This is a genomic window from Citrobacter sp. Cpo061, from assembly GCF_030332845.1.
GTDB classification, from domain to species: Bacteria; Pseudomonadota; Gammaproteobacteria; order Enterobacterales; family Enterobacteriaceae; genus Citrobacter; species Citrobacter portucalensis.
Genome location: NZ_JAOWHB010000054.1, coordinates 111,813 through 169,483, shown reverse-complemented (window position 1 = coordinate 169,483; position 57,671 = coordinate 111,813). Strand labels below are relative to the sequence as shown.

The 57,671-nt window shown below is 52.8% G+C and carries 47 protein-coding genes (1 of these 47 only partly in view); 16 read left to right on the top strand and 31 right to left on the bottom strand.

The genetic code is table 11. From position 1 onward, the window contains the following. Both OGX97_RS21020 and OGX97_RS21015 read right to left on the bottom strand, forming a co-directional pair. Positions 1-363, bottom strand: the 5' end (the start) of a protein-coding gene (locus OGX97_RS21020; RefSeq protein WP_128612002.1) for an ADP-ribosylglycohydrolase family protein. It extends 642 nt beyond the left edge of the window; only the first 363 of its 1,005 coding nucleotides appear in the window; the start codon lies at positions 361-363; the stop codon falls past the left edge of the window. Continuing rightward, a complete protein-coding gene (locus OGX97_RS21015) occupies positions 360-1,637 on the bottom strand; it encodes a nucleoside permease (protein WP_071444791.1) in 1,278 nt (425 codons plus the stop codon). Before OGX97_RS21015 ends, OGX97_RS21020 begins: the two co-directional genes overlap by 4 nt. Positions 1,638-1,889: 252 nt before the next feature. On the opposite strand from OGX97_RS21015, the gene fbaB reads away from it, so the two are divergent. Continuing rightward, positions 1,890-2,942: a class I fructose-bisphosphate aldolase gene (fbaB, locus tag OGX97_RS21010; RefSeq protein ID WP_003834421.1), complete on the top strand. Its 1,053-nt coding sequence runs from the start codon at positions 1,890-1,892 to the stop codon at positions 2,940-2,942. Between the two features lie 20 nt (positions 2,943-2,962). Here the strand turns inward: fbaB and yegS are convergent, their stop codons facing one another. From yegS to OGX97_RS20975, 7 genes are all read right to left on the bottom strand, one after another. Beyond that, positions 2,963-3,862, bottom strand: a complete 900-nt coding sequence (gene yegS, locus OGX97_RS21005; protein WP_048215937.1) for a lipid kinase YegS — start codon at positions 3,860-3,862, stop codon at positions 2,963-2,965. Positions 3,863-3,993: 131 nt separating this feature from the next. Beyond that, positions 3,994-4,725, bottom strand: a complete 732-nt coding sequence (gene artJ / locus OGX97_RS21000) for an arginine ABC transporter substrate-binding protein ArtJ (protein WP_279850752.1) — start codon at positions 4,723-4,725, stop codon at positions 3,994-3,996. 263 nt (positions 4,726-4,988) lie between these two features. Next, positions 4,989-5,657: an arginine ABC transporter permease ArtM gene (gene artM, locus OGX97_RS20995; protein WP_003840185.1), complete on the bottom strand. Its 669-nt coding sequence runs from the start codon at positions 5,655-5,657 to the stop codon at positions 4,989-4,991. After that, positions 5,657-6,373, bottom strand: coding sequence for an arginine ABC transporter permease ArtQ (gene artQ, locus OGX97_RS20990; RefSeq protein ID WP_003027301.1), 717 nt, complete (start codon positions 6,371-6,373; stop codon positions 5,657-5,659). Before artQ ends, artM begins: the two co-directional genes overlap by 1 nt. Positions 6,374-6,379: 6 nt before the next feature. After that, a complete protein-coding gene (artI, locus tag OGX97_RS20985) occupies positions 6,380-7,111 on the bottom strand; it encodes an arginine ABC transporter substrate-binding protein ArtI (protein ID WP_003027298.1) in 732 nt (243 codons plus the stop codon). A gap of 16 nt (positions 7,112-7,127) precedes the next feature. Beyond that, positions 7,128-7,856, bottom strand: coding sequence for an arginine ABC transporter ATP-binding protein ArtP (gene artP, locus OGX97_RS20980; RefSeq protein ID WP_003027295.1), 729 nt, complete (start codon positions 7,854-7,856; stop codon positions 7,128-7,130). A gap of 225 nt (positions 7,857-8,081) precedes the next feature. Beyond that, positions 8,082-8,597 carry a lipoprotein gene (locus tag OGX97_RS20975; RefSeq protein WP_003834409.1) on the bottom strand — a complete coding sequence of 172 codons (516 nt, stop codon included), beginning with the start codon at positions 8,595-8,597 and terminating at the stop codon, positions 8,082-8,084. A 520-nt stretch (positions 8,598-9,117) separates the two neighbouring features. Between OGX97_RS20975 and cspG the strand changes: the two genes are divergently transcribed. From cspG to OGX97_RS20955, 4 genes are all read left to right on the top strand, one after another. Continuing rightward, on the top strand, positions 9,118-9,330 hold the full coding sequence (gene cspG, locus OGX97_RS20970; RefSeq protein ID WP_020996661.1) for a cold shock protein CspG: 213 nt from the start codon (positions 9,118-9,120) through the stop codon (positions 9,328-9,330). 10 nt (positions 9,331-9,340) lie between these two features. Next, positions 9,341-9,529 (top strand): cold shock small protein YmcF, encoded by a 189-nt coding sequence (gene ymcF, locus OGX97_RS20965; protein ID WP_235127593.1) that lies wholly within the window; start codon positions 9,341-9,343, stop codon positions 9,527-9,529. 204 nt (positions 9,530-9,733) lie between these two features. After that, a complete protein-coding gene (locus tag OGX97_RS20960; protein ID WP_001160725.1) occupies positions 9,734-10,057 on the top strand; it encodes a heavy metal-binding domain-containing protein in 324 nt (107 codons plus the stop codon). Next, positions 10,054-10,884, top strand: coding sequence for an N-acetylmuramoyl-L-alanine amidase (locus OGX97_RS20955; RefSeq protein WP_235127178.1), 831 nt, complete (start codon positions 10,054-10,056; stop codon positions 10,882-10,884). Before OGX97_RS20960 ends, OGX97_RS20955 begins: the two co-directional genes overlap by 4 nt. Before the next feature lie 88 nt (positions 10,885-10,972). Here OGX97_RS20955 and OGX97_RS20950 read toward each other — a convergent pair whose 3' ends face one another. The 4 genes from OGX97_RS20950 to poxB all read right to left on the bottom strand — a co-directional run bounded on the left by OGX97_RS20950 (position 10,973) and on the right by poxB (position 16,400). Then, positions 10,973-11,986 carry an NAD-dependent epimerase/dehydratase family protein gene (locus OGX97_RS20950; protein ID WP_060683559.1) on the bottom strand — a complete coding sequence of 338 codons (1,014 nt, stop codon included), beginning with the start codon at positions 11,984-11,986 and terminating at the stop codon, positions 10,973-10,975. A gap of 97 nt (positions 11,987-12,083) precedes the next feature. Next, entirely contained in the window at positions 12,084-13,514 is a 1,431-nt protein-coding gene (locus OGX97_RS20945) for an SDR family oxidoreductase (protein ID WP_048216410.1), read from the bottom strand. Positions 13,515-13,524: 10 nt separating this feature from the next. Beyond that, on the bottom strand, positions 13,525-14,526 hold the full coding sequence (ltaE, locus tag OGX97_RS20940) for a low-specificity L-threonine aldolase (RefSeq protein ID WP_048234951.1): 1,002 nt from the start codon (positions 14,524-14,526) through the stop codon (positions 13,525-13,527). A gap of 155 nt (positions 14,527-14,681) precedes the next feature. Next, positions 14,682-16,400: a ubiquinone-dependent pyruvate dehydrogenase gene (gene poxB / locus OGX97_RS20935; RefSeq protein WP_032943955.1), complete on the bottom strand. Its 1,719-nt coding sequence runs from the start codon at positions 16,398-16,400 to the stop codon at positions 14,682-14,684. 153 nt (positions 16,401-16,553) lie between these two features. On the opposite strand from poxB, the gene OGX97_RS20930 reads away from it, so the two are divergent. Beyond that, on the top strand, positions 16,554-16,988 hold the full coding sequence (locus OGX97_RS20930; RefSeq protein WP_257119506.1) for a DoxX family protein: 435 nt from the start codon (positions 16,554-16,556) through the stop codon (positions 16,986-16,988). Positions 16,989-17,057: 69 nt separating this feature from the next. Here OGX97_RS20930 and OGX97_RS20925 read toward each other — a convergent pair whose 3' ends face one another. From OGX97_RS20925 to aqpZ, 5 genes are all read right to left on the bottom strand, one after another. Beyond that, the gene (locus tag OGX97_RS20925; protein ID WP_235127181.1) at positions 17,058-18,674 is read right to left on the bottom strand and encodes an FAD-NAD(P)-binding protein; all 1,617 of its coding nucleotides are present in this window, start codon (positions 18,672-18,674) and stop codon (positions 17,058-17,060) included. 179 nt (positions 18,675-18,853) lie between these two features. Next, positions 18,854-19,822, bottom strand: coding sequence for an NADH oxidoreductase (hcr, locus tag OGX97_RS20920; protein ID WP_235127182.1), 969 nt, complete (start codon positions 19,820-19,822; stop codon positions 18,854-18,856). A gap of 10 nt (positions 19,823-19,832) precedes the next feature. Beyond that, on the bottom strand, positions 19,833-21,485 hold the full coding sequence (gene hcp / locus OGX97_RS20915) for a hydroxylamine reductase (protein WP_008785224.1): 1,653 nt from the start codon (positions 21,483-21,485) through the stop codon (positions 19,833-19,835). 155 nt (positions 21,486-21,640) lie between these two features. Then, positions 21,641-22,540 carry a lysine exporter LysO family protein gene (locus OGX97_RS20910; RefSeq protein WP_279850754.1) on the bottom strand — a complete coding sequence of 300 codons (900 nt, stop codon included), beginning with the start codon at positions 22,538-22,540 and terminating at the stop codon, positions 21,641-21,643. A 268-nt stretch (positions 22,541-22,808) separates the two neighbouring features. Next, a complete protein-coding gene (aqpZ, locus tag OGX97_RS20905; protein WP_003840208.1) occupies positions 22,809-23,504 on the bottom strand; it encodes an aquaporin Z in 696 nt (231 codons plus the stop codon). A 371-nt stretch (positions 23,505-23,875) separates the two neighbouring features. On the opposite strand from aqpZ, the gene OGX97_RS20900 reads away from it, so the two are divergent. Then, complete coding sequence (locus OGX97_RS20900; protein WP_003834292.1) at positions 23,876-25,534, top strand: ATP-dependent endonuclease; 1,659 nt, start codon at positions 23,876-23,878, stop codon at positions 25,532-25,534. Here the strand turns inward: OGX97_RS20900 and OGX97_RS20895 are convergent. Continuing rightward, complete coding sequence (locus tag OGX97_RS20895) at positions 25,531-26,481, bottom strand: VirK/YbjX family protein (RefSeq protein ID WP_032943951.1); 951 nt, start codon at positions 26,479-26,481, stop codon at positions 25,531-25,533. The two genes, OGX97_RS20900 and OGX97_RS20895, sit on opposite strands and share 4 nt — an antisense overlap. Before the next feature lie 159 nt (positions 26,482-26,640). Between OGX97_RS20895 and macA the strand changes: the two genes are divergently transcribed. Together macA and macB are read left to right on the top strand one after the other, a co-directional pair. Continuing rightward, positions 26,641-27,756, top strand: coding sequence for a macrolide transporter subunit MacA (gene macA, locus OGX97_RS20890; RefSeq protein WP_008785219.1), 1,116 nt, complete (start codon positions 26,641-26,643; stop codon positions 27,754-27,756). Next, positions 27,753-29,699: a macrolide ABC transporter ATP-binding protein/permease MacB gene (gene macB / locus OGX97_RS20885; protein WP_048215946.1), complete on the top strand. Its 1,947-nt coding sequence runs from the start codon at positions 27,753-27,755 to the stop codon at positions 29,697-29,699. Before macA ends, macB begins: the two co-directional genes overlap by 4 nt. 74 nt (positions 29,700-29,773) lie before the next feature. On the opposite strand, the gene cspD is transcribed toward macB, so the two are convergent. Then, the gene (gene cspD, locus OGX97_RS20880) at positions 29,774-29,998 is read right to left on the bottom strand and encodes a cold shock-like protein CspD (protein WP_003834283.1); all 225 of its coding nucleotides are present in this window, start codon (positions 29,996-29,998) and stop codon (positions 29,774-29,776) included. Positions 29,999-30,321: 323 nt separating this feature from the next. On the opposite strand from cspD, the gene clpS reads away from it, so the two are divergent. Both clpS and clpA read left to right on the top strand, forming a co-directional pair. Continuing rightward, on the top strand, positions 30,322-30,642 hold the full coding sequence (gene clpS / locus OGX97_RS20875) for an ATP-dependent Clp protease adapter ClpS (RefSeq protein WP_003036810.1): 321 nt from the start codon (positions 30,322-30,324) through the stop codon (positions 30,640-30,642). A 30-nt stretch (positions 30,643-30,672) separates the two neighbouring features. Further along, a complete protein-coding gene (gene clpA, locus OGX97_RS20870) occupies positions 30,673-32,949 on the top strand; it encodes an ATP-dependent Clp protease ATP-binding subunit ClpA (protein ID WP_279850755.1) in 2,277 nt (758 codons plus the stop codon). Positions 32,950-33,217: 268 nt separating this feature from the next. Here clpA and trhP read toward each other — a convergent pair whose 3' ends face one another. From trhP to OGX97_RS20830, 8 genes are all read right to left on the bottom strand, one after another. After that, entirely contained in the window at positions 33,218-34,579 is a 1,362-nt protein-coding gene (trhP, locus tag OGX97_RS20865; RefSeq protein WP_032943948.1) for a prephenate-dependent tRNA uridine(34) hydroxylase TrhP, read from the bottom strand. Positions 34,580-34,738: 159 nt separating this feature from the next. Beyond that, the gene (locus OGX97_RS20860) at positions 34,739-35,071 is read right to left on the bottom strand and encodes a YegP family protein (protein WP_071444781.1); all 333 of its coding nucleotides are present in this window, start codon (positions 35,069-35,071) and stop codon (positions 34,739-34,741) included. Positions 35,072-35,206: 135 nt separating this feature from the next. Next, positions 35,207-35,929, bottom strand: coding sequence for a two-component system response regulator BaeR (baeR, locus tag OGX97_RS20855; protein ID WP_019077149.1), 723 nt, complete (start codon positions 35,927-35,929; stop codon positions 35,207-35,209). Next, positions 35,926-37,329 (bottom strand): two-component system sensor histidine kinase BaeS, encoded by a 1,404-nt coding sequence (baeS, locus tag OGX97_RS20850; protein WP_003834277.1) that lies wholly within the window; start codon positions 37,327-37,329, stop codon positions 35,926-35,928. Before baeS ends, baeR begins: the two co-directional genes overlap by 4 nt. Continuing rightward, positions 37,329-38,741, bottom strand: a complete 1,413-nt coding sequence (locus tag OGX97_RS20845) for an MFS transporter (RefSeq protein ID WP_003834276.1) — start codon at positions 38,739-38,741, stop codon at positions 37,329-37,331. The genes baeS and OGX97_RS20845 overlap by 1 nt, the downstream gene beginning before the upstream one ends. Then, positions 38,738-41,818: a multidrug efflux RND transporter permease subunit MdtC gene (mdtC, locus tag OGX97_RS20840; RefSeq protein WP_235127185.1), complete on the bottom strand. Its 3,081-nt coding sequence runs from the start codon at positions 41,816-41,818 to the stop codon at positions 38,738-38,740. The genes OGX97_RS20845 and mdtC overlap by 4 nt, the downstream gene beginning before the upstream one ends. Continuing rightward, complete coding sequence (locus OGX97_RS20835; protein WP_286592722.1) at positions 41,819-44,941, bottom strand: MdtB/MuxB family multidrug efflux RND transporter permease subunit; 3,123 nt, start codon at positions 44,939-44,941, stop codon at positions 41,819-41,821. Then, positions 44,941-46,188 (bottom strand): MdtA/MuxA family multidrug efflux RND transporter periplasmic adaptor subunit, encoded by a 1,248-nt coding sequence (locus tag OGX97_RS20830; RefSeq protein WP_020996658.1) that lies wholly within the window; start codon positions 46,186-46,188, stop codon positions 44,941-44,943. Before OGX97_RS20830 ends, OGX97_RS20835 begins: the two co-directional genes overlap by 1 nt. A gap of 279 nt (positions 46,189-46,467) precedes the next feature. Here OGX97_RS20830 and OGX97_RS20825 point away from each other — a divergent pair, with 279 nt between their 5' ends. Next, positions 46,468-46,527, top strand: coding sequence for a type I toxin-antitoxin system Ibs family toxin (locus OGX97_RS20825; protein WP_100280300.1), 60 nt, complete (start codon positions 46,468-46,470; stop codon positions 46,525-46,527). Between the two features lie 99 nt (positions 46,528-46,626). On the opposite strand, the gene yegD is transcribed toward OGX97_RS20825, so the two are convergent. Continuing rightward, complete coding sequence (gene yegD, locus OGX97_RS20820) at positions 46,627-47,979, bottom strand: molecular chaperone (RefSeq protein WP_032943940.1); 1,353 nt, start codon at positions 47,977-47,979, stop codon at positions 46,627-46,629. A gap of 136 nt (positions 47,980-48,115) precedes the next feature. Between yegD and alkA the strand changes: the two genes are divergently transcribed. Then, positions 48,116-48,985 (top strand): DNA-3-methyladenine glycosylase 2, encoded by an 870-nt coding sequence (alkA, locus tag OGX97_RS20815; RefSeq protein ID WP_235127189.1) that lies wholly within the window; start codon positions 48,116-48,118, stop codon positions 48,983-48,985. Here the strand turns inward: alkA and OGX97_RS20810 are convergent. Further along, positions 48,953-52,282, bottom strand: coding sequence for a diguanylate cyclase (locus OGX97_RS20810; protein WP_048236395.1), 3,330 nt, complete (start codon positions 52,280-52,282; stop codon positions 48,953-48,955). The genes alkA and OGX97_RS20810 overlap by 33 nt on opposite strands. A gap of 315 nt (positions 52,283-52,597) precedes the next feature. Here OGX97_RS20810 and udk point away from each other — a divergent pair, with 315 nt between their 5' ends. The 3 genes from udk (at position 52,598) to asmA (ending at position 55,792) form a co-directional block, all read left to right on the top strand. Further along, positions 52,598-53,239, top strand: a complete 642-nt coding sequence (udk, locus tag OGX97_RS20805) for a uridine kinase (RefSeq protein ID WP_003036776.1) — start codon at positions 52,598-52,600, stop codon at positions 53,237-53,239. 91 nt (positions 53,240-53,330) lie between these two features. Further along, positions 53,331-53,912 (top strand): dCTP deaminase, encoded by a 582-nt coding sequence (gene dcd / locus OGX97_RS20800; protein WP_003834269.1) that lies wholly within the window; start codon positions 53,331-53,333, stop codon positions 53,910-53,912. A gap of 26 nt (positions 53,913-53,938) precedes the next feature. Then, a complete protein-coding gene (gene asmA, locus OGX97_RS20795) occupies positions 53,939-55,792 on the top strand; it encodes an outer membrane assembly protein AsmA (protein WP_235127191.1) in 1,854 nt (617 codons plus the stop codon). A 44-nt stretch (positions 55,793-55,836) separates the two neighbouring features. Here asmA and OGX97_RS20790 read toward each other — a convergent pair whose 3' ends face one another. After that, complete coding sequence (locus OGX97_RS20790) at positions 55,837-57,420, bottom strand: TerC family protein (RefSeq protein ID WP_235127193.1); 1,584 nt, start codon at positions 57,418-57,420, stop codon at positions 55,837-55,839. Positions 57,421-57,671 lie beyond the last annotated feature (251 nt).

Here is a 57,671-nt window from a genome sequence, read left to right as displayed (position 1 = left end):
GACCGGTTTACCGTCACGAATAGCTTTCAACGCAATTTTCGAGGTCGGGCCGAGCACGTTTTTATTAAAAGCATCAAACTGCTCGGCCCAGGCCAGAATATTGCGACCAATAACGTCTGGCACAATTTCGCCGTCGCACTCAAGCAGGGCATCTGCCAGACACAGTGCCATGGACGTGTCATCAGTGAACTCCGCCTGGTTAAAATAGCAGGCGGCATTATTTTCCGCAGGGCCGGGCAAAAAACGGTCGATCCAACCGAAGTGTGCTTTTACCCGGGTTCTTGGCCACAGTTCCGACGGCATGCCCATCGCATCCCCTAACGCCTGCCCATAAAGAGCACCGAGAATACGTTCTGCTTTCATTTTACTTCCCCTTGTTTCAACGCTACATCGCGATCGTCCACCTTAATGGCGGTGATTTCTTTGTCTGATTCGCGAAAGAAAACCATAAACATCACGGCAATGACGGCAATCATGACCGCGCCAAATCCCCACATGCCAGCCCAGTTAAAGGTGAGACCATTAACCGGTTCCTGATAAGCAAACATTTTTTCCATCATCACGCCGCCCAGACGGTAACCGAGCAGGCTGCCGAACCCCTGACAGCAGAGGGTGATAAGCCCTTGCGCTGCGGTGCGCATGTGGACCGGCGCTTTTTTATCGACATAGATGTAAGCCGTGACGTAATAGAAGTCGTAACTGACGCCGTGCAGCAGAATGCCGAGAAACAGCAGGGCGTAAGTGAAATATTCTTCCGCACCGCCGTAAACGAAAAATCCGTAGCGGATCGCCGCAGTAATAAGACCAAGCAATAATACCTTTTTAATGCCAAAGCGTTTGGTGAAAAACGGTAGCGCCAGCATGAAGAAGATTTCAGAGAATTGGCCCAGTGTCATCCAGCCGGTGGCGTTTTTCATTCCGACTTCTGTCAGGTAGCCGTTGGCGAAGATGTAATAGAACGCCAGTGGCATCGCAAACAGGAAAGAGCAAAAGAAGAAGACGAGGAAGTTCTTATCGCGCAGCAGGATAAGCGCATCCAGACCCAGCATAACTTTGAAATCCATTTTGCCGGTACTTTTTGGCGGCGTATCCGGTAAAAAGAAGGCAAAAACGCCTAACAATGCGGAGCTTCCGGCAGTGATAAGCAGGGGAATATTGGTCGGTGAGATGTCGTTATAGCCAAGCATTTGCGGTAAGAAACCGCAGGCCAAACCGGAGGCAATCCAGCCAATGGTGCCCATCACGCGGATGCGCGGGAAATCACGTTCAACATCCGGTACGTTGGCAAAAGCAATACTGTTGGTCAGCGCAATCGTCGGCATATAGGTCAACGAATAGGCCAGTAACAGAGGGAAGAATCCGCTAAAGGTGGTTTGCTGGGCGGCGAAGTACATCAGAATAGCGCCGACGAACATCAACACCGCCAGCACTTTTTGCGCGGAGAAAAAGCGGTCAGTGATTGAACCGACCAGAATGGGCGACAGGATCGCCGCAATGGCGGTGCAGGCGTAGGACCAGCCGATCTCTCCGGCACTAAAGCCACTTTTACTCAGCCACAGCCACAGTGGTACAAACCAGGCGCCCCAGATAAACCACTCTACAAACATCATGAACGACAGCTTAACTGTAGTTTTCATCTTTAAATCCTTCATGACAGGTAAGGTACGCGCTGATAGTACCATTCAATAATACCTTTAAAATACCTTTGGGATTGAACTTTGACCGTCTTAACATTATTTTTTCCTGAATCGAGCCAGCAGAAGTTGCTGAAAAGTGCGCTAAAGATGGAAAAAAAGCGCAGTCGGTACCAGGCTTAATGCTGCCCGCAAAAAGGCGGGTCAGGACAATCCATATTCCGGTTTTAAACCGGAACTTACGGGAGCATAGCTATGACTGATATTGCGCAGTTGCTTGGCAAAGATGCCGACAGCCTTTTACAGCATCGTTGTATGACCATTCCTTCTGACCAACTTTACCTGCCTGGACATGATTACGTCGATCGCGTGATGGTGGATAACAACCGGCCGCCTGCCGTGCTGCGTAATATGCAGACGCTGTATAACACGGGGCGACTTGCCGGGACAGGGTATCTGTCGATCCTACCGGTGGATCAGGGGGTAGAGCATTCTGCTGGGGCTTCGTTTGCAGCTAACCCGCTGTACTTTGATCCGAAGAATATTGTGGAGTTGGCTATCGAAGCAGGGTGCAACTGCGTGGCATCGACTTACGGTGTGCTGGCTTCTGTCTCCCGCCGCTACGCGCACCGTATCCCGTTCCTCGTTAAAATTAACCACAACGAAACGCTCAGCTATCCGAATACCTTTGACCAGACGCTGTATGCCAGCGTAGAGCAGGCGTTCAATATGGGTGCGGTTGCCGTAGGGGCAACCATCTATTTCGGTTCTGAGGAATCTCGCCGCCAGATTGAAGAGATTTCAGCAGCGTTTGAGCGCGCCCATGAGTTGGGTATGGTTACCGTGCTGTGGGCGTATCTGCGTAACTCCGCGTTTAAAAAAGATGGCGTGGATTACCATGTTTCCGCCGATCTTACCGGGCAGGCTAACCATCTGGCTGCCACTATCGGAGCGGATATCGTTAAGCAGAAAATGGCGGAAAATAACGGCGGGTATAAAGCGGTTAATTTTGGCTACACCGACGATCGCGTCTATACCAAGTTGACCAGCGAGAATCCAATTGACCTGGTGCGTTACCAACTGGCGAACTGTTATATGGGACGTGCCGGGTTAATTAACTCTGGCGGGGCGGCCGGCGGCGACACCGACCTGAGCGATGCAGTGCGTACGGCGGTGATTAACAAACGTGCGGGTGGTATGGGGCTGATTCTGGGGCGTAAAGCGTTCAAGAAAACCATGGCCGACGGCGTTAAGTTGATTAACGCCGTACAGGACGTTTATCTGGACAGCAAAGTCACTATTGCCTGATCCCTCGGATTGTTGTTGGGTTAGCGCAACAGCGGACAACCCGGCGGCAGTCTGCAACGTAGCGCAGCGGGCAGGATTTCAATATGAAACTCTTGTCCGCTGAGCGGTTCACCATCGAGATTAAAGGTAATTTCGTGTGGGGCGCGGATATCAAACCACGACGATGCGCCGTCAATAATGTTAGGGTTGTCTTCGGATTGCGTTAACGCCGAAAGCAGTCCTGGCAGTAGTTCCTCGCCGGTAAAAATGCGCAGTTGCAGCAGGCCGTCGTTGATCAGCGCCGTCGGGCAAAGCTGTTGCCCACCACCGGCCTGGCGACCGTTACCGATACCAATCACCAGCGCCTTACCCTGCCAGTGAAAATCCTCCCCACGAATGTCACAGATGTCGGGCTTGAGCGTATCCATGCGCATTAATCCGTGAATAAAATACGATACACCGCCCAGTGCGGCCTTGAGTTTTTCCGGCGTTTCGGTGGTGATGCGCGTGCCAAATCCCCCGGTCGCCATGTTGATAAAACAGGTTTTATCGTTGACCTGCACCATATCGATCGCAGTCGCATTTGCAGCGATAGCCAGCTTTAACGCCTTATCAAGGTCGTCGGGTATACCAACACTGGTGGCAAAGTCATTCGCCGTTCCCAACGGTAAAATACCCAGCGCTGGAATATTGCCACCCTGCGACTGAATCAGCGCTGTCGAAACTTCGTTGATGGTGCCGTCACCGCCGCCGGCTATCACCGTAGCAACGCCTAGCTGACGAGCTTCATCAACGTAGCGTTGTGCATCGCCTTTTTCCCAGGTCACGCGAACATGGATTTCCACGCCTTCATCGCGAAGCTTCGCAATGGCATCACGCAGGGGGAGATTATCAGCACTTTTTCCATTGAGGATCAGTAAACTGGCAGGGAACGCTATCATCCGTTTGCCTCACTTTTTTTCGTTTTAACAAGTGTATGCCAGGAAAGCGTTTATGGCGTAAGAACTGACTGAAAGCGCAGGCGAAGAGATAAAAAAAGCCGCAGAGCGCGGCTTTTCAGATTGGGCAGACGTTACTGCGGGAACCACTGATCGCTGATTTTCTGGTACGTGCCGTCAGTTTTGATTGCCGCCAGCGCGCTGTTCAGTTTTTCCAGCAGGGCTTTGTTATCCGGGCGAACCGCGATGCCAAGGCCAGTACCGAAGTATTGCGGATCGGTTACTTTGTCAGTGGCTACGCCTAACTGCGGGTTGGTTTTCAGCCATTCGTTAACCACAGCGGTATCGCCAAATACGCCATCAATACGGCCATTTTTCAGGTCGATAATCGCATTCTGATAGCTATCGTAGGCCACGGTTTTCACCTCAGGATGTTTGTCCTGCAGGTATTTCTGATGGGTGGTGCCGTTTTCCATACCGATTCGCTTACCTTTCAGGTCGGCAAAGGTTTTATAGGTGTCTTTTTTCGCAATCACCAGCGCGGAGTTGGCATAGTAAGGCTGAGTAAATGCAACCTGCTTGCTACGCTCAGGTGTGATATCCATTCCGGAAATTACCGCATCATATTTCTTGAATTTCAGCGCGGGGATCAGGCTGTCGAAAGCGTGATTGGTGAAAGTACATTCTGCCTGCATTTGTTTGCACAGCGCCGTTGCCAGGTCGATGTCAAAACCGACAATTTTATTGCTCGCGTCCAGTGATTCAAATGGCGGATACGTGGCTGATACACCGAAACTAATTTTATCAGCAGCTGAGGCGCCAGCGGCGAAAGTAGCAAGTAATGCGGCCAGTACTAACTTTTTCATGGTGGAACTCCCGTCTGTCAATCTTATGATTATTACCGTGTCTGCGGCGTGGAGTAACAATGCCATTTAATGAATTTATATGCAATAAAAATGATTAAGTATTTTTTTTCTGATATAAAAAAAGACGGACAATTTAGGTTGTTGTCCGTCTTCATTATTTTGCTTTATGCATATTTGCCGGATGGCGGTGCTAGCACCTTATCCGGCCTACAAAAGGTGCATGAACCGTAGGCCTGATAAGCGTAGCGCCATCAGGCATATGCTTAATTCCGGTGTTCAAACGCCAGCGCTTTACGTTCGATTAAGCGCATCATCAGCGTCAGCAAACCGTTGACGATCAGATAAATCACACCTGCCGCACCGAAGACCATAACGTCATAAGTACGACCGTACAGCAGCTGGCTATAGCCCATGACTTCCATCAGCGTGATAGTGTAAGCCAGTGAGGTACTTTTAAATACCAGCACCACTTCGTTGGAATACGAGGAGAGGGCGCGTTTAAAGGCGTACGGCAACAGAATCGCCAGCGTATCCTTTTTGCTCATCCCTAACGCTCCGCAGGACTGCCACTGGCCTTCCGGGATTGCACGGATAGCGCCGTAGAACAGTTGCGTAGTGTAGGCCGCACTGTTTAACGACAGCGCAATTAAGGCGCATAACCAGGGTTCAGAGAGCAGATGCCACAGTACCGGATATTCTTGCAATGCCGGAAACTGTCCTGGTCCGTAGTAGATCAGGAAGATTTGCACCAGCAGCGGTGTACCGGTAAACAGCGTGATATAAGCGCGAACCAGCCACACCAGCACCGGCGTTTTCAGCGTCAGGATGACGGTGAAGATCAGCGCCAGCACCAGAGCAACCACGATGGAGGCGACCGTCAGCGTCAGGCTGGTATGCAGCCCTTTCAACAATTCAGGTAAATACTCAAGCATCAGCCTGGTCTCCGCTCAAAACGTGTCGCGCGCAGGTCAATGCGTTTGAGAATGTACTGACTCACCAGCGTAATCACCAGATAAATAGCGGCCGCCACAATGTACCAGGTAAACGGCTCCTGGGTGCGGGTGGCAATACTCTTCGTTTGCAGCATCAGATCGTTCACGCTGATAAGGCTGACCAGCGCGGTATCTTTCAGCAATACCAGCCACTGGTTACCCAGTCCCGGTAAGGCATGACGCCACATCTGCGGCATCACCAGACGAAAGAAGATCGCAGCTTTAGACAAACCCAACGCCTGACCTGATTCCCATTGTCCGAGTGGCACGGCCTTCAGCGCGCCACGCAGCGTTTGCGACGCGTAAGCGGCGTACAGTAATGACAGTGCAATGACACCGCACAGGAACGGGCTGACGTCGAAGTTTTCGATCTGCATCTGAACCGGGATTTGTACAAACCCGAGATTGATCGTAAAGCCATCGGCCAGCGTCAGCAGCAGCTGTGAGGAGCCGAAATAGATAAACAGAACCACCAGAATTTCTGGCAGACCGCGCAGGATGGTGACCAGGGCCGAGCCCGCCCATGCCACCGGGCGCCATTTTACTGACTCCCAGACGGCAAAAAACATGGCGAGCGCAAGGCCAATGATCAGCGCACAAACGGCAAGGCCGACGGTCATCCCGGCGGCGCTTGCTAAAGGAAAAAATTCATTCATCAAATATTACTTCTGGAACCATTTGTTGTAGATGGTCTCGTAAGTCCCATCTTTCTTCACTTTTTCCAGCGCAGCGTTAAATTTCTGCTGTAGCTCGGTATTGCCCTGGCGCACAGCAATGCCCAGACCGGTACCGAAGTAATCTTTATCCGTCACTTTGTCACCAACCGCGGCAAGCTTAGGATTGTCTTTCAGCCACTCGGTTACTACTGCGGTATCACCAAAGACGCCGTCAATACGACCATTTTGCAGATCGAGTTTGGCATTCTGGTAGCTGTCATACGGCACAGTGGTCACTTCCGGATGTTTATCCATGATGAATTTCTGGTGCGTAGTACCGTTTTGAACGCCGACTTTTTTACCTTTCAGCTGGTCAATGCTGGTGTATTTACCCTGCTGGCCCACAAACAGCGCAGAGTTGTCGTAGTAAGGGGTGGTGAACAGCACCTGTTTTTCACGCTCTGGGGTGATGTCCATACCGGCCATTACCGCGTCAAAACGACGGAATTTCAGGCTTGGGATCAGGCTGTCGAAGGCCTGATTGGTGAAGGTACAAGTAGCGTCAATCTCTTTACACAGCGCGTTTGCCAGATCAACGTCAAAACCTACGATCTTGTTATTCGCATCGATAGATTCAAACGGAGGATAAGACGCTTCGGTGGCGAAACGAATGGTTTGGGCTGCGGTAGCGGAAAGACTAAAACCTGCGATTAGCGCGGCAATCAGAACTTTTTTCATTGTATTGTCCCGAATCTTAGTGAGAAAGATAGTTTTTAAACGCTTCGGTTTGCGGGTTGGCAAAGCAGCTCGCATCCCCAAACTCGACGATATGACCGTTTTCCATATACACCACACGACTGGCCGTTTTACGTGCAACTTCCACTTCGTGGGTGACGATCACCTGAGTAATGTTGGTTTCCGCCAGTTCGCGAATGATGCTGACGATTTGGGCGGTAATTTCCGGGTCAAGCGCGGCGGTCGGTTCATCAAACAGCAGCACCTGCGGCTCCATCATCAACGCGCGGGCAATGGCTACACGCTGTTGCTGTCCACCGGAAAGATGTAATGGGTAACGATCGCTGTAAGGCTTGAGGCGCAGACGTTCCAGCAGTTTCTCGGCGCGCGCCATTGCCTGCTCTTTTGTCAGACCGAGCACACGGCAGGGCGCTTCAATCAGGTTCTGCACAACCGTGAGATGCGGCCAGAGATTATATTGCTGAAAGACCATGCCCACGTTCTGACGCAGATCCCGAATGGCTTTATCTGACGGGGTCTTCGTGAAGTCGAAACGGTTGCCTGCAATAGAGAGCGTACCCGAGCGCGGCATCTCAAGCAGGTTGAGTACGCGCAGCAGCGAGCTTTTCCCGGCTCCACTTGGGCCAAGTAACACCAGTGTTTCACCCTGAGGGCAATCCAGCGTGATATCGAACAGCGCCTGATGTGCGCCGTAGAAGCAGTTAATGCCGTTTAATTGAATACTCATTGACACTCGATACTGGCAGTCTGATAGCTATTGAAGCCGCAGATACTACCTTTGACAGAATAGTTATGCAATATTTATGCGTTAAAAGTTAAATGCAAACCGCATTCTTCTCTAAACATAGCACAAAATAGCGGGGCCACCAGTGGGCAAGAATAAATGTCGGCATTCTATGCAGAATGCCAGACAATTTATGGGGGTTATGATTTAAGCGGGTGAATGGGGCGGTTAGCGGTTTTCGACAGACTGGCGCAGCGTCCCGGCTGGCGCGTGTACGCTGCCGCCCAGATAGCGTACATCATCAACGACCCAGCACTGACCTTCACGGATCATCAGCACTTCATCACGCCAGCTTTGGTCACCCTGTTTCAGCTCTACGCGCAGTGGAATGTTGCGTGCATCACTATTCGGAATAGTCGATGCGCTGGCGACACTGGCGCTGTCTGGTAACGTAGCGCGACTGGAGAACGGATCGCTGTTAAACAGATCGCGGTGTGCATTATCACGGCTGGCATCGGTCAGCAGTTTAGCCAGATTGTCGCTCAGGTACGGACGAAGGGCGGTAATATCATTGTTTCGATGCTGAATACGGTAATCATAGAATTGTTGAGCCACGCTGTCTGGCCCACCTTCTATGCATGAACCACTACGCGTGCCGTTATCTTTATAGACCGGCGTCACGGTCGTACAGGCGCTGAGAAGTAGTGCACATGGAACCAGCAGAGAGAGTTTCGAATAGCGCATAATGATTTCCTTATAAGCTTCCTACTAATTGTGTTCTACGATGAACAATTCGGTCTCACTAAAGATTGTATGATCGATTAACACATTGTTTTTGCTAAAGCAAATTCGCGGACACCCCACCTGAAGTATGTTGGTGGCGCTCGTTGCCAGCTTCAGCTTTAGTATATCAACCTGCAACGGGGCGTTGGCGGCCATTCATGCTTCTTATACTGTATAGACCATCTGAGCATTTGCATGTTCCATTTGCCGCGCTTTACGCCTGGCTAAACAAAATTCATGCCGTGCTGTTGGCTATAAGGGACTCCGGATGGCTAAAATAAGAGTTGCTTAATCTCGGTGCCCGTGCGTTAATGATCCGGTCGGTTTGAATAACAGACGATATACAAAGTAGTTTACTCAAGCAGTTCTCATTTTCAGGTGTAATCCGTTTATCCCCTCTTTGAGTCTCTTCATTAAGCACTACGAAGTTTCTGTCATAAAAACCAAGCTTGCCGAAAGGCTCAAATTAAGGAATAAATATATGTCTACTAAAATGACTGGTTTAGTTAAATGGTTCAATCCTGAAAAAGGTTTTGGCTTCATTACGCCTGCAGATGGCAGCAAAGATGTCTTTGTCCATTTCTCAGCGATTCAAAGTAATGAGTTTAAGACGCTGAATGAAAACCAGAAAGTCGAATTCGGTGTGGAGCAGGGACCTAAAGGTCCATCCGCAATTAATGTTGTGGCGCTTTGAGGTAACTATTATTACTAATCATATTCACTTTCGCTGTCCATGTTGCCATGGCTCCCAATGCAGAACATCAACCTTTGATGTTACTGAAGGAAATCCATTCGGGGCAAAATGTATTTTTTGTAAATCAAAAATGATTACATTTGATAACGTAGCAATGTACATTCAGTCCGGCCAGGCGCCATTAGATTTCAGAAAATAATAACTTCAGGCCCCCAAACATCTGGGGGCTTTTTTATTTCTGGCGGCATAACAGTCAAATAAAAATAAAAAACGCACCACCTGAAACCGCTACACATCAACAAGGATAGCAGTTTTATTTGGCGGGCTTTCCTTTGAGTGTCATAGTGTATTGGTTTGATAATGCTTTTGAGGTCGTGCTCTTAGCGCAAAAAGGAGATTAATGATGCAGTTTTCGACAACCCCTACGCTGGAAGGACAGAGCATCGTGGAGTACTGCGGTGTTGTTACCGGTGAAGCCATTTTAGGCGCGAATATCTTCCGCGATTTTTTTGCCGGTATTCGCGATATTGTCGGCGGTCGCTCCGGCGCGTATGAAAAAGAGCTGCGTAAAGCGCGTGAAATTGCTTTTCAGGAGCTGGGCGAACAGGCGAAAGCGCTGGGTGCTGATGCGGTGGTCGGTATCGATATCGATTACGAAACCGTAGGCAAAGACGGTAGCATGCTGATGGTGAGCGTCAGCGGTACCGCGGTGAAAACTCGCCGATGAAACGTCTGTTGTGTCTGCTGGCATTTACGCTGTTGCTGGTGGGATGTGCTGGCGAAAAAGGGATTGTCGACAAAGACGGGTATCAGTTAGATACCCGCCGTCAGGCCCAGGCTGCTTATCCGCGCATTAAAGTACTGGTTATCCATTACACGGCCGATGATTTTTACTCTTCCCTGGCTACGCTGACCGATAAAAACGTCAGTTCACACTATTTGATCCCCGCAGTGCCGCCGCTTTACCATGGTAAACCGCGTATCTGGCAACTGGTGCCGGAAAAAGATCTGGCCTGGCATGCGGGGATTAGCTTCTGGCGCGGTGCTACGCGTATTAACGATACCTCAATTGGTATTGAGCTGGAAAACCGCGGCTGGCAAAAATCAGCGGGCAGCAAGTATTTTGCGCCGTTTGAGCCCGCGCAGATTCAGGCGTTAATCCCATTGGCGAAAGATATCATCGCCCGCTACGACATAAAACCGCAAAACGTGGTGGCTCATGCAGACATTGCGCCGCAGCGTAAGGACGATCCCGGTCCGCTGTTTCCGTGGCAAGCACTGGCCGCTCAGGGCATTGGCGCATGGCCGGATGCTCAGCGTGTGGCATTTTATCTCGCCGGACGAGCGCCCCATACGCCGGTAGAAACTGCGTCATTGCTCGATCTGCTGTCACGCTATGGCTATGAGGTAAAACCCGAGATGACGCCGCGTGAACAGCAGCGGGTGATTATGGCGTTCCAGATGCACTTCCGCCCGACGTTGTGGAATGGCGTGGCGGACGCGGAAACGCAGGCGATTGCCGAAGCGTTACTGGAGAAATACGGGCAGGGTTAACGCAGACACCAATGCCTGATGGCGCTTCGCTTATCAGGCCTACGGTTAATTTGGCAGGTTTTTCCGCCACCCTGCAATGGCTATCAGCCTAACGCGGCAGCTTACCGTGGTCGCGCAGCCAGGCCGCGGTACGCTCAATCCCTTCATCCAGCGTCACAACGGGCTGATAACCTAACTCTTCCTGGGCGCGGCTGGTATCCAGCGTAAAGTCAAAATTCAGCTTCGAAACGCCGTAATGCGTAAGCTTTGGCTCTTTCGCCGATTTATTGCCTAAGCGCTCCATGCTGCGGGCAATCATGTCCAGCATCGGGTAGGGCACAGAGCGGATACGGCAATCAATATTCAGCTCGTCGATAAGTTTCTGCACAATACTGCGCAGGGTGCGATGTTCACCGTTGGTTATATTGTACGCACGACCCGACGGCAGCTTATCGCAGGCTTGCTGACTCGCCAGCCACATCGCGTGAACCGCGTTCTCGTAATAGGTCATATCCACCAGCGCACTCCCGCCGTGCGGCAACAGGATGCTGCCGTAGTGGTACATCATATGGGCGAGGCGGGGAATAAAGACTTTATCGTGAGGTCCGAACAAGCTTTGTGGGCGCAAGACAGTAAAGCGAGTCTGCGGGTTGGCCTGGGCGAGCAGCGCAATCACCTCTTCACCAGCCGCTTTGCTGCGGGCGAATTCGTTGGCGAAGCGATGGGGACGGAAGTCTTCTTTGATATCGCGATGATGGTGATAATCAAAATACAGCGACGGAGAGGAGATATGAATAAAGTTACGTACGCCCCAGGCTACGGCCCACTCGCCCAGACGGCGGGTAGCACGAACGTTGGCCAGATCAAAAGCTTCCTGAGTTCCCCATGGAGAGGTGAAACTGGAGCAGTGCCACAGCGTGTCAATGCCGGCCAGCATCACTTTTGCCTGCGAAGAAACCAGCTCGGTCAAATCCGCATGCACAAACTCTGCGCCCATTTTCTCCAGCAGCTTGCCCATCGCTTCGTTGCGACCGGTGGCTCTGACGCTGACGCCTTTGCTGCATAAAAACTCAACCGCGTTTCGGCCCAAGCCGCTGGTGGCTCCGGTAACCAGTACCTTCATATCAATCCACTGTGTTTAAAAAACGTCGTGCGCATTCTTCCGTGAATTACGCCTGTATGCAATGGGAAACATGAAAGAATACAGGCTCTTTTTATCATTAGTCTGTGATTTGTTCTGCAAGTTTGGCTATACGCTTCGCCATCCCCCTGAAAATGAACAGGTGGGCGGGGATCATCAACAGCCAGTAGAAGAGGCCAGGCATACCGTGCGGATGCCACCACGCGCGTACATCAATGCGTCGGTGATCGCCTTTATCTTCCAGTGTGAAGCTCAGGCGACCCAGTCCCGGCGCTTTCATCCCAAACAGCAGCGTCAGCTGTTTCTCCGGCTCAACGATGATGACTTTCCAGCTATCAACGGTGTCGCCAACTTGCAATAGTGGGTGTTCGGGACGACCTTTTGCCAGCTTATGGCCGACCAGCAGGTCCAACGCCGCGCGCGTCTTCCATAGAATATTGCCAAAGAAATAGCCTTCTTTGCCGCCGAGTCGATTCACAACCTGCCACAGCGCTTTTGTGCTGGCAGAGGTTTCAACGCTAAAGCCAGCTTGTTTGGCGAAATAGCCATATTCTGGACGCCAGCGGGCAAACGCCTGTGCGTCGTAACCCCAGTCGCTGGAGTTGACCAGCTTCTCTTCTTCCTTCAACGTGCTGCGCACCGCGTCATCAAAGGCAATCAGTTTTTGAGGGATCAGCGCACGTAATTCGGTGTCATCGGCCAGCAGGTCGTGTTTTAAGCCCTGGATCAGCGCTTTGGCCGTGGTTGGCGGCACTGACGTAATGACGTTTAAAAACCAGACCGAAATCCAGCGGGTAGGAAAGGGGATGGGGATGAGCAGGCGATGTTTACCGCTGACCGCCATAAAATGCTCGAACTGTTCCTGATAGCTCAACACCTGCGGCCCGGCGGCTTCGAGGACGCGGTGATGTGGTGTGGGATTTTCCAACAATGCCACCAGATAGTACATTAAATTCTCCAGCGCGATAGGCGTGGTACGCGAGCGTACCCAGCGTGGAGGGGTGAGAACCGGCAGGTTGTAAACCATATCGCGCATGACTTCAAAGGCAGCGGAACCCGCTCCCACGATAATGCCCGCGCGCAATTCCGTCATTGGCACGCCTGACTCGCGCAAGGTGTCCGCGGTTATCTGTCGTGCACGCAGATGATCGGATTGTTCATGCCGGGGAGCCTGCAATGAGCTCAGGAAAATAAGCTGTTTAACTGGCGTATTACGCAGCGCATCGCGCACGTTCATCGCGACCTGACGTTCGTGGGCGATAAAATCACCGCCTTCGCCCATACCATGAACCAGATAATAAACCGTATCAACACCCGTCAGCAGCGGGGTGAGGTTATCTGGCCAATTCAAATCGACCTTGTGGCAACTGACATTGGCCAGTTGCTGCTTTTCCAGCCGTTCAATGCGACGTGCCGCAGCCAACACCTGGTGCCCTTGCTGACTGAGCGCCTGTACCAAATGCTGACCAATGTAGCCACTGGCGCCAAGAACCAAAATCCGTTGCGGCACGCCCATCTCCTTATTGGGTTAAAAAAGCGCGCCAGTGGGCGACGACTTCAGCAAGTTGTTCACGTGATACGTCCAGGTGCATCACCAGGCGCACAATCGGGGAGGCGTTAATCAGCACACCTTGCGCTTTCATATACTCGCCCAGCGCGGTAGCGTGCTCTTCGCCAACGCGAACAAACAGCATGTTGGTGTCGTGGCGCATGACGTCCGCCCCTGCTTCGCGCAGCTGCTCCGCCATCCAGGCGGCGTTGTCATGATCTTCCTGCAAACGCGCCACGTTATTTTTCAGCGCATACAGCCCGGCCGCTGCCAGAATACCGGCCTGACGCATTCCGCCGCCGGTCATTTTGCGCCAGCGAATAGCGCGTTTGATGTACTCGTGGCTGCCGACCAGCAGTGAACCAACGGGGGTACCGAGGCCTTTGGAGAGGCAAATGGTGAACGAATCACAGTATTGCGTGACATCTTTAAGTTCACAGCCGTAGGCGACGATGGCGTTAAAAATACGTGCGCCGTCGACGTGCAGGGCAAGATTACGCTCACGGGTGAATTCCCAGGCGTCTTTCAGATACTCGCGCGGCAGCACTTTGCCGTTGTGGGTATTTTCCAGGCTGAGCAAGCGGGTGCGGGCAAAATGGATATCGTCCACTTTGATTTTTGCAGCTACTTTGTCCAGAGGCAGGGAGCCATCCGGTGCGGCGTCGATAGGTTGCGGTTGAATGCTACCGAGCACCGCTGCGCCACCTGCTTCGTAGAGATAGTTATGCGCGCCCTGGCCGGCAATGTACTCTTCGCCACGCTGACAATGGCTGAGCAGCGCCACCAGGTTAGCCTGAGTACCGGTAGGTAAGAAAATAGCGGCTTCTTTACCAGAAAGCTCTGCGGCGTATTGCTGGAGGGCGTTAACGGTAGGGTCGTCTCCATACACGTCATCCCCGACCGGGGCTGCCATCATCTCTTCCAGCATGGCGCGACTCGGCCGGGTGACGGTATCACTGCGTAAATCAATCATGGTGTCTCCTTATTACACTTCATCCTTCAGGCTGCCTCGGCGTTGGCCGCACCCTTAAACCCCAGTCACATAGTATACCTATGCTCCTGGGGATTTTCGGGCTAGCCGCCTTGATGCATCATGAATGATTTTGTGTGTGATTTAATAAGGATGTTTTACCTGAGCCAGTTCGTTTTCGCCAGTTCGATCACTTCATCACCGCGTCCACTGATGATTGCACGCAGCATATACAGGCTAAAACCTTTGGCCTGTTCGAGTTTGATCTGCGGCGGGATCGCCAGCTCTTCTTTCGCCACGACCACATCGACCAGCACCGGGCCGTCAATCGACATCGCCCTTTGTAGCGCTTCATCAACCTCTGAGGATTTTTCCACGCGAATGCCTGTAATGCCACAGGCTTCGGCAATCCGTGCGAAGTTGGTGTCGTGCAGTTCGGTGCCGTCGGTCAGATAACCGCCCGCTTTCATCTCCATTGCGACAAATCCCAGTACGCTGTTGTTGAAGACAATAATCTTCACCGGCAGCTTCATCTGGACAACCGACAGAAAATCTCCCATCAGCATGCTAAAGCCGCCGTCACCGCACATTGCCACAACCTGGCGTCCTGGTTCGGTGGCTTGTGCACCGAGTGCCTGCGGCATGGCATTCGCCATCGACCCGTGGTTAAACGATCCGAGCAGGCGACGTTTGCCGTTCATTTTCAGATAGCGTGCTGCCCACACCGTTGGCGTACCAACGTCGCAGGTAAAGATTGCATCGTCAGCGGCAAAGTGGCTGATCTGTTGCGCCAGATACTGCGGGTGAATGGCTTTATCGCTGGGTTTGGCTAAATCATCCAGCCCTTTGCGCGCCTCGCGATAGTGCTCCAGCGCTTTGTCCAGGAACTGCCGCTCGGTTTTCTCTTCCACCAGAGGCAGTAGGGCACGGAGAGTGGATTTAATATCGCCTACCAGCGCCATATCCACTTTACTGTGCGCGCCAATGCTCGCCGGATTGATATCAATCTGAATAATTTTGGCGTCGGTGGGGTAGAACGGGCGATAGGGGAACTGAGTGCCAAGCAGGATCAGCGTGTCGGCATTCATCATGGTATGGAAGCCGGATGAAAAGCCAATCAGCCCGGTCATACCCACGTCATAGGGGTTATCGTACTCAACATGCTCTTTACCACGCAGGGCGTGAACAATCGGCGCTTTGATTTTAGCCGCAAACTCAACCAGTTCTTTATGCGCACCGGCGCAGCCACTACCGCACATCAGGGCGATATTGCTGGAGTAGCGCAGCAGTTGCGCCAGTTTTCTCAGCTCTTCTTCTTGTGGAGTCACCACCGGGAGCGGCGCATGATACCAGTGCGTGGTGGCGCTTTCAGGTGCAGGTTTTAGCGCCACGTCACCGGGTAAAACCACCACGGAAACGCCACGGTTGAGCACCGCCTTACGCATGGCAATTGCCAGCACCTGTGGGATTTGTTCTGGGCTGGAAACCAGCTCGCAATAGTGGCTACATTCGCGGAACAACTCTTGCGGGTGGGTCTCCTGAAAATAACCGCTGCCTATTTCACTGGAGGGAATATGCGCGGCGATTGCCAGTACCGGGACGTGGTTACGGTGACAATCAAACAGCCCGTTGATCAGGTGCAGGTTGCCTGGCCCGCACGAGCCTGCGCAGACGGCCAGTTCGCCCGTCAACTGCGCTTCAGCGCCCGCAGCGAAGGCTGCAACCTCTTCATGACGGGTTGGCATCCAGTCAATTGTTCCCATACGATTCAGACTGTCACTCAGACCATTAAGTGAGTCACCCGTTACACCCCAAATGCGTTTTACGCCAGCCTGTTCGAGTGTTTTAGCAATAAAAGCGGCAACCGTTTGTTTCATGGTTTTCCTTCTCCTCTAATGTGATACCGGTTACAAGTTTAGATGAAGATAATAGTTATGCTTCTCATTTCCCCCTTATTTCCGGCAGGTTTCATTTAACCTGTATTAAGCGTAGTTTGTTATTGGACATGGTGAAACAAGGAATAAATTCAAATGGTTACAAAACTATTAAATTCAGTTAACCGAGTACTGACTCACGAAGATTTTGGCAAGTTATTGTTACGCTTTGCCGTCGGTGGGCTGATGCTGTTTCATGGGCTGCATAAACTCTTTGCGGGTATTGATGGCATCAGCGGTATGTTGATAGCGAAAGGTTTCCCAGGCTTTATTGCGTATGGCGTTCTGTTGGGAGAGGTTGTGGCACCGTGCCTGATTATTCTTGGCATCCTGACGCGTCCGGCGGCGTTAGGGCTGGCGTTTACGATGGTTGTTGCATGGCTGATGGTCGGGATGGGTGAAACCTGGACACTGGATAAAACCGGTGCATGGGCGATTGAAAGTCTGGTTTATTTCTTTATCGGCGCGCTGGCCGTGGCGTTTTTGGGGGCGGGGCGTTACTCCGTTGCCGGGAATTCTGCCTGGCGATAGTTACCATCTGAGAGTCTATACCGAGGCGGGAAAGCGTAGCATTGCTCCGCCTCGTCGTTCAATTTGTCGCTACTCTATGTCGTCACTGTTCCATAGTTTGTGCCGACGTCTCAGCGCTCGCTGCGTCAATGCCCTTGCCATCGCGGCGCCTATTTCAGCGCTGACCACCAGTCCCTGAATAAACGGACGATCGTGCATCAACCACGGCAGCCCGCCAAAAGCGATGCGATTGCGGGCGTTTTCCGGCGCTTGCAGCGTGTAATCTTCGCCGATATCCGGGATCTCATCGCCACAGGCCAGCAGTTGATCGCGTAGTGTTGGGAACGGGATATCTTTGTTCTGCAATGCCCGTTGTCCTCGGGCGTCAATAAACACATCAAATTCGCAGCGCTGACCGTGGTGGGAAATTACCGTCATTTCCTGTTCATTCATGCGCTCATAATCTGTGCCGAGCGCGAGGATCTCAATCAGCCCGGCTTCGTGCAGCGCCAGCAGTCGGCGAACTGACTCTGACGGGATTGCCGCATAGTTATCAATAAATACCCGCGCCAGTCCGTACCTGAAACGTTTTTCGTCGCGGGTATCAAGATGAGGGACTATCTCCTCGATAACCTCGTGCAGGCGCAGCAAGGTATAGCGCCAGGCGACGGTATGTTGTTTCTGCTTGTTGCGCTCAACTTCTACCAGGTTACGTCTCGCCCAGTCAAAAGGGTCATGTCTGAGCCTGTCGGCGAAATAGACTTCGGGGAACGTGTCGGCGTTAAGCGTCGCAAGCGCCACCTGTTGGCACCAGCCTGGCGCTGCGTCTTGCAGTTGTTGCACCATAAGCTGAAAGATGCGGTCCAGTAATCCGTTTTGTCCATAGGCAATGGCATCTTCAATTGCTTCTGGCGTCGCGATATTCAGCGATTCATACGGAAGGGGGCAGTAAAAATCCGCTTCAGGCAGTACCCCGCTGCGCGACATCAGGGTTAGTTTCAGGTTTTGACTGTCGGATTTAGGTGTAAATTGCAGTGAATGGTCGGTATTGGTAGTGAAGGTGCCATGCTGACTGGCCACAGCCATCGCGGCGTCGATAGCACTTAATGAGGTGCCCAGAATCCCTACCCGGCAAGCACCAATCTGCGCGTCCATCAGACCGGTCCACGGACTTGGGAAAAATTTGCGTTCCTGAGCATCCGTTTCAGGCCACAGATGACCAGTGGCGATAGCGGCGAAATCCACCTCAACGGGTTGTGACGCGTGGTTGATCCACAAAGAAACCCCATTCGGGTCTGCTCGCAGGTCGGTGACTTCGCTTGATTCATGTATGCGAATCGTGAAACCGGCTTGTTGCGCTTTCTCGACAATGGCTAAAAAACGATTGCGATAATAGTCGCCGAGGATCACGCGGGGCAAAAATTGCCGCTCATGCAAAGAGGTGCGTTCAATTTGAAACTGGGCCAGATAGTCATCACTTTGATTCTGAAGCCACGTCAGATAACTGATATAGATCGGCGGGATCTCAATGCTGGCTATATTTGCCAGCATGTGGTCTGCGTTGTTGTCGCTATTGTAAGGCATGCCAACGCCCGCCTCTTCAGCTTGCTCGTAAAGCTCTATTTCCAGCGGTTCACCGCGCTCAACCAGGGCATGAAATGTATAAATCCCGGTGGGACCGACGCCGACAATGGCCACTTTTTTCATGGGGATCCTTGTAGAAAGTTCGACGTGGTAGTCAGGGATTATGTTTAATCTGCGCAGGGTAAGTGTGGTCGATAATTTGCGGGGAGAGTGAAAACATCAGAATTTTGCAACGCCTGACAGCATAAAAAAAGGCCACCCGGTACAGCCAGGCGGCCTTTTGCACATCAGATACCGGCCAATTACGCCAGCACTAAATCACCCTGCGGATGACAGGAACAAGCCAGCACATAACCTTCAGCGATTTCTGCGTCGGTCAGCGTCATGGTGCTGCTGATCGTGTAGTTACCGTCAACCACTTTGGTTTTGCAGCAGCCGCAAACACCTGCACGGCATGCGGCGACAACCGGAACCTTGTTGCTTTCCAGCGCTTCCAGCAGCGTACTGCCCACCGGCGCGTAGAACTCTTTCGCCGGCTGTAGCTTGGTAAACTTCAGGCCACTGGTGGCGGCTTCGGCAACAGGTGTGAAGAACTGCTCTTTAAAGAAGCGCGTCACACCCAGCGCTTTGACTTCTTTCTCGACCAGATCCATATAAGGTGCCGGGCCACAGGTCATCACGGTACGCGAGGTCAGATCCGGTACGCTTTTCAGCAGTTCAGTCGTCAGTCGGCCGGAAACAAAACCTTCTGTGGCATTGTTTTCAGCAACTAATGTCACCGGATATTCGCGCCACTCGTCGGCAAAAATGACATCTTGCGGCGAGCGAACGTTAAAGATTACCTGTACATCCGCTTGTGGGCGGTACTTTGCCAACCAGCGACGCATTGACATGATTGGCGTGACACCACAGCCGGCGGCCAGCATCAGGAACTTGTCTTCCGCTTTATCTTCACAGGTGAACTCACCCATTGCATCCGACAGCCAGATATAGTCGCCGCGCTTCACGTCGCGGGTTAGCCACTGTGAACCTGCGCCATCGTCAATCCGGCGGATGGTCAACGTGATGTACTCGTTAACGCCCGGCGTTGAAGAAATGGTGTAAGCACGCAGTGTATCCGCTGAATTACGTACGCTGACCAGTGCATATTGCCCGGCGCGGTAAGGATAATAATCGTGGCATAGCAACGAAATTGTCCATACATCCGGCGTTTCCTGATGGATGTGGTGAACCTGCATCCGCCATGGGCACTGATGAGTTGGCATTGTCATTCTTTACTCCTTACGCGCTCAGCAGTTGCTTCATGTCTTCTTCAACGGTGGTCACGGAACGCAGACCAAATTTCTCGTTGAGAACTGCCAGCAGATCCGGTGTGAAGAAACCAGGTGCAGTCGGGCCAGTGACGATGTTTTTCACGCCCAGAGACAGCAGGGTCAGCAGAATAACAATCGCTTTCTGTTCGAACCAGGAGAGCACCAGAGACAGCGGCAGATCGTTCACGCCACAGCCCAGTTTCTCAGCCAGGGTTACCGCCAGGATGATGGCAGAGTAAGCATCGTTACACTGACCAGCATCCACCAGACGCGGCAGGCCTTCGATATCTCCGAACTCCAGTTTGTTGAAGCGGTATTTACCGCAAGCAAGGGTCAGGATCAGGCAGTCATCCGGCACGCTGGTGGCGAAGTCGGTGAAGTAGTTACGTTCACCACGTGCACCGTCACAACCGCCAACCAGGAAGATGTGACGCAGTTTTTCGCGGCTCACCAGGTCGATCAGGGTATCAGCAGCGCCCAGCAGGGTCTGACGACCGAAACCTACGGTGATAAGGTGCGGGATTTCGCTGTACGGGAAGCCAGCCATCTGCTGTGCCTGAGCGATAACCGGACCGAAGTTGTCGCCTTCGAGGTGGCTCACACCCGGCCAACCGACGATGCTACGGGTCCAGATACGGTCGTCGTACGCGCCAACGGTCGGGTCGATGATGCAGTTAGAGGTCATGACGATCGGACCTGGGAAGCGGGCAAACTCTACCTGCTGGTTCTGCCAGCCGCTGCCGTAGTTACCGATCAGGTGCTTGAACTTACGCAGTTCCGGGTAGCCGTGCGCCGGCAGCATTTCACCGTGGGTATAAACGTTAACACCGGTACCTTCGGTCTGCTCCAGCAGGTTGTACAGATCTTTCAGGTCGTGACCGGAGATCAGGATGCACTTACCTTCGGTCGCTTTTACGTTGACCTGAGTCGGGGTTGGGTGACCGTATTTGGTGGTTTCACCGGCGTCCAGAATGCTCATCACTTTGAAGTTCATCTGGCCGATTTCCATTGAACACTCCAGCAGAGCGTTCATATCGGCAGGCCAGGTACCCAGCCACGCCATGATTTTGTGGTACTGAGCGTAGATTTCGTTGTCGTACTGACCGAGAACGTGCGCGTGCTCCATGTAAGCTGCCGCACCTTTCAGGCCGTACAGACACAGCAGACGCAGGCCGAGAATGTTCTCGCCAATGGCTGCTTTGTCTTTGTTCGGGGTAAATTCAGCGGCCTGACGTTGCAGGTCACCCAGATCGTCGCTGACCAGTTGCAGATCGGCCATCGGGTTGGTGACCGCTGCGTTCGCGTCGATGTTCAGGCATTGCGCTTTCAGGGCGTCGCGCATGGCGATAGCTTCACGGGCATAGCCAACAATACGCGGGGAATCGAAGTTAACGTTAGTCAGCGTGGAGAAGAACGCACGCGGCGCAAAGTTATCAACCTCATGGTCGATGATGCCGTATTCACGTGCTTTAACAGCCCATGCAGACAGACCTTGTAGGGAAGCAATCAGCAGATCCTGCAAATCGGAGGTCTCAGCCGTTTTACCGCACATACCCTGCGCGTAAGAGCAGCCGTTTCCTGCCGGAGTACGGATGGTTTGTTCACATTGCACACAAAACATGGTCACACCTTTTAAAGTTATATTTAATATACATGTTTAAGATTATGCCTGTGCGCGAAGGGATAAAAGGGATTTCTACTACTACTTGCAGGGAGATTGATTTAGCGCAATTTTGGCGGTAGCTGACTACCGCCAGAGAGGTATTTGTTCCGGCGTCAGGCGGAGAAAAACGCCATCAGCAGAGGCACTAACAGACTCAGAATAAAGCCGTGGACGATGGCTGCCGGGACCATTTCCAGACCGCCGCTGCGTTGTAAAACGGGCAGGGTGAAATCCATTGATGTCGCGCCGCATAATCCCAGCGCGGTAGAGCGGCTGCGGCCCACCATTCCTGGAATCAACATAATGGCGATCAGCTCACGGGCCAGGTCGTTAAAGAAGGCGGCACTACCAATTACGGGCCCGAACGATTCGGTTAACAGAATACCGGACAGGGAATACCAGCCAAAACCTGATGTCATCGCCAGCGCGGTTTTCAGCGGTAGACCGAGGATCAAGGCATTGATAACCCCCGCCAGCATCGAACTGGCGACGACGACGACGGCCACGATCATCCCCCGACGGTTCAACACAATTTGCTTTAAGGTCATGCCGCTATTGCGCAGTTGAATCCCCACCAGGAACAGTAAAAAGATTAACGTATATTCGCTGGCTTCGGTGGCATGCTGCAGAATGGGAAGCCCAGTGAGGCCGAGCAGGAAACCGACGACGACGACGCCGCAAAGCTGAAGCGACTCAAGCGCCATTGCAATTCGCGAGGGGAGCTTTTCTTGCTTGTGGTTGTGTCTCCAGGGCAGCGAACGCTCCAGCCAGAACAGCGCCGCAATATTACACAGTATAATGACCGTCACGCTGACCGCAGAATAATGAAGAATGGCTAACAGGTTGCTGGCGAGATTATCCAGAAACGCCAGGCTAATACCCATAAAAAAGAGAATAAGGTAGACGATCCAGCTTAACAGGCGATTGATAAGTTGTAATGCAGTCCTGTGCCGGAGCGGAATAAGGTAGCCCACAATAAGGGGAACCAGAATGATTAACAGCCCTGAAAACATGAAAATCAGATCCTTGCTGAGAAGTAAGACGAAATGCGTCACTATAACCTAAATAATTCAAGTTGCAGGAAGGCGGCAAGGGAGTGAATCCCCGGGAGCGTACATAAGTACGTGACTGGGGGGAGCGAGCGCAGTCAACACATCTGCAACTTGAAGTATAACGGGTACACACACTACTCAATGCAAAGAGGGGAGTAAAGTTGCAAATAAAAGGAAATATAGAGAGGAACAAAAAGACCTGACTTTCGCCAGGCCTTTTTGTTAGCGATTAATCGCGTTTTTCCAGCAGGGTGCGGTAAATAAGACCGCCGAGAACCCCACCGATAATCGGCATGACCCAGAAGAACCACAATTGTTGCAATGCCCAGCCGCCCTGGAAAATGGCTACTGCGGTACTACGTGCCGGGTTTACGGAGGTGTTGGTGACCGGAATACTGATCAAGTGAATCAGTGTTAACGCCAGACCAATTGCGATAGGTGCAAAACCTGCCGGAGCATGTTTATCGGTCGCACCGTGGATCACTAATAAGAAACCTGCGGTCAGAATAATTTCAATGACGACGGCAGAAAGCATGGAATAACCGCCTGGTGAATGTTCACCAAAGCCGTTCGAAGCAAAACCACTGGCCGTTGCATCAAAACCTGCTTTACCGCTGGCAATAAGATACAGTGCCGCAGCTGCAACAATACCGCCCACAACCTGAGCAATAACGTAACCAATAACATCTTTTGCCGGGAAACGACCGCCAGCCCATAAACCGAAGGTTACCGCCGGGTTAAAATGCCCACCTGAAATATGACCCACAGCGAATGCCATGGTTAATACTGTCAGGCCGAATGCCAGCGCGACACCGGCAAATCCAATTCCCAATTCCGGGAATGCGGCTGCCAGCACTGCACTACCGCACCCACCAAAAACGAGCCAAAACGTACCGAAGAATTCAGCTGCTAATTTCCTGAACATAACCACCTCAATTAAAAGTTCCGGGTTCGTGTTCCTTGCCCGGTAATTCATCGCTAAAAGGGACGATGATGAAAGAGCGGGTATTTTAGAAAAAAATATCATCCCTTCGCCAGTTAAATTGATGAAAAAATTTGATTTAAGGCAATATGTTGCGATTCCTTTTTGAATCTTGGGTGAATGAAGCATAGTTCAATTAGCGAAAGGACGATGATTAAGTTCTGAAATTATATTCAGGAGAAAACATAAGAAGAATATTCTTATTTTTTTTGCTTTTGCGATTCACACCAGATTGATATCGGGTGTCCTGAGCGCCCGCTTGCCGTTATACTCCTGATAACTTGAAGGAAAAAGTTAGCATTTCCGGAGGCTATATGATTCTCGAACGCGTTGAGATTGTTGGATTTCGCGGTATTAACCGTCTGTCGTTGATGCTGGAGCAGAGCAACGTGCTGATTGGGGAGAACGCGTGGGGTAAATCCAGTCTGCTGGATGCCTTAACCCTGCTGCTGTCGCCGGAGTCAGACTTGTATCATTTTGTCCGCGAGGATTTCTGGTTCCCGCCGGGTGATATACAGGGCCGGGAACACCACCTGCACATTATCCTGACGTTTCGTGAATCCCAGCCGGGTCGTCACCGGGTGCGTCGCTATCGTCCTCTGGAAGCCAGTTGGACGCCTTGCCAGGATGGCTATCACCGCATTTTTTATCGCCTGGAAGGCGAGTGTGCGGATGACGGTAGCGTTCTTACCTTGCGCAGTTTTCTTGATGGCGACGGCCATCCATTACCTCTCGATGACATTAACGATCAGGCGCGCCACCTTGTGCGTCTGATGCCTGTACTGCGTCTGCGCGACGCGCGATTTATGCGACGGATCCGCAACGGTACCGTGCCGGACTCGGCGGATGTCGAAGTCACCGCCCGCCAACTGGATTTTCTGGCGCGTGAGCTGGCTACCCGGCCGCAAAACCTGACTGACGGGCAGATCCGCCAGGGGTTATCGGCCATGGTTCAGTTGTTGGAGCACTATTTTTCCGAGCAGGGGGCTGGCCAGTCCCGCTACCGTCTGATGCGCCGTCGCTCCAATAACGAACAACGGAGCTGGCGCTATCTGGACATTATTAACCGCATGATTGATAAACCCGGCGGACGTACGCACCGGGTTATTCTGTTGGGCCTGTTTTCGACCTTGTTGCAGGCCAAAGGCACGCTAAGGCTGGATAAAGACGCCCGACCTTTACTGCTGGTGGAAGATCCGGAAACGCGTTTACATCCCATCATGCTGTCGGTGGCCTGGCACTTGTTGAATTTACTGCCTCTGCAGCGAGTGGCGACCACCAACTCTGGTGAGCTGCTGTCCCTTACGCCTGTTGAGCATGTTGTTCGTCTGGTACGTGAATCATCCCGCGTCGCTGCCTGGCGGCTGGGGCCGGGTGGGATCAGTGCAGAAGATGGTCGGCGAATCGCATTTCATATTCGTTTTAATCGTGCGTCATCGTTGTTTGCCCGCTGCTGGCTGCTGGTGGAAGGTGAAACGGAAACCTGGGTTATTAACGAACTGGCCCGCCAGTGCGGACACCACTTTGATGCAGAAGGGATTAAAGTCATTGAATTTGCCCAGTCCGGTCTTAAGCCGCTGGTTAAATTCGCCCGCCGGATGGGGATAGAGTGGCATGTGCTGGTCGATGGCGATGAAGCCGGGAAAAAGTACGCGGCCACGGTACGTAGCTTATTGAATGACGACAGAGAGGAAGAGCGTGAGCATTTGACCATGCTCCCCGCGCTGGATATGGAACACTTTATGTATCGCCAGGGGTTTGCTGACGTCTTTCACCGGGTGGCGCAAATCCCTGAGAATGTGCCTATGAATATGCGCAAAATTATCTCCAAGGCGATACATCGTTCGTCAAAACCGGATTTGGCCATTGAGGTGGCGATGGAAGCCGGGCGGCGGGGCGTTGATGCGGTGCCAACGCTGCTGCGAAAAATGTTTTCCCGCGTGCTGTGGCTGGCACGCGGCAGAGCGGATTAGTGGCGAAACATCGACGACAGCTGCGAATGGATGCTGTCCAGTAGCTGATAGCGGCGGCGGTATTCTGCGCGTTTTTTGCTGGCAATATCCGCCTCGCTTTTTCGCGCCAGCGTGCGTGGAATATGATAGTACCCGTTGCTGTCGCACTCACCGCCAACCGACTCCCAAAAAGTGTTGTAGTCGGAAAGAATTACCTTGTTTTTATCGTCGTAGCGCGGGCTACGAAAAATATGCTGTTCATTGCTTACAGCCAGAATTTGTTCGATATTTAATTGTTCCGCAAAACAGCAAATGGCTTCCATCACAATACGTTTTGGGAAAATCCCATGGCATGATTTGGTCGCTTTTTGAATTTCTTCATGTGGCAGTAATCGGCTTCCTCCCTGTAACCCGCCAATAAACAACGTACTGTTCCCTTCATAATTGCACAGCGTAAACGTCATTTCCGCTAAAGTCTCGCCAGCGCAATTGCGTACCAGAATGGTGCTTTCACCTTCTTTATCCAGTATGATGAATGAAGTCATTATTACACTAAATACTTCGCTATTTTTTCCCTCAATTTGTGCTAGTTGTAATCCATCTTCACTTAAATAATCCTTAAATTCAGTGGCTGAAAAAAAGCTGCGGATAGCATTGTAGTGATAACGCACGGCATCCAGTTTCGTTTTGTGGTCAAGGTTTTTCGCGAGATAGGCGCGATGCAAACGAACCGGCAATCGTGGCTGGCGTGCAAGTATGCTATCAAGGTCAGGCCATTGCGCCAACTCGGTCATCCATTCACGCGTTAATCGCGGCATAAGCGCTGAGCGCAACAAAAACTTACGACGAAAGCTACGCTGATGCCAAAATTGTCCTGGGCGCCAATGTCCGGTCATCAGGCTACAAAAGAGGCTAAAACTTGTGACTGGTTTTGAGGAAAGAAAAGTGCTTTCAGTTAGCTGGCTCATAATATAAATCCGATTGATACCTTTGTACTAATTTCAGCACAGCGGATCTTAACCATTCATCAATAACTCTGTTATTCTTGCGCTTTTCAACGGCGATTTATTTAACGTTGATGATTAGCACTCCACTCTGGTGGGCGTATTGGGGGAATTGGGACATTTATGAAGCTCAAGGGAAAAATCAAAAAACGCTATTTTCTGTTCGCCGTCATCCTTATTGTGGCGGTAATTGCACTTTGGCGAACGCTTAATGCGCCTTTACCTCAGTATCAAACATTAATTGTTCGACCTGGCGATCTGCAACAAAGCGTACTGGCGACCGGTAAGCTGGATGCGCTGCGTAAAGTTGACGTCGGGGCGCAGGTCAGCGGGCAGTTAAAAACGCTGTCGGTCGCGATTGGCGATAAAGTGAAAAAAGATCAGTTGCTCGGTGTTATCGATCCTGAACAGGCGCAAAACCAAATCAAAGAGGTTGAAGCGACGCTGATGGAATTGCGCGCCCAGCGTTTACAAGCCGAAGCTGAGTGGAAGCTGGCGCGGGTCACTCTCTCCCGCCAACAACAGCTGGCGAAAACTCAGGCCGTTTCACAGCAGGATCTCGACACGGCGGCCACCGAAATGGCGGTCAAACAGGCGCAAATTGGCACAATTGACGCGCAAATTAAGCGTAATCAGGCCTCTCTCGATACGGCGAAAACCAACCTTGATTACACCCGCATCGTTGCGCCAATGGCTGGCGAAGTAACACAAATTACTACCCTGCAGGGGCAAACCGTTATTGCCGCCCAGCAGGCACCTAACATTCTGACCCTGGCCGATATGAGCACCATGCTGGTAAAAGCGCAGGTTTCTGAGGCTGATGTAATTCACCTGCATCCTGGGCAAAAGGCCTGGTTTACCGTGCTGGGCGATCCGCAGACGCGTTACGAAGGTAAGCTCAAAGATGTTCTTCCGACGCCAGAAAAAGTGAATGACGCGATTTTCTACTATGCCCGCTTCGAAGTTCCCAACCCGAAAGGGATCCTGCGTCTGGATATGACCGCGCAGGTCCATATCCAGCTCACTGATGTCAAAAATGTCCTGACCATCCCGCTGTCGGCGCTGGGCGATCCTATTGGCAACAACCGCTATAACGTCAGACTACTGCGTAACGGCGAAACCCGCGAACGTGAAGTGGTTATCGGCGCGCGTAATGACACCGATGTGGAGATCGTGAAAGGGCTGGAAGAGGGGGATGAAGTTATTACCGGTGAGGGCAACGCTGGAGCTGCAAAATGACAGCATTGCTTGAGCTGAGCCATATCCGCCGCAGCTATCCGTCAGGTGAAGGCCAGGTTGAGGTGTTGAAGGACGTATCCTTGAGCATTCAGGCCGGGGAAATGGTGGCGATTGTCGGGGCGTCGGGTTCGGGTAAATCGACGCTGATGAACATTCTCGGCTGTCTGGATAAGCCAACCAGCGGTACGTATCGGGTTGCCGGACGCGATGTCTCTACGCTGGATAGCGATGCGCTAGCGCAACTCCGTCGTGAGCATTTTGGTTTTATCTTCCAGCGCTATCACCTGCTGTCGCATTTAACCGCCGCACAAAATGTTGAGGTACCGGCGGTCTACGCTGGCACTGAACGTAAGCAGCGCCTGGCGCGTGCGCAGGAATTACTCCAGCGGCTGGGGTTGGGTGACCGGGTTGACTATCAACCTTCCCAGCTTTCCGGTGGTCAGCAGCAGCGGGTCAGTATCGCGCGTGCGCTGATGAACGGGGGGCAGGTTATTCTTGCCGACGAACCCACCGGTGCACTGGATAGCCATTCCGGCGAAGAGGTGATGGCGATTTTGCATCAGCTGCGCGATCGCGGGCATACGGTAATTATCGTTACTCACGACAGCCAGGTCGCCGCGCAGGCCGAACGGGTCATTGAAATTCGTGACGGCGAGATTGTGCGCAATCCACCGCCACAGAAACCCTCTGGCGGACGCGATATCGCGGAGCCAACGGTGAAAACGGCATCCGGCTGGAGCCAGTTTGTCAGCGGTTTTCGTGAAGCGCTTACGATGGCCTGGCTGGCAATGGCCGCGAATAAGATGCGTACGCTACTGACCATGCTTGGGATCATCATCGGTATTGCTTCGGTGGTGTCGATCGTGGTGGTTGGCGATGCGGCTAAACAACTTGTGCTGGCAGATATTCGCGCTATAGGTACTAACACCATTGATATCTATCCAGGCAAAGACTTCGGCGACGACGATCCGCAATATCAACAGGCGTTGAAGTATGACGATTTGACGGCGCTACAGAAGCAGCCCTGGGTCAGTTCAGTAACGCCTGCGGTGTCGAAGAACCTGCGGTTACGCTATGGCAATATCGACGTTGCTGCCAGTGCTAATGGCGTTAGCGGCGACTATTTCAACGTCTATGGCATGACATTTAGCGAAGGGACCACCTTTAACGCCGAGCAACTGGCGGGGCGCGCTCAGGTGGTGGTGCTCGACAGCAATACCCGTCGTCAGTTGTTCCCCAATAAAGCGAAAGTTGTTGGCGAAGTCGTGCTGGTGGGGAATATGCCTGCCACGGTGATTGGTGTTGCAGAAGAGAAACAGTCGATGTTTGGCAGTAGCAAGATCCTGCGTGTCTGGCTGCCTTACAGCACTATGTCCGGGCGTATTATGGGACAGTCGTGGCTGAACTCGATCACCGTGCGGGTGAAGGATGGTTTTGACAGTGCCCAGGCCGAACAGCAACTGACCCGACTGTTGACGTTGCGCCACGGTAAGAAGGATTTCTTCACCTGGAATATGGACGGCATCTTGAAAACCGCCGAAAAGACCACACGTACATTACAACTCTTCCTGACGCTGGTGGCGGTGATTTCGCTGGTGGTCGGTGGGATTGGCGTGATGAATATTATGCTGGTTTCAGTAACCGAACGAACGCGTGAGATTGGTATTCGTATGGCGGTTGGCGCTCGCGCCAGTGACGTGCTGCAACAGTTCTTAATTGAAGCGGTGTTAGTGTGTCTGGTTGGCGGCGCGTTGGGCATTAGCCTGTCGATGCTGATCGCTTTTACGCTACAGCTATTTCTGCCGGGCTGGGAAATTGGATTCTCACCCGTCGCGCTGTTGACGGCGTTCCTGTGTTCGACTGCAACCGGTGTGTTGTTTGGCTGGTTACCGGCGCGGAATGCGGCACGTCTGGATCCAGTAGATGCTCTGGCGCGGGAATAATGCCACAGAGATAAAAATGCCAGCCGCTAGGGCTGGCATTTTGACTGCGGGATGTACACAATGAGACAGAAGAGCTATGCGACAGCTTCTGTTTCAATGACAGGCACGATGACACTGGCATGATTGCCTTTTGGCCCCTGGTGGACATCAAACTGGACAGACTGTCCGGCTTTTAGCGTTCTGTAACCATCCATCTGAATGGTGGAGTAATGGGCGAAAATATCTTCGCCGCCGCCTTCGGGGCAAATGAAACCAAACCCTTTGGCGTTGTTGAACCACTTAACAGTACCCGTTTCCATACTTCGACATCCTTCGTAAATCTTATATAAGTAAGATGGAATGAACCGGTGGCGGAGTGGGGGCTGTTCAAAACCTCGCCAACTCTCGAGACTACAATTTAGAGAAATCAGGCGGGGCGTCAAGCGCCATGCAGACGGAATAGGGTAAAAATGCATCAAAATTTGAAGCAGTTAACGCTATTGTCGGTTATGTGACAGATGTCGCGGATGGCACTAATAGATGATAGTTATCTAATACTTGAGGTAGATTGATTGTGCGCATAGGCTGCTTGTCAGCGGCAAGATTTTCTGCCGGAAACCGTAACTGAAGATGACGACTGACAATGGGTAAGACGAACGACTGGCTGGATTTCGATCTGCTGGCGGAAGACAAATTGCGCGACGCGCTAAAACCGCCATCTATGTATAAAGTGATATTAGTCAATGATGATTACACTCCGATGGAGTTTGTTATTGACGTGTTACAAAAATTCTTTTCTTATGATGTAGAACGTGCAACGCAACTGATGCTTGCAGTTCACTATCAAGGCAAAGCTATCTGCGGTGTGTTCACTGCCGAAGTGGCTGAAACCAAAGTAGCGATGGTGAACAAATATGCGAGGGAGAACGAGCATCCGTTGCTGTGTACGCTGGAAAAAGCCTGAATGCAGGCATAAACATTGGGGGAGGTGCCTATGCTCAATCAAGAACTGGAACTCAGTTTAAACATGGCTTTCGCCAGAGCGCGCGAGCACCGACATGAGTTTATGACCGTCGAGCACTTGTTACTGGCGTTGCTCAGTAACCCATCGGCCCGCGAAGCGCTGGAAGCGAGTTCTGTGGATCTGGTGGCGCTCCGTCAGGAACTCGAAGCCTTCATTGAACAGACCACACCTGTATTGCCTGCCAGTGAGGAAGAACGCGACACGCAGCCAACGTTGAGTTTTCAGCGTGTACTGCAACGCGCGGTCTTTCATGTTCAGTCCTCCGGGCGCAATGAAGTTACCGGCGCAAATGTGCTGGTCGCTATCTTCAGCGAGCAGGAATCTCAGGCGGCTTATCTGCTGCGTAAGCATGAAGTGAGCCGCCTTGATGTGGTGAATTTTATTTCTCATGGCACGCGCAAAGACGAACCCAGTCAGTCTTCTGACTCTGGGAATCAGCCAAATAACGAAGAGCAAGCTGGCGGGGAGGACCGTATGGAAAACTTCACGACTAACCTTAACCAGCTTGCCCGAGTGGGCGGAATTGATCCGCTCATTGGCCGGGACAAAGAGCTGGAGCGCGCCATTCAGGTACTGTGCCGTCGCAGAAAAAACAACCCGCTGCTGGTGGGAGAGTCTGGTGTCGGTAAAACCGCCATTGCTGAAGGGCTCGCCTGGCGTATCGTCCAGGGTGATGTGCCTGAAATCATGGCTGATTGCACCCTTTACTCCCTGGATATCGGCTCGCTGTTGGCTGGCACCAAATATCGCGGTGATTTTGAGAAACGCTTTAAGGCGCTGCTGAAACAGCTGGAACAGGATACTAACAGCATTCTGTTTATCGATGAGATCCACACCATTATCGGTGCGGGTGCGGCATCGGGCGGCCAGGTGGATGCGGCTAACCTGATCAAGCCGCTGCTCTCCAGCGGTAAGATCCGTGTGATAGGGTCTACAACCTATCAGGAATTCAGCAATATCTTTGAAAAAGATCGTGCGTTAGCGCGCCGTTTCCAGAAAATCGATGTCACTGAGCCATCGGTAGAAGAGACCGTGCAGATAATCAACGGTCTGAAGCCGAAATACGAAGCGCACCATGACGTCCGCTATACCGCCAAAGCGGTGCGTGCAGCGGTCGAACTGGCGGTGAAATACATTAACGATCGTCATCTGCCGGATAAAGCGATTGACGTGATCGATGAGGCGGGCGCGCGTGCGCGTCTGATGCCGGTCAGCAAGCGCAAGAAAACCGTCAACGTGGCGGATATCGAGTCCGTTGTGGCCCGCATTGCGCGGATCCCGGAGAAGAGCGTTTCACAGAGCGATCGCGACACGCTGAAAAACCTGGGCAACCGTCTGAAAATGCTGGTATTCGGACAGGATAAAGCCATTGAGGCGCTGACTGAAGCGATCAAAATGAGCCGTGCCGGTCTGGGACACGAGCATAAACCGGTCGGTTCGTTCCTCTTTGCCGGACCAACTGGCGTCGGTAAGACCGAAGTCACGGTGCAGTTGTCCAAAGCACTCGGTATTGAACTGCTGCGTTTTGATATGTCCGAATATATGGAACGCCACACCGTCAGCCGCCTGATTGGTGCGCCTCCGGGGTATGTCGGTTTCGACCAGGGCGGTTTGCTGACCGATGCTGTTATTAAGCATCCGCATGCGGTGCTGCTGCTGGATGAAATCGAAAAAGCGCACCCGGATGTCTTTAACCTGCTGCTGCAAGTGATGGATAACGGCACGCTGACCGACAATAACGGGCGTAAAGCGGATTTCCGCAACGTGGTGCTGGTCATGACCACCAACGCCGGTGTACGTGAAACTGAGCGTAAATCGATTGGGTTGATTCATCAGGACAACAGTACTGATGCAATGGGCGAAATCAAAAAAGTGTTTACGCCGGAATTCCGTAACCGTCTCGACAACATTATCTGGTTCGATCATCTCTCTACCGAGGTGATTCATCAGGTTGTTGATAAGTTTATCGTCGAGCTTCAGGTTCAGCTGGATCAGAAAGGTGTCTCTCTGGAAGTGAGTCAGGAAGCACGTGACTGGCTGGCAGAGAAAGGCTATGACCGCGCAATGGGCGCACGTCCAATGACGCGTGTGGTCCAGGATAACCTGAAAAAACCATTGGCTAACGAACTGCTGTTCGGTTCGCTGGTGGATGGTGGCCAGGTGACCGTTGCGCTGGATAAAGAGAAAAATGAGCTGACCTATGGTTTCCAGAGTGAACAAAAGCACAAGCCAGAAGCTGCACATTAATCTTTAATCACCTAATCAGCCGGGCGTAATGCCCGGTTTTTTTTCGCCTGATAATCGTGATTTGAATTGGGATATTCAGGGAGTTTAAACGGCAGACAAAAAATAAGCCTGCGTAAGGGAGATTACGCAGGCTAAGGAGGTGGTTCCTGGTACAGCTAGCATTTATGGGTTATGTTTTTCAGCGGAGGGGATAATACCCTTAATGAACGAAACGGTATGTGATCGATTTCTAAGAATCTTCCGAACGCTGAAAAATAACCGTAATTAACTACTTAGTATGCGGGTTGCGCGTGGACTCACCGGTAAAATTACGCATCAACAATGCATAATTCAGATCGATATCCTCTGGTACTGGCATCCACACGGTGTAACCGTCGCCCGGCGCAACCGGCATGGCTTCACCTTTCGCGTTTTCCATCTGTTCGAGGGTAAAGTTAATGTTGCCCTGTGGGGTCATCAGCTCCAGGCTGTCGCCGACGGTGAATTTGTTTTTCACCAGTACGGCGGCCAGTTCACCTTTACGTTCGCCGGTGAATTCGCCGACAAACTGCTGACGCTCGGAAACAGAGAAGCCGTATTCGTAGTTCTGATAGTCGTCATGGGTATGGCGGCGCAGGAACCCTTCGGTGTAACCACGATGCGCCAGGCCTTCCAGCGTTTCCAGCAGTTGCGGGTCGAACGGTTTACCGGCTGCGGCATCATCAATGGCTTTACGATAGACCTGCGCGGTACGTGCACAGTAATAGTATGACTTGGTGCGGCCTTCGATCTTCAGGGAATGCACGCCCATCTGCGTCAGGCGTTCAACGTGGGCAATGGCACGCAAATCCTTTGAGTTCATGATGTAAGTGCCATGTTCGTCTTCGAACGCGGTCATATACTCACCCGGACGCTGGGCTTCTTCAATCATAAAGACTTTGTCTGTCGGTGCGCCAATACCCAGCGTAGGCTCAACGTTTTGTACCGGAATAGGCTCGTACTTATGCACGATATTGCCCACCACGTCTTCTTTGCCTTCCTGCACGTTGTATTCCCAGCGGCAGGCATTGGTGCAGGTACCCTGGTTAGGGTCACGTTTGTTGATATAGCCAGAAAGCAGGCAACGGCCGGAGTAGGCCATACACAGCGCGCCGTGAACGAAGATCTCAAGCTCCATATCCGGCACCTGGGTGCGGATCTCTTCGATTTCTTCCAGCGACAGCTCGCGGGAGAGGATCACGCGGGTCAGTCCCATCTGCTTCCAGAATTTCACCGTCGCCCAGTTTACGGCGTTAGCCTGTACTGAAAGATGAATGTCCATGTCAGGGAAGTTTTCGCGCACCAGCATAATCAGACCAGGGTCTGACATGATCAGTGCATCCGGCCCCATTTCCACCACCGGTTTCAGATCACGAATGAAGGTCTTCAGCTTGGCATTGTGTGGGGCAATGTTAACCACCACATAGAATTTTTTACCCAGTTCATGGGCTTCATTAATGCCGAGCTGCAGGTTTTCGTGGTTGAATTCGTTGTTGCGTACGCGCAGTGAGTAACGCGGTTGGCCCGCATACACAGCGTCAGCGCCATAGGCGAAAGCGTAACGCATGTTTTTCAGCGTTCCCGCCGGGGAAAGGAGTTCCGGTTTAAACATAATTTTCTCGTTCTGATGACAGGTCAGACTCGCCTCACTCAATGAGGCGGTTAGGGGAGTGCCCCCATATTAAGGGCGGGCATTGTAGCGCTGCGAGGAAGTCAGGTAAAGAAAAACGCCGGGCGACAGCGTTGCGTTACCCGGCTGAGCAAATAATTATCAGGTCTTATCTTTTATCGTCTGACTGACACCATTGGTCTTAACTGAAGCAATACCGGTCTCGCGTGACTGTTCATTCGCATACAGTTGACTGCTACCAATAATCTGGTGGTTTGCAGCTTTCAGGTTGAAATGTAATTTGCCATTAGACGCTGTTTTTTTCTCATAACGCTCATCCAGAGGGCTGTTAGCCTGGACAGATGCGATCCCTTTTTCTGCAGCGCCTTTTGTAGTGTAAAGCTCACTGGTAAGGATTACTTCCCCGTTCCCAGCTTTAAGAACAAAGCGGTACTGATCATCGCTACTCTTACTTAATTCAAACCAACCAGCCATATGAACTCCTTGATTAAAAGTTTTATATCAAACAGTTATTGACGACAGTATTGTCAGAAAGAGTATGAGCGATATTTGGAGAGTTGCTAGTTACCAGGGCTCACGGAGCAGCGGAGCCCTGAAGTGCAGGAGAGTTTAAGCAATTCGGCAGGCGTCGGCTTCCCAGCGATACCCCACGCCATAGACCGCGCGGATAAACGACTGCTCGGCATCCAGCGACTCCAGCTTACGTCGCAGGTTCTTAATGTGGCTGTCGATGGTGCGGTCTGTAACGACGCGATAATCGTCATAGAGATGGTTAAGCAATTGTTCTCGGGAGAATACTTTTCCCGGCTCATGTGACAACGTTTTAAGTAAGCGGAATTCGGCGGGCGTTAAATCGAGCATCTTCCCACGCCAGGAGGCCTGAAAACGGCCTTCATCGACGATAAGCGGGCTGTCTGCATCCATTTGTTGCAGTTCGCGTTGCGGTTTGCAACGACGCAGGATCGTTTTTACGCGCGCGACTACTTCGCGCGGGCTGTAGGGTTTACAAATATAATCATCTGCACCGATCTCCAGCCCCAGTAGGCGATCAATCTCTTCAATTTTAGCGGTTACCATCATGATGGGGACTTCAGAGAAGCGGCGGATTTCCCGACACAGGGTCAGACCATCGGTACCGGGCAGCATCAGATCCAACAAGATCAGATCGGGCGGTGTTTGGCGCACGTAAGGCAGAACCAGGTCGCCGTGGCTGATGAGCGTAGGTGCATAGCTCGCTGCCCGCAGGTAGTCGATCAGCAGTTGCCCCAGCTTAGGCTCATCTTCCACGATCAGAATACGCGGTGTGTTTTCATCAATGGGTAACTCAGTCATACATCTCTCTGTAAATCGCGTTCCAGCGGTAACTCTACTGTAATGCTAACCCCACCAAAAGGCGAATGGGCGGCACGAATCAGACCATTATGCGCTTGTACGATATTGACGCAAATCGCCAGCCCCAACCCGGAACCTCCACTGGCGCGGTTGCGCGAGCCTTCGGTGCGATAAAATCGTTCAAACAGCTTCTGTAACTGCTCGTCACTTACGCCGGGAGCGGAATCAGCGAAGGTTAATAACACCATGCGTTCGCGTTGTTCGGCGCTGATATGCAACCCGCCACCGCTATCGGTGTAGCGCAGACTGTTTTCCAGCAGGTTGTTGAACAGCTGCATCAGACGATCCCTGTCACCAAATACCGTCATGCTGTCGGGGAGCGAAAGCTGTATGGTCAATCCACGGCTGGCGAAGCGTTCACGAAATGCGCCGCTTGCCACTTCCAATAGGGGGATGAGGTCCAGCGATGTTTTCTGGTAGGCCAGCGCGCCTTCATCTGACATGGAGAGCTGATGAAGGTCGTCAACCAGTTTGGTGAGCGTACCGACTTCAGCCTGCAACGAGGCAACGGAGTCAGGGGTAAACTGGCGGACACCATCCTGAATGGCCTCCAGCTCACCGCGCAACACCGCCAACGGCGTACGCAGTTCGTGAGAAATATCGGCCATAAAGTCACGACGCATCTGCTGGTTTTTTTCCAGTGTACTGGCGAGCTGGTTGAAGTCCTGCGCCAGCTTGCCCAGCTCATCCGTACTGGTTGGCGTAACGCGAGTGGTGAAATCGCCCGCCGCCAGTTTGTGCGTGCCTTCCACCAACCGCTTAACCGGGGCCAGCAGGCTGCGCGCCAGCGTAAACGTCGCCAGCGCGGCCAGGATCGTGGAGAGCGCAACGATAAGCCAGCTGGATCGTCGTTGCTGCATGTCGAAATTGATATCCGTATTCCGCGTTAAGCGTTCCACAGGAGAGGCAATCACGGCGCCCACTTCGCTACCGTTAACGCGTATGGGATGGCGCATGCCGTCGCGAGGAACTGGGCCGCGCGGGCCGACAAGCACACGGGCGTTTTGGTCGACAACCCAAAACTGTGTACGCCAGCCGTGCGGCGGCATGCCTGGACCCGGTTTATCATCGTCGTTGTCGTGTTCAAAAGAGCGCAGGATCTGGAAAACAAAACGATCGTTATTGCGTAAGAATCGCCAGTTGCCGTGCTGCTCGTACTGCTCGCTTAATGCGTCGCTGAGCATTTGCAGCCGCTGCTCGTTGCCGTGCTTGATATAGTCAATAAAACCACGTTCGAAGCTAATGCGTACGGCCCAGTGCATGCTGATCAGCAACACAATGCAGGTGGCGAAAATCGCCAGAAACAGTTTGCCGGTGATACCGGGCCGCCAGAACTTCATCAGGTGCTCCTTTTGCGCCGTGAAATCACCGCGTTGGTTTGCGTGTCGTTCGGCACGCGGGCAAAAATAATGGCGGGCAGCGCAATAATGAAGGCGATGCACAGCCAGGTATACATAAAGACGGTATGCGTACTTCCGCTGTCGATGGCGATATGCTGTTGGCCGAACATGCCCAGCAGCAGGCCAGCGATGGTCACACCAATACTCATCGATAGCTGCATGATCATCGACAGCAGGCTGTTACCGCTGCTGGCCAGATCGTCAGGCAGATCTTTTAACGTAAGCGTGTTCATGGATGAAAAACGCGTTGAGTTGACCATTCCCTGTAAAAACAGCACGAAGGGCAGGGCGTAATACCAGCCCAGCAGTGCCGTGGTCATTAGCAACAGACTGACCAGCGACAGGCCAAGCGTAGTGGTAATCAGCACACGACGGTAACCAAAGCGGTTAACGACCTGCACCACAATGCGCTTCATGCCCATACTGCCCAGCACCATCGGGATCATCATCAGCCCGGCATGAAAAGGTGAAAAACCGAGGCCAATCTGTAAAAACACCGGTGTCATAAACGGCAACATGCCGCTGCCGATGCGTCCGGCAAAACTGCCGAACAGACCTAGCGAGAAGGTTGGTGTGCGAAACAGATTCAGGCTGAATAGCGCACGCGGATTACGATGGGCGTGTTTCAGATACAGCGCAATAGCCAACACCCCGCAGATAACCAGCGCCGCCAGCGTGATACTGGAGAGGCCGGTTCCTTTGCTGCCATCGAGCGCTAGCGTCAGTACCGCCATGCCGACCGCCAGCATCGCGAACCCTGAGAGGTCGAAACGTCGGGTTTGCATGGTGTAGTTGGGCATCAGCATTAACGTCGCTATTGCGCCGACAATGCCTACCGGAATGTTAATCAAAAATATCCAGTGCCAGGAGGCGTATTCAACCAGAATTCCGCCTAACGCCGGGCCCAGCAGCGGGCCGATTTGACCGGGTAAAGTGACAAACGTCATCGCCGCCATATATTGCTCACGCGGGACGATTTTCATCACCGTTAGCCTGCCGACCGGCACCATCATCGCGCCGCCAACGCCTTGTAAGACGCGCGCCATCACCAGCTCGTTGAGTGTGCTGGACCCGGCACAAAACAGCGAGCCAAGCGTAAACAGGATGATGGCGGTGAAGAAGATATTACGCACGCCAACTTTGTCCGCCAGCCATCCGCTGGCGGGCAGCATCACGGCAACAGTTAAAACATATGACACAATGACCATATGCATGTGTAACGGGCTTTCCCCGAGGCTTGCCGCCATCGAGGGCAGCGCGGTGTTAACGATGGTGGTATCCAGCGACTGCATAAAAAAGCCAAATGCCACAATCCAAAGTTGCCAGCGGGTGCTGTCGGGAAGTTCTGTCATAACTCTGCTACCGGTTTGCTGTTTTTACGCGAAAAACGCAGACGCAGACGGTCGAAAAAGAGATAGACCACGGGCGTGGTGTACAGCGTCAGGAGCTGGCTCACGACCAGCCCACCGACAATGGTTATCCCCAAAGGCTGACGCAGTTCAGAGCCATCTCCTGCGGATAACACCAACGGCAACGCGCCAAACAACGCCGCCAGCGTGGTCATCATTATTGGGCGAAAGCGCAACAGGCAGGCCTGGAAAATAGCTTCTTCCGGCTGTAGTTTGCCGTTTCTCTGCGCTTCCAGCGCAAAATCGACCATCATGATGGCGTTTTTCTTCACAATGCCAATTAATAGCATGATCCCTATCAGGGCGATTAGGCTGAATGGGGCATTGAACAGCTCCAGCGCCAGCAACGCCCCGACGCCAGCCGAAGGTAGCGTGGAGAGAATGGTCAGCGGATGGACATAGCTTTCATACAGCATACCCAGCACGATATAGACCGTGGCGATGGCGGCGATAATCAGGATCACCTGCGAATTCATGGTGTCCTGAAATACCTGCGCGGTACCGGCAAAGCTACCGCGAACCGTGGAAGGGACGCCGAGCTGGGTCATGGTTCTGTTGATGGCCTCTGTCGCTTCTGACAGTGAAGAACCTGTCGGCAGGTTAAACGACACGGTTGAGGCGGCAGACAAGCCCTGATGGTTCACAGACAGTGGCGCATTCGCCGGCTGCCATTTAGCAAAGAACGATAACGGGATCGCTTTACCGTCATTGTTGATGACGAACATTTTGTCCAGTGCGCTGATGTCCTGGGTGTAACGTCGATCGACCTCCATCACCACTTTGTACTGGTTCATCGGCTGATAGATGGTAGAGATCTGTCGTTGTCCAAAAGCATTATTCAACAGGCTGTTGGCGGCTGCCACGTCGATCCCCAGACGAGACATGGTGTCGCGATCGTAAATCAGATTCATCTCCGCGCCATTGTCCTGCTGATCGGAGTTGACGTCTGCCAGTTGGGGCAGGGCGGCAAGCGCCTTACGGATCTTCGGTTCCCACTCACGCAGCGCCGCGAGATCGTCGGACAGCAATGTGTATTGATAGCTGGCGTTGGCCTGGCGTCCACCAACGCGAATATCTTGCACCGCCATTAAAAACAGATTCGCACCTGGCTCTTTTGAAAGCGCGACGCGCAGGCGGTCGATCACCTGCTGAGCCGTTTCACGGCGTTCATCACGTGGCTTGAGGGTAATAAACATCATCCCGCTGTTGACCCGCGAACCACCGGTAAAACCGGTGACGTTATTCACCGCCGGGTCGTCGCGGATGATCTTCATAAAGTCCTGCAGTTTGCCGCGCATGGCCTGAAATGAGATGCTCTGGTCGGCCTGGATCCCACCCATCAATACACCCGTATCCTGCTCCGGGAAGAAGGTTTTGGGGATGGAAATATAAAGCCAGATATTCAGCGCGATGGTGCCAAGTAACACCACGCCTACCAGCCGCGTATGGCGCAGCACCCATTTAAGCGAGGTGCCGTAACTCTGTTGCAGCGCCACTAGCACACGACCAAAACCCCGCTTGCGAGACTGTTCGCGCGGGGTGCTGGATTTGAGCATCCAGCCGCACATCATTGGCGTTAATGTCAGCGACACCAGCAGTGAGATACCGATAGCAACCGACAGCGTGACGGCAAATTCGCGTAGCAAGCGTCCAGGCAATCCGCCCATTAACAGCAGTGGCAGGAACACCGCCACCAGCGACAGGCTCATGGAGAGCACGGTGAATCCCACTTCGCGCGTACCCTGTAACGCTGCCTGGAGCGGCTTCATTCCTGCTTCCAGGTGGCGGGCAATATTTTCCAGCACCACGATGGCGTCATCGACGACAAATCCCGTGGCAATGGTTAACGCCATCAACGACAGGTTGTTCAGGCTGAATCCGCACAGATACATGGCGGCAAAGGTACCGATCAGCGAGACCGGAACAGCTACCGCGGGTATCAGCGTCGCACGCCCGGAGCGCAGGAAAATAAAGACCACCAAGATAACCAGCGCCACGGAGATAATCAGCGTCTGTTCGACTTCTTCCAGCGAGGCGCGAATAGTCGGCGAGCGGTCCTGGGCGATTTGCAGATCGATAGCAGCCGGGACCAGCGTTTGTAGCTCCGGCAATTTGGCGCGAATGCTGTCTACCGTCTGAATGATATTGGCTTCCGGTAGCTTGCGGATCATCAGCAGAATGGCCGGTTTGGCATTGGTCATCCCCGCGTTGCGTACGTCCTGCACCGAGTCGGTCACAGACGCAACGTCGCCCAGTCGTACCGCCGCGCCGTTATTGTAGTGGATGATAATCGGCTGGTATTCGGCGGCGGTTTTCAGCTCATCGTTGGTTTGGACCTGCCAGCGGTGAGTATCATTCTCGATAGCACCCTGCGGCTTACGCACGTTGGCGTTGTCAATTGCGCTACGCACGTCATCCAGCGACACGCCCTGGTTAAACAGCGCTTGCGGATTAAGCCCTACACGCACGGCAGGCAGAGAGCTGCCTCCAACGTCCACGTCGCCCACGCCGTCGATTTGCGCGATGGTTTGCGCCAGTTGGGTTGATGCGAAATCGTAAAGTTCGCCCTGCGAGTACGTGTCCGACGTTAGCGTCAGGATCATGATTGGCGCATCGGAAGGGTTGGCTTTGCGATACGTTGGTCGGCTCGGCATCCCGCTGGGTAGCAGACTTTGCGCGGCGTTAATTGCGGCCTGAACGTCCCGCGCCGCGCCATTGATGTCACGGTCGAATTTGAATTCGAGAATAATACGCGTACTTCCAAGTGAACTGCTTGATGTCATTTCGTTCACGCCCGCGATGCGCCCCAGCGAGCGCTCCAGCGGAGTTGCGACCGAGGACGCCATCGTTTCGGGTGAGGCACCCGGTAACGATGCGCTGACCATGATCACCGGAAAATCCACCTGCGGTAGCGGAGCGACCGGCAGCAGACGAAATCCGAGTATGCCGCACAGGGTGATGGCTACCGAAATGAGAATGGTCGCCACCGGACGATGAATGAAAAGCGCGAAAAATTTCATTTACGCTTCCTCTTCCTGACGCGGGAAGCGGCTTTTCACGTACAACGAGAGACGGTCAAACAGCAGATAAATCACCGGAGTGGTAAACAGGGTTAATACCTGACTCACCAGCAGCCCACCGACCATGCCAATACCTAATGGACGACGTAACTCTGCGCCCACGCCGGTACTCAACATCAGCGGCAACGCGCCGAGCAGTGCCGCCAGTGTAGTCATCAGGATCGGGCGAAAACGCAGCAGACAAGCCTGGAAAATGGCATCGCGTGGTGACATTCCCTGTTCGCGCTCCGCGGCAAGGGCAAAGTCGATCATCATGATGGCGTTTTTCTTGACGATACCGATGAGCAAAATAATGCCGATAATCGCGATGACGTCCAGTTCGCTCCCGGCAATCATTAACGCCAGAAGCGCCCCGACGCCCGCCGTCGGCAGCGTGGAGAGAATAGTAATTGGGTGAATAAAGCTCTCATACAGCACGCCCAGTACGATATACATTGCGACAACCGCAGCCACAATCAACCAGATGGTATTTCCCAGCGCAGCCTGGAAGGCGAGCGTGCTGCCCTGGAACTGGGTGGTAATATTTGCGGGCAGGTTAAGCGTTTTTTCGGTATCCAGAATGGCCTGTACCGCATCACCCAGCGACCACTCGTCTGGCACGTTGAATGAGATGGTGGTGACCGGGAACTGATCGAGGTGGTTAATCGACAGCGGGGCAAAACGCTGTTCAACACTGGCGATCGCGCTGAGCGGTACCATGCCGCCGTCGCTACTGGTCAGACGAATTGTATCCAGTGCCGCAAGCCCTGGCGTATTGTTGGTGTCATGTTCTAACACCACGCGATACTGATTGGCCTGGGTGTAGATGGTTGAAATCAGTCGCTGGCCGAAGGCGTTGTACAGGGCGTTGTCGACATCTGACATGCTGATGCCCAAACGGCTGGCGCTGTCGTGATTGACGTTCACATACGCTACCAGCCCTTTGTCCTGCCAGTCGCTACTGACATCGGACAGTTGCGGTAGCTGATTTAGTTTTGCTATCAGCTGTGGAACCCAGGTGCTGAGGGCATCAAGGGATGTCGCTTGCAGCGTGAACTGATATTGCGTCCGGCTGACCTGAGTATCAATCGTCAGATCCTGAGTGGGCTGAAGATAAAGGTCAACGCCGGGAACTCTGTCAACCGCATCCTGTAGGCGGGCAATCACTTTCTGCACCCGATCGTCGCGTTCATCCAGAGGCTTAAGGTTGATTTGTAAGCGCGCGCTGTTCAATGCCGTATTAGTGCCGTCCACACCGACAAAAGCGGTCAGGCTTTCTACCGCCGGATCTTTCAGAATGACATCTGAAACCTGACGCTGGCGCTGGGCCATGCTGGCAAATGAGCTGGACTGCGGTGCCTGCAGCGTGCCCTGGATAATGCCGTTATCCTGGATCGGAAAGAAGCCTTTGGGGATAAAGACCCATAGCATAACGCTCAGCGCCAGCGTGCCGAGCGCAACGCTCAGCGTGAGCCACGGATGGTTGAGCACTTTCGCCAGCCAGTGGCCGTACCCGGCAATAACGCGATCAAACATGCGCTCTGAGGCACGGGAGAAGCGGTTTTGCTTACGCAATGAGGCCTGATTCAGCATACGCGCGCACATCATCGGCGTAAGAGTGAGCGAGACAACGGCGGAAATCAGAATCGCCACGGCCAGCGTCACAGCGAACTCCCGGAATAATCGACCTACGATATCACCCATAAATAGCAGTGGGATCAGTACGGCGATCAGTGAAAATGTCAGAGAGATGATGGTAAAACCAATCTCGCCCGCGCCCTTCAGGGCAGCAGTCAGCGGTTTTTCGCCTTTTTCGATATAGCGTGAAATATTCTCGATAACCACGATAGCGTCATCCACCACAAAACCTGTCGCAATGGTTAGCGCCATGAGGGTCAGGTTGTTGATGGAGAAATCAAGAAATACCATCACCGCGAAGGTGCCGATTAACGATAACGGTACGGCGACCGCAGGAATAATGGTTGCCGGAATATTGCGTAAAAACAGGTAGATAATCATGACTACCAGCGCAATCGCCAGCATCAATTCAAATTGGGTATCCGCTACGGACGCACGAATATTGGTTGTACGATCGGAAAGTACGTTGACCTTAACCGATTTGGGCAGGCTCTCGGTGAGCTGCGGCAGCATCTGGCGGATACTGTCTGCCGTGGAGATGATGTTTGCGCCAGGCTGACGCTGAACATTCATCACTATAGCTTGTTGCTTATTGGCCCATGCGCCCAGCCAGCTGTTTTCGGCACCTTGCTCAACGGTGGCAACATCGCCCAGACGAACCGGTGCCCCGCTTTTATAGGCAACAATGAGCTGACGATATTCATCCGCGGACTGCATCTGGTCGTTGGCTGAAAGGGTAACGGCACGCGTTGGACCATCAAGACTCCCTTTTGCCGAATTGACGTTGGCACCGGTAATGGCCGTACGGATGGTTTCGCTGGTCAGACCGAGTGCGGCAATAGCCTGAGCGTTAAGCTTCACGCGGACCGCCGGACGTTGCCCACCAGAAAGTGTTACCAGACCCACGCCGGAGACCTGAGAGATTTTCTGCGCGACGCGGGTTTCGACCATATCTTCCACCTGCGTCATCGGCATGGCGCTGGATGTGACCGCCAGCGTCATGATCGGTGGATCTGCCGGGTTTACCTTGCTGTAGACCGGAGGGTAAGGGAGATCGCTGGGTAATAAATTGGTGGCGGCGTTAATCGCGGCCTGAACTTCCTGCTCGGCAACATCCAACGGGAGCGTCAGTTGAAACTGTAACGTAACGACCGATGCGCCACCGGAGCTTTGTGATGACATCTGTTTTAAGCCAGAGATCTGTCCAAACTGACGTTCAAGCGGTGCGGTGACCGCCGAGGTCATGACATCCGGGCTGGCGCCAGGGTAGAGCGTAACGACCTGAATCGTGGGGTAATCCACTTCAGGTAAGGCGGCGATTGGTAGGAAGCGATAACCGATAATTCCGGCAAGCAAAATCGCGACCATCAGCAGCGTGGTGGCGACGGGGCGCAGAATAAACAGGCGCGATGGTCCGCCTGTGTTGTCCGGAGGTAACACCTGCATCAGGAGTTAGCTCCTTTTTTGCCGTATCCGCGTGGTGCTGTTTTCTCGTCGGAAACAGAGGCGTCGTGCGCCTCAACGACTTCGACTTTTGCGCCTTCCGTCAGACGGTCAATCCCGTCGGTCACGACCCGATCGCCCGCAGAAAGCCCGGCGGCAATCACCACTTTTTGGCTATCCTGAATACCCGGTTTAACCAGGTGTTTGCTCACTTTATTGTCGCTATTCAGTACCCAGACAAAGTGGCCTTCGTTACCCATTTGCAGGGCGGCTGTTGGGATCACAACGGCATTTTGTTGTGTGTCGACCAGCATGCGGGCGTTAACGAACTGGTTAGGGAATAAAGCATCATCCTGATTGTTAAAACGAGCCTTAACTTTGATTGTTCCGGTGGTGGCATCAATCTGATTGTCGAGACTGAGCAGGACGCCTTCGCTGAGCTTTTGCGAATTGGTTCGGTCCCAGGCTTCGACCTTCAGCTGGCTCCCCGATTTTTGTGCCTGCAACACGGTAGCAATGTCGTTTTCAGGCAACGTAAATATCAGGTCGATGGGATGCGTTTGCGTAATGACGACGATTCCGGTGGTATCGCCGCTGGAAATTTGGTTACCGACATCGACCTGCTTCAGGCCGACACGACCATCGACAGGCGCGGTTATCCGGCTCCAGTCGAGCTGCAACTGAGCGCTGGCGACACTGGCTTCATCCGCTTTTATTGTGCCTAACGTCTCGTTGACCAGCGCCTGCTGGGCATCCAGCTCCTGGCGGGAGACCAGATTGGTTTTAACCAACTGTTGATAGCGAGCAAGATCGCGACGGGCATTCGCCAGCGTGGCTTTATCTTTTGCCAGTTGTCCCTGCGCCTGAGCCAGAGCAACTTTGAACTGGCTGGGATCTATCTCTGCCAGCAGGTCGCCGGCTTTAACCTGTTGTCCTTCCTCAAAGTGTAAGGCGATGAGTTGACCATCCACCCGACTACGCACCGTGGCGGTATTTGCGGCAGTAACGGTCCCCAGCCCTGTCAGATAGCGTGGCACGGCTTCCTCGGTGGCGGTGGCAGCCTGCACGGGAGCCAACGGTCCGGAGCGCATTCCACGCCGTCCTGACCCCGCCGTGTGCTGCGCGGGTTTGGTCGCGCCCGGTGCGGTTCCCTGGGATGCGCTGCGGCTTTGCCAGAACCAGATGGCGGCGACGGCGGCCACGACGATCACGATTGCTATCACCCAGCGGGATTTATTACTGCCTTTCATTGTTATGAGTTTCTCATCCTGAAACGATTCGCGGAATGATACTAGTTTAGCCAGTGAACAAGGGAGAAAAATGGAGGAATTATGAAACACTGTCGGGATTCGTCTGAATGCTGACGCGGCTTTGCGAGGCGTTACGCAACAACCGGTGGTGAAGATAGCGAATACGCAATTGTGCGATAGAGTGCTGACAAGGCAAAAAGGAGGGAAGCCAGAGATTTCAGCAGGACGCTGGAACGGGAAAGCCCCTCCCGAGGAAGGGGCCAAAATAAGGAAAGGGTTATGATGAAGCAGGTCATCATACTGGTGATACTCTTAGTCATTAGCTTCGCGGCTTACTAAGACACCAGGGGGAGGGGAAACCCTCCCTAACCCTCACTCCTGAAAATAAGCCACAGCAAGGATGATGTCAATACGCACACTTTTCAGCGTGCGAGCGGCTTAGCGGAAAACAACGTCAGCCCAGCGGGCCAGTCCGGCGGTGACAGAACCGAAGTCATCGCCACCCGCGATAGGGATCCCGGGAAGCTGCTGGGCGAGGGCTTTTTTAATCAGCGGCGAACGCGCGCTGCCGCCGGTCAGATAAATCACGTCCGGTTTTTCCTGTGCGTTGTCCAGCGCCAGCTGGACCTGCTCAAGAATACGCGCCAGGGGCTGATTGAGCGCAGCTTCCAGTCCGTGTTGATTGATATCGGTTGCCAGCGTGTCGCTGATAAACGGTATCGCCGCCGTTACAATGGTCTGGTCGGAAAGTGCGATTTTGCTCTCTTCTGCACTGCGCACCAGGCGATAGCTCAGACGCTCGCGCCAGACTTTAAGCAGCAGAGCGACTTTATCGGCTTCTCTCGCGTCGCGGACAAGATCGTTGAGCAGTCGACCGTTGGCGCTGCTATAGAAATCACTTTGCGCGGGAACGTCGTTGATTGCGACCGCGTTCCACCACGGGAGAATCGGTAAGGCGATACCTTTTTCTGTCTCACCGCCCATACCCAGCAGTGGCATCAGGTGTTTAAACGCCAGCGCGATATCCAGATCGTTCCCGCCTACGCGGCAGCCACTGTGTCCCAGCAGGCTGTTTTCGCGATCGGCACGCTGATGCCATTGCGGCCCCATCAGCAGCAGTGAACAGTCGGTCGTACCCCCGCCGATATCCACCACCAACACGCGTTTTTCTTCCTGCAGCGTTGCTTCGTAATCCAGTCCCGCCGCTACCGGCTCGTACTGGAAGACGACATCCTGAAAACCGGCGCGTTTGGCCGCACGTTCAAGAATACCCTGCGCCTGGGTGTTGGCGTCATCGCCACCTAATCCCTGGAAGTTGATGGGCCGACCAATCACGGCCTGAGTGATAGCTTCCGGCAGCTGGCTTTGCGCCTGGTTGCGAATGTGCAGCATCATTGCACAGACCAGATCTTCAAACAGCGCAACCTGCTGCGGCTTCAGACCGCTGGCGCCCAAAAATGATTTTGGTGATTTAACGAAGTACACCTCTTCCGGGTCTTCAATATACTGACCCAGCGATGCCAGACCGAACTGTACGCTGTTGGCGTTAACGTCGATGTCTTCTTCGCGGTTGTAGCGCATAGCACGGCGAAGCAGCGCCTGCGTTTCATCGTCCGTAGTTGGGATGTCGTGATGGCGATACAGCCACTCGCTAACCGCTTCGCGCGTTGGTGCGCACAGCATTGAGGGTAGCAGCGTGCTGTTATTTTCCATTTTGAGCAGGTGGGGCTGCCCATCACGCATAACGGCCACTGAACAGTTTGCCGTACCGTAGTCAAAACCAATAAACACCGTAAAAATCCCCATGCCAGTGAAGAAGGGGCGTGACTTTAACGAATAGTTGACGCCCCGACAACTGGAATATGAAAGCAAGGCGTACTGATTGAATACCGTTTATGCTGTAGGTTTGCGTAAAAAGGAAAACTGAATGTTCACGCTGAGCTGGCAACCACCTTATGACTGGCCCTGGATGCTGGGATTTCTTGCCGCCCGTGCGGTTGAAGGTGTCGAAACCGTAGAGGAACTGAGCTATGTCAGAAGCCTGTGCGTAGGGGGGCATCGTGGTCTGGTGCGCGTTGTCCCGGATCTGCACGCCAACGTGCTACACGTGACGTTGAGCACAGGGTTACAGCCGGTCGCCTCCGAGTGTCTGGCAAAAATAACGCGCTTGTTCGATCTTGGCTGTTGCCCGCAGCAAATTATCGCCGCGCTGGGCAGCCTCGGTGCAGCGCGTCCGGGACTGCGTTTGCCGGGCAGTGTCGATGCTTTTGAACAAGGAGTACGAGCGATTTTAGGGCAGTTAGTCAGCGTGGCTATGGCGGCGAAACTGACGGCGAAAGTGGCGCATGCTTACGGGGAAGCGCTGGAGGATGCGCCCGAGTATGTGTGTTTTCCTACGCCGGAAGCGCTTGCCAATGCCGATCCGCTGCACCTGAAAGCGTTAGGAATGCCGCTCAAACGCGCCGAAGCGTTGATTCACCTGGCTCATGCAACCCTTGAAGGAACGCTCGCGACAACAGCCCCTGCCGATATCGAACAAGGCGTTAAGCAGCTACAAACGTTTCCCGGGATAGGGCGCTGGACCGCCAACTATTTCGCGCTACGTGGTTGGCAGGCGAAAGATGTTTTTCTGCCGGATGACTATCTGATTAAGCAGCGTTTTCCCGGCATGACACCGGCCCAGATCCGACGGTATGCAGAGCGCTGGAAACCCTGGCGCTCCTATGCGCTGTTACATATTTGGTATACGGATGGCTGGCAACCGTCAGTTGATGGCGAAATTACTGGTATTCAGTAGCAGATCCAGCGGTTGGGCATCGGCAATAATATCGCCATAAATCATATCAACACCGATGCCAGAAAGCGTATCCATGATGAGTGGCAACTGCACCGGACCGGCGATAGTTTTTATGTCCAGGCGCTGGGCATGACCCTGGATAATGGACACCCACATTTCGTCGATCAGGTTGCCGGGAGCGCTGGCACTTAGCTCGCTGTCGAGCAACAGGTAATCGACAATGCGATATTTCAGGTTGTCAAAGAGCTCTAAATCGCGACCAACCTGACTTAATACAATTCGACAACCGTACTGACGCAGTCGATGCAGGGCGGATATAGCCTGCGTTGGGTTGGTTTTGAAGACGCTTGCCGGAACGGTCAGATGCAGCAATCGCGGCGGTAGTGGACTGCGTTGCAAGTGCTCCAGCAGCTCATCGATAAGTTCTGTGTTGAGCAGGCCGACGGCGGAAAGGGGCAGGGCAATACTGAGGCCCTTACTGGCTACTGCTTGGGCAGAGTTCTGGAAGAACTCGCTAAATACCCGACGGTCAAGCGCCTTGCTTAACGCGGGATCGACCAGCCCGGCGCGGAAGGCTTGCTCCTCAATGACTTCACCCTCAGCGGTGCCTAAGCGAAGCGAAATAATCCAGAAGCTAAACGTCTCCGGTATACGCGGGGAAGCCACACCTCTGGCGATCATCAGCATTGGGTTGTGCATAATGGTGTGTCTTTGTTCATCCAATGTCAGTTGACTACGCGCGGCATGGGCCTGGCTTTGCTGAGGTTCATAGACACAGACTCGCCCACGGCCGCTGTTTTTCGCCGCGTAGCAGGCGATATCGGCCTGAGACATCACATCGGTCGCGACGTGGTTTTTCTCATCAATGAGCGTAATCCCTGCGCTGGCGCCAATACGGTGTAAGCGGCCTTCCCACATGAAGTGGTAATCATTAATGGCGCTGATGACGCGACCTGAGATAAAGCGGGCGCTTTCGATATTACAATCCGGTAGCAACAGACCAAACTCGTCGCCGCCCAGGCGTGCCAGCATATCGCTGGATCGCAACATGCTGAGCATAAGCGCTGAGAGTTCACGCAGCAGGGCATCTCCAGCGGCATGACCCGCGCTGTCGTTCACCGCTTTAAAACGATCCAGGTCGATAAAAACCAGCACATGACGCTGGTGCGTGTCGTGTACCGAATGCAGCAATTGTTTTAGATGGTTTTCGAAGCTGACCCGGTTTGCCAACTGGGTCAGGTCATCATGCGAGGCGCTGTAGCTAAGCTGGCGGAGCATCTTCCGCGACTCGGTAACGTCCTGAATAACCAACACCGAGCCAATGCTGCCACCATCAAGGGTGCTGAGGGGCGTGATGCTGTACTGAATGTCATAACTGTTGCCGTTACGACAATGCAGGACCACTTCCTGTTCGATTGCCGTACGCGACATGTCAGCACTGTAGATATTTTCCATCAGCGGACCGTTCTCGCCAAAAGTAATATGTAGTACCGTCAATAGCGGAATGCCGATGGCACTGTCCTGCTGCCAGCCGCTCATTTTCTCAGCAACCGGATTCATAAAGGTCACGTTCATATCGACATCAATACAAATCACCGCTTCGCCGATTGAATCCAGCGTAATGTGAAGGCGCTCTTTTTCCTGATACAGCGCTTCGTTAAGCTGCTTGACTTCGGTCATATCCATATTGATACCAAGTAAGCGTTCAACTTCACCGTCTTTATTCAGTACCCGGTTGGCCAACGAGCGGATATGGCGTATGCCATCTTTTACCGCGATACGAAACTCAAGCTTAAACGGAGCCCGTGCGGCCAGTGAATCACGAATTACATTTTCGGCGTACTCACGATCTTCGGGTACCACGCACTCATACCAGACTTGCCAACTGGGCTTGATATGCGCAGGAACTTCGTAGAGATCGAACATCCGTTTATCCCAGCTGATCACGTCAGGCTGGAGTTCCCATTCCCAGATCCCAATCCCCCCGGCTTCATTGGCGAGGGTAATGCGCTCCATCAACCGTTTGTTAATCCACTCGGTATGCTTCAGGTCGTTAATGTCCTCAACCTGCGCGATAAAATAGAGAGGGGTATTGTCGCTATGACGCACCAACGAAACGGCCAGCAACGCCCAGACGACGTCGCCCGAACGGGTGTAATAGCGTTTTTCCATGGAATAGCTATTAATCTCTCCGCGTGCCAGCATGTTCAGCTGTTCAATGTCGTTATTCAAATCTTCCGGCCAGGTTAATTGCTGGAAGGTCAGTGAACGTAACTCCTCCTGGCTATAGCCCAGAAACTGACACAAGGCTTTATTGGCCTGTAACCATTGCCCCTCGGTACCGACTAACGCCATGCCAATCGCGGAATATTCCATGGCGTTGCGAAAGCGTGACTCGCTTTCTGAAATGTGCTTGCGTTCGGCTCGAAACGCGTACATCACCATGGTCATCATATTAGCTGGCAACAGGATCATCAAAAACGGCAACCAGGGGATGTCCGTCATCATGTTCGGTTTCGGGGTGTAAAGCAGCGAAGGGTCGGCAGCCAGCATCAGCGAAACCATCATCACGGTGCTGAGGAATATTAAAAACGCCTCCATACGCGGCAGACGGACAGCGCTCCACATCAGCAGGACAATAACGCAGGTAAATGGCCATGGAATGTACATCATGGACAGCCAACTGAGCGTTAAGGTCACCAGCAGGGTAATCAGGGTCTCAAGCAATAATCGCGGGTCGCGATGGCGCAACAGGTAATGTGGTTTAAACAGTAAACCTAACGGCACCAACGCCAGTGCGCCAATGGATTCTGACAGTACCCAAATGAGAAAGGTATTTAACGACGTGTCCTTCGGCAGCAACAACCACATCAAAATGCCGCCCAACAGTGGCGGAACAACCGCGCTACCAAATGCCAGGCGCGCCCAGTCATTCAAATTTTGTAAGGGATTGTACCAGGGCAGCAGTTTACGCAATAACATTGCGCCAACAACAGCCTCAATAATGTTAATGACCGTATAGGAGAAATTAAGCGACTGTCCGGGGAAAAAAAGTAAAGAGGCGCCGATGCTACCGAATGAGCAAGCCAGCGCGATCCCTGGCCACATCTTTCCCGCGTGACGGTAAAAAGCCACCATCATGATAGAGGTTGGAAACCACAGAGGGGCAAGCTGTGCGCCGTAACGTGATAGTTCCAGCGAAAACAACGTAAAGATGAAAGCCACCAGACCTAAACTGGCCAGGCGCAGTAGAGGATGGGGTAAGGTAACTAAAACATGTTGGGATTGTTTACTCATTACCACTCTACCCAAATAGCCGTTGTCGCCCAGCAGAGATGCCGGACGCATCACATTTAATCTGGGATTATGCTAGTACAAACAATTTACAATTTATACGCCAGCTGCTCATAAATTAACACTCCCAAGCTATTAATTCCTAAGGCAGGTGAATAAATATAGCGGCTGTTCTAAATCTGACCATTTTAATTTGCGACAGGGACAGCATTGGTGCAGCCTGGGGTGGCATCGCGCCGCTGAAATCCCTATAATTGCCGCGTTTGGCGTTTCGGCGCCGCCCTTCCTTACATCCAGGTTAATCAGGTCGCTAAATTTATGACTGATCAGTCCCATCAGTGCGTCATTATCGGCATTGCCGGCGCATCGGCTTCCGGCAAGAGCCTTATTGCCAGTACTCTTTATCGCGAATTGCGTGAACAAGTCGGTGACGAACATATTGGCGTTATTCCCGAAGACAGCTATTACAAAGATCAAAGCCATCTGTCGATGGAAGAACGTGTAAAAACCAACTACGACCATCCGAACGCGATGGACCACAGCCTGCTGTTTCAACATCTGCAAACGTTGAAACGCGGCTCTGCCATTGAGCTGCCGGTTTATAGCTATGTTGAGCACACGCGTACGCAAGACACTATTCATATCGAACCGAAGAAAGTCATTATCCTGGAAGGCATTTTGCTGCTGACGGATGCGCGTTTGCGCGATGAGATGAACTTTTCTATTTTTGTTGATACGCCGCTGGATATTTGTCTGATGCGCCGTATTAAGCGCGATGTGAATGAACGTGGTCGTTCAATGGATTCGGTGATGGCGCAATACCAGAAAACCGTCCGTCCAATGTTCCTGCAATTTATTGAGCCTTCAAAGCAATACGCCGACATCATTGTGCCGCGCGGGGGTAAAAACCGCATCGCCATCGATATTCTGAAGGCTAAAATCAGTCAGTTCTTTGAATAAGTTCAGCGAATTGTGTACCGTTCAGTGATAACCTGGTTCACCCTTAACGCACCTGGCATTAAGGGTTTGAAGCACGAAAGGAGAAAGTGCCATGCGTTTATGTGACCGAGATATTGAAGCCTGGTTGGATGAAGGTCGCCTGTCGATCACTCCACGCCCTCCTGTCGAGCGAATCAATGGCGCCACGGTAGATGTGCGTCTTGGCAACAAATTCCGTACGTTCCGCGGTCATACAGCGGCGTATATCGATTTGAGCGGACCGAAAGATGAAGTCAGCGCCGCGCTGGATCGCGTGATGAGTGATGAAATCGTCCTCAAGGACGGCGAGGCATTCTTCTTGCATCCGGGTGAGCTTGCGCTGGCAGTAACATTCGAATCCGTGACGCTGCCTTCCGATCTCGTCGGTTGGTTAGATGGCCGTTCATCTCTGGCGCGTCTGGGACTGATGGTACACGTCACCGCACACCGTATCGATCCGGGCTGGTCTGGCTGTATCGTACTGGAGTTTTACAACTCCGGAAAATTACCGCTGGCTCTGCGTCCGGGCATGCCGATTGGCGCGTTAAGTTTCGAACCGCTTTCCGGTCCGGCAGCGCGACCATACAACCGTCGTCAGGATGCGAAGTATCGCGACCAGCAGGGCGCCGTTGCCAGCCGGATCGATAAAGACTGAGTGTTTTTCAGTCCATTGGGGATAGCATGAGACGATTTCTGACGACGCTGATGATTCTTCTGGTCGTGCTGGTGGCTGGCTTTTCTGCGTTAGTACTGTTGGTGAATCCGAATGATTTCCGCGCGTATATGGTCAAGCAGGTTGCCGCACGTAGTGGGTATCAGCTGCAGTTGGATGGCCCCCTGCGTTGGCACGTATGGCCGCAACTGAGTATCCTCTCAGGGCGAGTGGTGTTAACGGCTGAAGGTGCCAGCGAACCTCTGGTTCGTGCCGACAATATGCGTCTCGACGTCGCGTTGTGGCCGCTGTTGAGCCACCAGCTCAGCGTGAAGCAGGTGATGCTCAGAGGCGCAGTGATTCAACTGACCCCGCAAACTGAGGCGGTACGCGGCAAAGATGCGCCCGTTGCCCCAAAAGACAATATGTTGCCCGATCTGGCGGAAGACAAAGGATGGTCGTTTGATATCGCCCGTTTGCGCGTTGCCGACAGTGTTCTGGTATTCCAGCATGAAGACGATGAACAAGTTACCGTTCGTGATATTCGTCTGGAGATGGAACAAGATAGCCAGCACCGCGGCACGTTTGAATTTTCCGGGCGTGTAAACCGCGATCAGCGCGATCTCGCGTTATCCTTTAACGGCACGGTCGATGCCTCCGATTATCCGCACAACTTATCTGCGAATATCGAGCAGTTAAGCTGGCAATTGCAGGGGGCCGATCTGCCGCCCCAGGGGATCAACGGTCAGGGACATCTTCAGACACAATGGCTGGAAGAGAAAAAACAGCTTTCGTTTAGTCAGATAAATTTGACCGCCAATGACTCTTCGTTCTCCGGGCAAGCACACGTATCCTTGTTGGAAAAACCGGAATGGGCCGTCGACCTGAAATTTGGTCAGCTCAATCTGGATAACCTGCTCGTACAACATGACGCAGCGGCGACAGCAAAAGGTGACGTTCAGCAAGGTCAGAGTCAGTCAACGCTGGCGCGCCCCGTCATTGCTTCCCAGGTTGATGCCGTTTCGTATCAGGGACTCAAGGGTTTTTCGGCAGACATCGCTTTGCAGGCTGACAAAGTGCTGTGGCGGAAAATGGCGTTTGAGAGTGTTTCGGCAAAAATAGACAACCAGTTCGGCTTACTGAACATTGCGCAGTTGCAGGGAAAAAGTGATGGCGGGCTGATCTCACTGCCCGGCACGCTGGATGCCAGAAAGGGAGAACCGCGAGCGGTCTTTCATCCGCGCCTGGAAGGTGTGGAAATTGGCACTATTTTGAAGGCCTTTGATTACCCCATCGCACTCACCGGCAAGCTGTCGCTGGCGGGAGATTTTTCCGGCTCAGATATTGATGCCCAGGCGTTTCGCCATAGCTGGCAAGGGCAGGCCCATGTCGAAATGAACGATACGCGAATGGAAGGGATGAACTTCCAGCAGATGATTCAACAGGCTGTAGAACGCAGCGGTGGGGATGTTAAATCTCAGCAAAACCTCGATAACGTGACCCGGTTGGATCATTTTGTAACCGATATGACGCTGGATAACGGAGAGGTGACGCTGGATAACATGGCAGGCGAGTCCGCGATGTTGGCGCTGACCGGCAAAGGAGCGTTAGATCTGGTGAAGCAGAATTGCGACACGCTGTTTAACATTCGCGTGCTGGGCGGTTGGGATGGCGAAAGTAAGTTGATTAGTTTCCTGAAGGCCACCCCGGTTCCTCTCAGGGTCTATGGCCAGTGGCAATCACTGAACTACAGTCTGCAAGTTGATCAGCTTTTGCGTAAGCATCTGCAGGATGAAGCAAAACGTCGTCTGAATGACTGGGCAGATCGCAATAAAGATTCCCGCAACGGCAAAGATGTTAAAAAGTTGCTGGATAAGCTCTGATTCATATTGCCGGATGGTGGCTAATGCCCCATCCGGCTCGTGACTTACACCTCGTAATCCATCTCTTCTTCACCGTGTAGCGGTATCAGCTGGACCTTTTGCACGCGATGATTTTCCACCTGCAGGGTTTTTAGCCGATAGTCGCCAACCTGAACTTCCTCCCCGGTTTTCGGGATGCGCTGCAAATACTCCATTAACAGTCCGGCAATGGTGTGATACTCACGCTTATCGTCTAACGGGATAGGCACGTACTGCACCAGGTCTTCCAGCGGCATATGCCCGTTAGCGGTCCACGAACCATCGGCGTTTTTCTGAATATCATGACGGGCGTCGATTTCCTCTACCTCGTTTGGCAGATTGCCGGCGATGGTTTCCATCACATCACTCAGCGTCACAATCCCTTCGACGGAACCAAATTCATCGGCTACAAACGCGAAATGCGTCCGGGCATTACGGAACTGTTCAAGCGCCGGAAGCAGCGGCAAGGTCTCCGGGAACACCAGCGGCTGGCGAATCAAGACGCGCAGGTCGAGCGGTTCGCCGCGCAGAGACTGTTGCAGTAAATCGATGACATGCACCACGCCCAACAGTTCCTCCTGCTCGTCTTCGCCAGTGACCACCAGACGCGTATGCTGGTTTTTTTCCAGTAAGGCGCGGATTTCTGTTTCGGGCGCATTGAGGTCGATATGTTCAATATCATGGCGCGAGGTCATGATACTGCTGACGGTACGCTGATTGAAGTTCAGCACACGTTCAATCATCCGCCGCTCCTGTGGCGCAAAAATCTGACCTTCATGATGATCCGCCAGCATCGCTGCGGTTTCGGCATCCAGTTCGGCATCTTCTTTTTGCCCGCTCAGCAGCCGCATTACCGCCTCGGCGGTGCGCTGGCGCAGAGTATGGTTGGCTGAGAGGAAGCGACGACGGTTAAAGATAGCCAACTGGTTCAATGCTTCGATCATGACCGAGAAGCCGATGGCTGCGTACAGGTAACCTTTCGGGATATGGAAACCAAACCCTTCGGCCACCAGACTGAAACCAATCATCAGCAGGAAGCTCAGACACAGAATAACAATAGTTGGATGGCTGTTAACAAAGCGCGTCAGCGACTTGCTGGCCAGCAACATCAGGCTGATGGCAATAATGACTGCCGCCATCATCACCGCCAGGTGATCGACCATGCCAACAGCGGTAATGACGGAATCCAGAGAGAAGATGGCGTCCAGCACCACGATTTGCGCGACCACACCCCAGAACTTAGCGCCTTTACGCTGGGTGGGGTTATCGCTGTCTTTCCCTTCCAGCCGTTCGTTGAGCTCCATAGTGGCTTTAAACAGCAGGAAGAAACCACCGAACAGCATGATCAGATCGCGGGCGCTGAAGCTGAGATCGCGAATGCTGAACAGCGGCGTGGTCAGCGTTACCAGCCAGGATATTGATGCCAGCAGCAGCAGGCGCATAACCATCGCCAGCAGTAGCCCGGTAATACGCGCCTTATCCCGCTGGGCAGGAGGTAGTTTCTCCGCGAGGATGGCAATAAAAACAAGATTATCAATGCCAAGAACAAGTTCGATCACGATTAACGTGACCAGTCCGGCCCAGATTGACGGATCGGCAATCCATTCCATAGTAAATGCTATACCCATAGTTGTATGACAATTGTCACAATTCGATCATGGGTAAAACTGGCGAAAAATGCAATGGCGAGAAGGGATTTCTCTGTCGGTTATATCAGAACTGATGCAGGATAATAGCCTTAATGTAACTACAGGAAATGATTTTATTAATCTAAACATATTTAGGAAATATCGCAGGTGGAATATTTTTATATCAATATTGTCAATATCAATAAAATCCTAAAAATATATAAATCCGACGC

What these genes read in the sequence shown, in the direction of transcription:
- cspG (WP_020996661.1), top strand. Translation starts at nt 9,118, where the DNA reads ATGTCTACTAAAATGACTGGTTTAGTTAAATGGTTCAATCCTGAAAAA.
- aqpZ (WP_003840208.1), bottom strand. Translation starts at nt 23,504, where the DNA reads ATGTTCAGGAAATTAGCAGCTGAATTCTTCGGTACGTTTTGGCTCGTT.
- OGX97_RS20810 (WP_048236395.1), bottom strand. Translation starts at nt 52,282, where the DNA reads ATGAGTAAACAATCCCAACATGTTTTAGTTACCTTACCCCATCCTCTA.
- OGX97_RS20895 (WP_032943951.1), bottom strand. Translation starts at nt 26,481, where the DNA reads ATGAGCCAGCTAACTGAAAGCACTTTTCTTTCCTCAAAACCAGTCACA.
- hcp (WP_008785224.1), bottom strand. Translation starts at nt 21,485, where the DNA reads ATGTTTTGTGTGCAATGTGAACAAACCATCCGTACTCCGGCAGGAAAC.
- ltaE (WP_048234951.1), bottom strand. Translation starts at nt 14,526, where the DNA reads ATGATTGATTTACGCAGTGATACCGTCACCCGGCCGAGTCGCGCCATG.
- udk (WP_003036776.1), top strand. Translation starts at nt 52,598, where the DNA reads ATGACTGATCAGTCCCATCAGTGCGTCATTATCGGCATTGCCGGCGCA.
- poxB (WP_032943955.1), bottom strand. Translation starts at nt 16,400, where the DNA reads ATGAAACAAACGGTTGCCGCTTTTATTGCTAAAACACTCGAACAGGCT.
- clpS (WP_003036810.1), top strand. Translation starts at nt 30,322, where the DNA reads ATGGGTAAGACGAACGACTGGCTGGATTTCGATCTGCTGGCGGAAGAC.
- clpA (WP_279850755.1), top strand. Translation starts at nt 30,673, where the DNA reads ATGCTCAATCAAGAACTGGAACTCAGTTTAAACATGGCTTTCGCCAGA.
- OGX97_RS20845 (WP_003834276.1), bottom strand. Translation starts at nt 38,741, where the DNA reads ATGACAGAACTTCCCGACAGCACCCGCTGGCAACTTTGGATTGTGGCA.
- asmA (WP_235127191.1), top strand. Translation starts at nt 53,939, where the DNA reads ATGAGACGATTTCTGACGACGCTGATGATTCTTCTGGTCGTGCTGGTG.
- macB (WP_048215946.1), top strand. Translation starts at nt 27,753, where the DNA reads ATGACAGCATTGCTTGAGCTGAGCCATATCCGCCGCAGCTATCCGTCA.
- OGX97_RS20860 (WP_071444781.1), bottom strand. Translation starts at nt 35,071, where the DNA reads ATGGCTGGTTGGTTTGAATTAAGTAAGAGTAGCGATGATCAGTACCGC.
- OGX97_RS20790 (WP_235127193.1), bottom strand. Translation starts at nt 57,420, where the DNA reads ATGGAATGGATTGCCGATCCGTCAATCTGGGCCGGACTGGTCACGTTA.
- artQ (WP_003027301.1), bottom strand. Translation starts at nt 6,373, where the DNA reads ATGAATGAATTTTTTCCTTTAGCAAGCGCCGCCGGGATGACCGTCGGC.
- artJ (WP_279850752.1), bottom strand. Translation starts at nt 4,725, where the DNA reads ATGAAAAAGTTAGTACTGGCCGCATTACTTGCTACTTTCGCCGCTGGC.
- OGX97_RS20910 (WP_279850754.1), bottom strand. Translation starts at nt 22,540, where the DNA reads ATGTTTTCAGGGCTGTTAATCATTCTGGTTCCCCTTATTGTGGGCTAC.
- yegS (WP_048215937.1), bottom strand. Translation starts at nt 3,862, where the DNA reads ATGATAGCGTTCCCTGCCAGTTTACTGATCCTCAATGGAAAAAGTGCT.
- OGX97_RS20975 (WP_003834409.1), bottom strand. Translation starts at nt 8,597, where the DNA reads ATGCGCTATTCGAAACTCTCTCTGCTGGTTCCATGTGCACTACTTCTC.
- dcd (WP_003834269.1), top strand. Translation starts at nt 53,331, where the DNA reads ATGCGTTTATGTGACCGAGATATTGAAGCCTGGTTGGATGAAGGTCGC.
- OGX97_RS20930 (WP_257119506.1), top strand. Translation starts at nt 16,554, where the DNA reads ATGGTTACAAAACTATTAAATTCAGTTAACCGAGTACTGACTCACGAA.
- OGX97_RS20835 (WP_286592722.1), bottom strand. Translation starts at nt 44,941, where the DNA reads ATGCAGGTGTTACCTCCGGACAACACAGGCGGACCATCGCGCCTGTTT.
- OGX97_RS20960 (WP_001160725.1), top strand. Translation starts at nt 9,734, where the DNA reads ATGCAGTTTTCGACAACCCCTACGCTGGAAGGACAGAGCATCGTGGAG.
- alkA (WP_235127189.1), top strand. Translation starts at nt 48,116, where the DNA reads ATGTTCACGCTGAGCTGGCAACCACCTTATGACTGGCCCTGGATGCTG.
- baeR (WP_019077149.1), bottom strand. Translation starts at nt 35,929, where the DNA reads ATGACTGAGTTACCCATTGATGAAAACACACCGCGTATTCTGATCGTG.
- mdtC (WP_235127185.1), bottom strand. Translation starts at nt 41,818, where the DNA reads ATGAAATTTTTCGCGCTTTTCATTCATCGTCCGGTGGCGACCATTCTC.
- artI (WP_003027298.1), bottom strand. Translation starts at nt 7,111, where the DNA reads ATGAAAAAAGTTCTGATTGCCGCGCTAATCGCAGGTTTTAGTCTTTCC.
- fbaB (WP_003834421.1), top strand. Translation starts at nt 1,890, where the DNA reads ATGACTGATATTGCGCAGTTGCTTGGCAAAGATGCCGACAGCCTTTTA.
- macA (WP_008785219.1), top strand. Translation starts at nt 26,641, where the DNA reads ATGAAGCTCAAGGGAAAAATCAAAAAACGCTATTTTCTGTTCGCCGTC.
- baeS (WP_003834277.1), bottom strand. Translation starts at nt 37,329, where the DNA reads ATGAAGTTCTGGCGGCCCGGTATCACCGGCAAACTGTTTCTGGCGATT.
- OGX97_RS20900 (WP_003834292.1), top strand. Translation starts at nt 23,876, where the DNA reads ATGATTCTCGAACGCGTTGAGATTGTTGGATTTCGCGGTATTAACCGT.
- artP (WP_003027295.1), bottom strand. Translation starts at nt 7,856, where the DNA reads ATGAGTATTCAATTAAACGGCATTAACTGCTTCTACGGCGCACATCAG.
- OGX97_RS20925 (WP_235127181.1), bottom strand. Translation starts at nt 18,674, where the DNA reads ATGAAAAAAGTGGCCATTGTCGGCGTCGGTCCCACCGGGATTTATACA.
- hcr (WP_235127182.1), bottom strand. Translation starts at nt 19,822, where the DNA reads ATGACAATGCCAACTCATCAGTGCCCATGGCGGATGCAGGTTCACCAC.
- OGX97_RS21015 (WP_071444791.1), bottom strand. Translation starts at nt 1,637, where the DNA reads ATGAAAACTACAGTTAAGCTGTCGTTCATGATGTTTGTAGAGTGGTTT.
- trhP (WP_032943948.1), bottom strand. Translation starts at nt 34,579, where the DNA reads ATGTTTAAACCGGAACTCCTTTCCCCGGCGGGAACGCTGAAAAACATG.
- OGX97_RS20950 (WP_060683559.1), bottom strand. Translation starts at nt 11,986, where the DNA reads ATGAAGGTACTGGTTACCGGAGCCACCAGCGGCTTGGGCCGAAACGCG.
- artM (WP_003840185.1), bottom strand. Translation starts at nt 5,657, where the DNA reads ATGCTTGAGTATTTACCTGAATTGTTGAAAGGGCTGCATACCAGCCTG.
- cspD (WP_003834283.1), bottom strand. Translation starts at nt 29,998, where the DNA reads ATGGAAACGGGTACTGTTAAGTGGTTCAACAACGCCAAAGGGTTTGGT.
- OGX97_RS20830 (WP_020996658.1), bottom strand. Translation starts at nt 46,188, where the DNA reads ATGAAAGGCAGTAATAAATCCCGCTGGGTGATAGCAATCGTGATCGTC.
- OGX97_RS20955 (WP_235127178.1), top strand. Translation starts at nt 10,054, where the DNA reads ATGAAACGTCTGTTGTGTCTGCTGGCATTTACGCTGTTGCTGGTGGGA.